The sequence below is a fragment of the Demequina soli genome (assembly GCF_000971195.1).
GTDB classification, from domain to species: domain Bacteria; phylum Actinomycetota; class Actinomycetes; order Actinomycetales; family Demequinaceae; genus Demequina; species Demequina soli.
Map to the genome: position 1 here is coordinate 1 of NZ_BBLZ01000004.1, position 56227 is coordinate 56227.

Sequence of the window (56227 nt, forward strand, 5' to 3'; positions counted from 1 at the left end):
GGGCCGGGGGAGCCGGCGGGGCGACCGGCGCGGGGGCGGGCGCCGCGGGGGCGACCGGGGCCGGGGCCGCGGGTGCGGCGGCGACGGGTGCGGCGGCCACGGGAGCCGGGGCGGAGCCGGGCTCGCCGATGCGGGCGAGGACCGCGCCGACCTCGGCGATCTCGTCCTCGGGCACGAGGATCTCGGTGACGACGCCGGCGAACGGCGACGGCACCTCGGTGTCGACCTTGTCGGTCGAGACCTCGAGCAGCGGCTCGTCGGCCTCGACGGAGTCGCCGACGGCCTTGAGCCAGCGGGTGACGGTGCCCTCGGTGACCGACTCGCCCAGGGCGGGCAGGGTCACGTCGCGGCCACCGGCGGCGGGCGCGACGGGGGCGGGGGCGGCGGCCACGGGCTCCGCGACGGGCGCGGGCGCCTCGACGGGGGCCGGGGAGGGAGCCGCGGGGGCGGCGGCCTCGGGTGCCGCGGCGGCGGCGGGAGCCTCGCCGGCCTCGCCGATGCGCGCGAGCACCGAGCCGACCTCGGCCTCCTCGTCCTCCTGGACGAGGATCTCGAGGAGGGTGCCGGCGAACGGCGACGGGATCTCGGTGTCGACCTTGTCGGTCGAGACCTCGAGCAGGGGCTCGTCGGCGGCGACGGTGTCGCCGACCTGCTTGAGCCAGCGGGTGACGGTGCCCTCGGTGACGGACTCGCCGAGCGCGGGAAGGGTGACGTCGTTGCTCATGGGTTCTTGTTCCTCAGTCGTGTCGGATCAGTCGTGCGCGTGCAGGGGCTTGCCGGCGAGCGCAAGGTGCGCCTCGCCCAGGGCCTCGTTCTGCGTGGGGTGGGCGTGGATGAGCGGTGCGACGTCCTCCGGGTGCGCGTCCCAGCTCACGATGAGCTGCGCCTCGCCGATCTGCTCGCCGACACGGGCGCCGAGCATGTGGACGCCGACGACCGGGCCGTCGACGACGCGCACGAGCTTGACGAAGCCCGTGGTGCCGAGGATCTGGCTCTTGCCGTTGCCGCCGAGGTTGTACTCGAGCGCCTGGATCTTGTCGGCGCCGTACTGCTCGGCCGCCTTCGCCTCGGTGAGGCCCACCGACGCGACCTCGGGGTCGCAGTAGGTCACGCGGGGGATGTTCGACTCGACGATCGCCTGCGGCGCGAGGCCCGCGATCTCCTCGGCGACGAAGATGCCCTGGCCGAAGCCGCGGTGCGCGAGCTGGAGGCCGGGGACGATGTCGCCGACCGCGTAGATGTTGGCGACGCCGGTGTGGAGGCGCTCGTCGGTGAGCACGAAGCCGCGGTCGACGCGGATGCCCTGCTCCTCGTAGCCCAGGTCGGCGGTGCGGGGGCCGCGGCCGACGGCGACGAGCAGGATGTCGGCCTCGAGGGTCTCGCCGCCCTCGAGCGTCACGACGACGCCCGCATCGGACTGCGTGACGCTCTGGAAGCGCGCGCCCAGCTTGAAGTTGATGCCGCGCTTGCGGAACGCGCGCTCGAGACCCTTGGACAGCGCCTCGTCCTCGTTCGGGGCGAGGTGCGGCAGCGCCTCGACGATGGTGACGTCGGCGCCGAAGGACTTCCACACGGACGCGAACTCGACGCCGATGACGCCGCCGCCGAGCACGATCGCGCGCTGGGGGACCCACTCCATGCCGAGCGCCTGGTCGGACGTGATGACGCGCCCGCCGATCTCGAGGCCGGGGAGCGAGCGGGCGTACGAGCCGGTCGCGAGGACGATGTTCGTGCCGGTGTAGCGCTCGCCGTTCACCTCGACGGTGTCGGGGCCGACGAGGCGGCCGTGGCCCTCGATGACGGTGACCTTGCGCGACTTCACGAGGCCCTGGAGGCCGCGGTAGAGGCGGTCGATGACGCCCTGCTTGTAGGAGTTCACCTTGAGCATGTCGATGCCCTCGAGGGTGCTGTTCACGCCGTACTTCTCGCCCTCACGGGCGTTGTCGGCGAGCTCGGCGGCGTGCAGCAGCGCCTTCGTCGGGATGCAGCCGTTGTGGAGGCACGTACCCCCCACCTTGGCCTCCTCGACCAGACCGACCTGGAGGCCGAGCTGGGAGGCGCGCAGGGCGGCGGCATAGCCGCCCGACCCGCCGCCGAGGATGAGGACATCAAACGAGCGTGGGGTGGACTCGGACACTATGGGATCTCCTTGTAAGGGATGTCTGTACGGCCCATCTTGCCACGGTGCACGGCGCGCACGAACCGCATGGCGCTAGCGCCCAAGGTCCCATCCGGTGACTACGCTGGGCACATGGGTCTGTTCTCCTGGAGGTCGAAGTCCAAGGCTGCCTCGGCGCCCTCATCGGGCGGCAGGGACGCGAAGGCGGAGACCATCGCGCACCTCAAGGGCTTCGTCGCGTCGCACTCCGGATGCGAGGCGTTCATCGAGCCCCCGACGCGCGTCACGCAGACCACCATGGTGATCGTCGCGGACACGGGGGAGTGGACCCGGCGCCGCGTGCCGGACGAGGCCACGGCGCGCAAGCTCGCGCAGCAGCTCTCCCTCCCGGCCTTCGACGTCAACCTGTCGGGCTACCCCTCCCGCATGCGCGAGTGGAACGAGAAGCACCGCAAGTCCCTGGGCTGACGATTCCCAATGACATAAGTGACGGGTGGGGCGCGTGGGACCGCCGTTGGCGGGCCCCGCGCGCGCCCGGCCTTTCACTTCTGTCACATTTGTCATTGGGAATCGAGAAGGCCCGGCCCCTTTCGCGGGGACCGGGCCTTCCTTCCGTTCAGCGACGCGTCACGCCTGGGCGCGCTCCTCGAGGAAGTGGAACAGGGTGCGCAGCGAGTGGCCGGTCGAGCCGGCGACGTTCTCCGCCCACGCCTTGCCCTCGTTGTAGGCCGGACGCGCGATGTCGAGGTGCGCCCACGGGGTCCCGCCCACGAACTCGCGCAGGAACAGGCCCGCCGACAGCATGCCGCCGCCCTGCGGGTCGCCGATGTTCTGCAGGTCCGCGATCTTCGACACGATCGACTCGCGCAGGTGCTCGGGGAGCGGCATCGCCCACATCGCCTCGTCGACCTCGCCCGCGCGGGACACGATCTCGTCGCGGATCTCGGGGGTGCCCATGACGCCCGAGGTGCGGGTGCCGAGCGCCATGCCCTGCGCGCCCGTGAGGGTCGCGACGTCGAGCAGCACGTCCGGGTCCTCCTCGCGCGCCTTCACCAGGCCGTCCGCCATGACGAGGCGGCCCTCGGCGTCGGTGTTGAGGACCTCGACCGTCTGGCCGCCGTAGATTCGGATCACGTCGGAGGGGCGCTGCGCGGTGCCCGACGGCATGTTCTCCGCGAGGCACAGCCACGCGGTGACGGCGATGGGGAGCTCGGCGCGGGCGGCCGCGATGACGGTGTGCAGCACGGTGGCGGCGCCCGTCATGTCGGACTTCATGGTCTCCATCGACTTCGACGGCTTGAGCGAGATGCCGCCGGTGTCGAACGTGATGCCCTTGCCCACGAGCGCGACGAGCTGCTTCGCGCCCTCGGGCTTGTACGACACGCGCACGAGGCGCGGGAGGCGGGACGAGCCCATGCCGACGCCCAGGATGCCGCCGAAGCCCTCGTTCGCGAGGCGGTTCGCGTCCCACACCTCGACGTCGACGCCGGTCTGGGCGCCGAGCTGCTCGGCGATCTCGGCGAACGAGCCCGGGTACAGGTCGAGCGGCGGGGTGTTGACGAGGTCGCGGATGCCCGCGGTCGCCTGCACCAGGATCGAGGCGCGCTCGATCGCGGCGTCGGACGCGCCGGCGACGATCCACGCGGTGTCGACCTGGTCCTCGACGTCCGACTTGTAGTCGGTGAACGTGTACGCGCCGAGCACGGCGCCCTGGGCGATCGCGACCGCGTCCGCGTCGGACGCGACGGGCAGCGCCACGACGACGGTCGCGGCCTTGCTCCCGACCTGGCGCGCGGCCTCGCCCGCGGCGGCGCGGAGGTCCGCGTCCGAGCCGGAGCCGATGCCGACGACCACGACGCGGCGGGCCGCGGTGCCGGTGCCCGGCACGACGGTGACCTTGCCGGTATTCGACGACGCGTCGAGGAGCGAGGCGTTCGCCGCGATGGCCGCGCGGGCCTCGTCGGCGAGCAGGGGGTGGGCTGCGACGGTGCCGTCCGCGGTCCAGCCGACGATGATGGCGTCGGCCTCGACGGACGCGACCTGATCCTGGGTGGTGGTGAGTGAGGTCATGCCGTCGAGCCTAGCCCCGGTACCTTGGGACTCGTGTACGTCCCCTTCTATCGCCACGTCCTGTCCCACGTCGACGCCGAGGTCGCCCACCGCTTCGGCGTGACCTCGATCGGGCGGGGCGCCTGGGCGTTCCGGACGATGCGCGCGCTGGGTCTCGTGGCGCGTCCCCACGCCGCGGGAGCGGTGCACGCGCTCGGGCTGACGTTCCCCGGCCCGGTGGGCCTCGCGGCCGGCATGGACAAGGACGCGGAGGCCGTCACGGGCCTCGCGGCGGCCGGCTTCGGCTTCGTCGAGGTGGGCACCGTCACGCCGAAGGGGCAGCCGGGCAACCCGAAGCCGCGCTCGTGGCGCGAGAAGGACGTCCAGGGCCTGCGCAACCAGATGGGCTTCAACAACGCCGGCGCCGACGCGATGGCCGAGCGCCTCGAGGCCCTGCGCGCCTCCAAGGCCGGACGCCGCATCGTCCTCGGCGTCAACCTCGGCAAGAACAAGACGACGCCCGCGGAGGGGGCCGCCGCGGACTACGCGTACTCGGCCAGCCGCCTCGCGCGCTACGCCGACTACCTCGTCGTGAACGTGTCCTCGCCCAACACGCCGGGCCTGCGCGACCTCCAGTCCGTGGAGACGTTGCGCCCGATCCTCGCCGCCACGCGCGCGGCCGCCGACGAGGCCGTCACGGACCGCCGCGTGCCCTTGCTCGTGAAGATCGCGCCGGACCTCGCGGACGAGGACGTCGACGCGGTCGCCGACCTCGCGCTCGAGCTGGGCCTCGACGGCATCGTCGCCTCGAACACCACCATCTCCCACGACCGCGGCCCCGGCGGCCTGTCCGGACCCGTGCTGCTGCCGCGCGCGCTCGAGATCGTGGCGCGCCTGCGTGGGCGCGTGGGCCCCGACATGTGCCTCGTCGGCGTGGGCGGCATCTCCTCGGAGGACGACGCCCGCGCGGTGCTCGCCGCCGGTGCGACGCTGCTGCAGGTCTACACGGCGTTCGTCTACCGGGGCCCGTGGTGGGTCGCGCGGCTCAACGAGGCGCTCACCCGCGCCTGACCCCGCCCCGCCTCGCCCGGTCGGGACGCCCAGTCCTCAGGATCGGGCCGCGACGGGCGTGCTCGGGAGGCTCAGTCCTCCCACGCGCCGCGACCTCAGGTCGCGCACCGTCCCGGCGGACGCGACGCCCCACCCCGCGAGCAGGAGCGCGAAGAGCGCGACGGCGAGCACGGAGGCCGCCGCGGCCCCGGTGTGCCCCGCGAGGGACGATGCGCCGGTCACCATCGTGCCGACGGGGAACGTGAACGCCCACCACGCGAGCGAGAACGGCAGCCCCTCGCGCGCGGTCATCGCCGTCACCGCGGCCGCGATCGCGAGCCACAGCAGCGCGAAGCCCATCACGGGCACGCCGTAGAGCAGGGCGAACAGCGTGAACGTGGAGGGAGCGATCCCGAGCGCCGGCCCGGCGTGATCGGCGAGCAGCCCCACCGCCGTCACGGACTGACCGAGGGGACCGAGCACGATCCACATCGTCGGCACCGTGCGCAGGTCGCCGCGCTGGTGATGCGCGAGGCGCGACCACACCTGAGGGATGATCGCGAACGCCGCCAGCCCCGAGGCGCCGAACATCGCGTAGCACGCCAGCGCCATCGTCTGCGCGGCGGCGCCGTCGAGGTGGGGCAGCAGCAGCGCCCCCGTGGCGGCCGAGACCATGGGCGGCACGACGGGCATCAGCCAGGCGCCCGTCGCCGCATCGGCCCCCACCCGGTGCCGCGTGAACGCGAGCACCGGCACGCCGACCGCGGTCGCGAGGCCCAGCGCGGTACCCACGATCCAGAGCGCGCCGTCGATCGCGACGGCGGCCGAGCCGAGCAGCGGCGGGGCGACCAGCAGCGTCGCGGCGCCGAAGGCGAGCAGTCCCATCGCCGGGGCGCCGTAGAAGTGCGCGACGCCGGGATCGAGCAGGTAGCCGCGCACCGCGCCGGGCTCGCGCCGGACGTGAGCGACGGTGCCCGCGAGCGCCGCCACGAGCACCGCTCCGGCCAGCGCCCACGCGGCCCATGCGAGCGCGTCGAGGCCGGGAAGCCGCACCGGCAGCGAGTGCGCGCCCGTCGCGACGATCGACGTGCCCATCACGACCGCGAACCAGTTGGGCGGGACGGGGACGGTGCGCGAGCGGGCCATGACCACAGCCTTCCAAGTCCCACTGGTCGCCGGTAGTGCGAGAATCATGGCGAACCACAAGCGCAGGTTGTGACGGAGGCGGCATGGCGGGGACGTCGATCGAGGAGCTGCGGATGCTCGCGGCCGTCGAGGAGCGAGGGAGCCTCACGGGCGCCGCGCACGCGCTCGGCGTCTCCCAGCAGGCGGTGTCGCAGCGCATGCGTGCGATGGAGCGGCGCTGGGGGCTGTCGCTGTTCTCGCGGAGCGCACGCGGCACCGCGCTCACGGACCAGGGCGTGATGGTGGCCGGGTGGGCTGCCGCCGTCCTCCAGCACATGGACGGCTTCGAGTCCGCCGTGGCGTCGCTGCGGGCCGACAGCGCCGCCCACCTCCGCCTGGGCGCGAGCCTCACGGTCGCGGAGCACCTGCTGCCGGGCTGGCTCGTGGCGTACGCGGCGGAGCCGGAGGCCGCGCAGGTCGAGCTCACGGCGGTCAACAGCGTCACCGTCGCCGAGCGCATCCGCTCCGGCGCGGACGACCTGGGCTTCGTCGAGACGCCGGACCCGCCCGAGGGCCTCGCGACGCTCGTGGTCGCGCACGACGAGGTCGTCCTCGTGGTCGCCCCGGGGCACCCGTGGTCGAGGCGCACCGCGGTGTCGCCCGCGGAGGTCGCACGCACGCCGCTGGTCAGCCGCGAGCCCGGCTCGGGTACGCGCCGGACCCTCGAGCGCGCCCTCGAGTCGGTGCTGGGTCCGGGAACCGTGGTCGCCCCGGCGGCCGAGCTCTCGACGACGGCCGCCATACGCGCGACCATCCTCGCGGGCGGGGGAGTGGCGGCGCTGAGCGAGCGCGCCGTCCACGACGACGTCGCCGCCGGACGGCTCATCCGCGTCCCGGTCGACGGGCCGTCGCTGTCGCGCCCGCTCGCGGCGGTGTGGGACCCGCGGCGGCGGCTGTCGCCCGCGGCCGCGCGCATCCTCGACATCGCGTCGCGACCGCGCCGCTGATCCCGGACGCCTCAGCTCCCGGCCGCCTCGCGCAGCAGCGCGATCACCCGGTCCTCCGGGGTCTGGGTGAAGTCGAGGTACCAGCGACCCACCGCGAGCATCTCATCGGGGATGAGCGCGGCGAGGGCGAGGTCCGCGGCGCCGTCCTTCATCAGCGCGTGCAGGGAGTCCGGTGCCGCGACGCCGGCCGCCACGATCACGCGGGACGCGCCGCCGGCCCGCGCGACGAGCGCCGCGGCGCGTGCGCTGCCGCCGGTGGCGATCCCGTCGTCCACCACGATCGCGGTGCGCCCGGCGAGCGGCACGCGCGGCCGGACCTCGCGGTACGCCGCGACGCGTCGCTCGAGCTCGGCGCGCTCGCGCGCCTCGATCGCCGCGACGTCCCCGTCGGTGACGCCGAGCATCCCCATGGCCGCCTCGTCGAGCACCCGGATGCCGCCCTCGCCGACCGCGCCGAAGCCGTACTCCGGGTTGCCCGGGGCGCCGAGCTTGCGCACCACCACGACGTCGAGCGGCAGGCCCAGCCCCCGCGCGATCGCGGCGCCGACCGGCACGCCGCCGCGGGGCAGCCCCAGCACGACGGCGCTCGTCGGATCGCCCTGCGCCACGAGCGGCGACAGCAGCCACGTGAGGCGCGCGCCGGCATCGTCGCGATCCCGCAGCACGTCCATGGCTCCAGTGTGCGCCCGCCCCGCCGGCCCCGGTCGGGCACGTCGGCATCGGCCCGCACCGGGGTCCGGCGAACGCGGGAACTCGGCCGCGCGCCCAGGCGTTCACCCCACGTGCGCACCTGCCAGGCGTACAAGCATTGTTTTCTCCTTTGATGCAGCGAAGGCCCCGGGGATCCCCCCGGGGCCTTCGTGTGCGTCCTGTCGGCTCAGCGCGAGCGCGGGCCGGCCTCGGTGGTCTTCGAGGCGTCCCGCTCGACGATGTCGCCGAGCACCTCGTCGATGCGCGTCATCAGCTCCGCGGGGATCTCCACACCCGACGCCTTGGCGTTGTCGACGATCTGCTCGGGACGCGACGCCCCGATGATCGCGGCGGCGACGTTCGAGTTCTGCAGCACCCACGCGATGGCGAGCTGCGCCATGGTCAGCCCCAGCTCGTCGGCGATGACCTGCAGGCCCTGGACGCGCGTGAGGATGTCGTCCCTCATGAACCGCTGGATGAAGTTCGCGCCCGACTTCTCGTCGGTCGCGCGCGAGCCGGCGGGGGCGGGCTGGCCCGGCCTGTACTTGCCGGTGAGGATGCCCTGCGCGACGGGCGACCACACGATCTGCGACACGCCCACCTCCTGCGACGCGGGCACGACCTCGTCCTCGATGACGCGCCACAGCATCGAGTACTGCGGCTGCGAGGACACGAACGGGATGCGCAGCTCCTTCGCGAGCGCGGCGCCCGCGCGGATCTGGTCCGCGGTCCACTCGCTCACGCCGATGTAGTGCGCCTTGCCCGCGTGCACGATGTCCGCGAACGCGCTCATCGTCTCCTCGAGCGGCGTGTCGTAGTCGAAGCGATGTGCCTGGTAGAGATCCACGTAGTCGGTCTGGAGGCGCGTGAGCGAGCCGTTGATGGACTCCATGATGTGCTTGCGCGACAGGCCCATGTCGTTGGCGCCGCCGGGGCCGGTGGGCCAGAACACCTTGGTGAAGATCTCGAGGCTCTCGCGACGCTCGCCCTTGAGGGCGTCGCCCAGCACGACCTCGGCGGCGGTGTTCGCGTAGACGTCCGCCGTGTCGAAGGACGTGATGCCGACGTCGAGCGCCGCGCGCACGCACGCCTTCGCCTGATCGTTCTCCACCTGCGAGGCGTGGGTGATCCAGTTGCCGTAGGTGAGCTCCGTGATCTTGAGGCCGGAGTTGCCCAGGTATCGATAGTTGACCATGCCTCGACCCTAGGGGAGGGACGATGCGCGGGTCGCCCGGGCGGCCCGGTTCAGCGGCGCGCGAACGCGAGGGCGACGATGCGCTCCGCGGCGACGTCCGCACCCGGCGGCATGCCGCGCATGCGGGTCCCGACGGCCTCGGCGCGGGACCTCAGACCGCCGTCGGCGAGCATCGCCTCGACCGTGTCGCGGACGACCTCGGGCCGGGCGGACCTGCGCAGCACCCTCCCGAGGCCCGCGCGCGCGAGCGCGTCGCCGAGCATGCGCTGGTCGGCGGTCGGGTTGATCGGCAGCACGAGCACGGGGACCCCGTGCGCGAGCGCCTTCATCGTGGTCGAGTGGCCGCCGTGCCCGATGAGGAGGTCGGTGCGGGCCAGCAGCTCCGCGTGGTCGGCGAAGGCGCGCACATCGACGTTCGCCGCGGCGGGCACCTCGCCGCCCAGGTCCACCCGGCCGGTCGTCACGACGGCCGTCACGGGCAGCGCCGCCAGCGCCGCGACGATGCGCCGGTAGACGTCGAGCATCCCCGGCCAGCCGGTCGAGCTGAGCGACACGAGGATCCGAGGCGGGCCGTCGTGGGGCGCCCGCTCCGCGCCGGTCTCGGTGGTGCCCGTCCACACGGCGTCGGCGAGGCGGCGACCGTCGCGGCCCGGGTCGAGCCCGGGATCCGTCGCCACGAGCCGCAGTCCCGCCTCGCGCCACAGCGTCGCGGGCCGCAGGCGGCGCGCGGCGAGGGCGACGCCCGCCGGGCCCCGGTCGAACCGGTCGGTCCAGTACGAGGCGAACGTGTGGAACAGCACCGCCGTGGGCGCACCGGCGTCGAGCACCCCTCGCAGCGGCGCGGGCAGCATGCAGTCCGCGACCACGACGTCGGGCCGCTCGGACTCCACCAGGGCGCGGGTGGCGGCCGTGGTCGCGCGCCCGCCCATGAGGCGCAGCAGCGCGGACAGGTCGCCGGACGCGGTCCCCTCGCCCCGCACGGCCGCCGCGACGGCGGTGGCGGCGGCCAGCTCGCGCCGCGGCAGCGCCGTGCCCCCGGGCGGCAGTCCCGCGACGGCCACCCCGTGACCGCGCGCGACCAGCGCGTCGGCGACGGCCAGGGTCGGCGGCACGTTGCCGCCCATGTCCGCCGTGATCATCAGCACCCTCATGCCACGCCCCCCGTCGCATCGTGCCCCTGGCACACGATAGGCACGAGCGGCGCCCCGGCGGATGGGTGCTGGCACGGATGCCCGGGGACGACGAGAGCCCCGGGCGGCGGCCCGGGGCTCTCGTGGACGACGCGCTGGTGCGGTCAGACGGGGTACTCGCCCCGCTTGACGGCCGGCTTGGGCGCGCGGAAGCGACGCATGTTGAGGTGGCGGGCGATGACGTAGAACGTCCAGCCGCGGGGGACGCGGCGCTCGCCGAACTTCGCGATGAACGCCTTCTTCATGCGGCGCGTCATGAGCCACGTGTCGACGGCGACGCCGAGGACGATCGCGTAGAAGAGGGCGATCAGCGCCAGGCCCATCCAGTTCGTCGAGGGGATCACCAGCGACAGGATGACGAACACGATCGACATCGGCAGCAGGAACTCGCCGGGCGCGGTGCGCGCGTCGACGTAGTCGCGCAGGAACCGGCGCTCGGGACCGCGGTGCTCGAGCGGCATGTGCCGCTCGTCGCCCTCGCGCATCGCCTGGAACTCCTTCTCGCGCTGCACGCGCTGCTTCTCGCGCTGCGCCTTGCGGTCGGCCTTGGAGTCGGCGATGACCGGGCGGCGGCGCGCGGCCTCCTGCTCCTTGCGCTTGGGCGTCGGGCGGCCCTTCTTGCCGGTGTCGACGCCGGGGATCTCGGTCTCGGGGGAGTTGTTGTCGCTCATGTGTGGTGAGGGCCGAGGCCCGTATCCGTCCTTCTGGTCAGTCCTTGGCGGGGGCGAGCGCGGGAAGCGCGAGCATGCGGTCGAGCGCGACCTTCGCGAGGCGCTGGGTCTCGTCATCGACGACGATGACGTTCGGGACGTCGCCCGCGACCAGCGACTCGAGCGCCCACACCAGGTGGGGCAGGTCGATGCGGTTCATGGTGGAGCAGAAGCACACCGTGTCCTCGAGGAAGTGGACCTCCTTGTCGGGATGCGCGTTGGCGACCCGACGGACCAGGTTGAGCTCGGTGCCGATGACCCACTTCGAGCCGGGCTCGGCGGCGTCCAGCGTGTTGATGATGTACTCGGTCGAGCCGACGTGGTCGGCCGCGGTCACGACGTCGTGCGCGCACTCGGGGTGCACGAGCACGTTGATGCCGGGCACCTGCTCGCGGAACTTCTCGACGTGCGCGCGGCGGAAGCGGCCGTGCACCGAGCAGTGGCCCTTCCACAGGATCACGCGGGCCGCCTCGACCGCCTCGGCGGTGTTGCCGCCCAGGGGCTTGCGGGGGTCCCAGACGATGCAGTCGTCGAGACCGAGGCCCAGCTTCAGCACCGCGGTGTTGCGGCCGAGGTGCTGGTCCGGCAGGAACAGCACCTTGCCGTCGCCGTCCACGCCGCCGACCTGGTCGAACGCCCAGCGCACCGCGACCTCGGCGTTCGAGGACGTGCACACCACGCCGCCGTGCTCGCCGCAGAACGCCTTGATGGCGGCCGTCGAGTTCATGTAGGTGACGGGCACGGTGCGCGAGGCGACGCCGGCCTCCTCGAGCTGCGCCCATGCGTCGTCGACCTGGTTGATGTTCGCCATGTCGGCCATCGAGCAGCCCGCGGCCATGTCCGGCAGCACGACCTGCTGCGCGTCGGACGTGAGGATGTCGGCGCTCTCGGCCATGAAGTGCACGCCGCAGAAGACGATGAACTCCGCCTCCGGGCGCGCGGCTGCGTCGCGCGCGAGCTTGAACGAGTCGCCGGTGACGTCCGCGAACTGGATGACCTCGTCGCGCTGGTAGTGGTGCCCGAGGATGAACGCGCGGTCGCCCAGCGCCTCCTTCGCGGCGCGGGCCCGCTCGACCAGGTCCGGGTCGGACGGCGACGGGAGCGTGCCGGGACAGTCCACCCCGCGCTCCGACAGGGGGTCGCGACGCTCGCCCAGGAGCATCAGCGCAGACGGCGAGGGCTCAGTGAAGGTCTGGGTCATCCGAACATTGTCGCACGCGCGGCAGGGCACACTTGAGGCCATGCGCGCCGTCATCGCCGCCCAGAGCTGGCCCCGCCAGGACTCCGGGACCCTCGCCCCCGATCAGACCGCCCGGATCGTCCGAGATGCCTGGTCCGCGGCCGCTCCGCACGTCGCGCTCGACGTCGTCGCGACCCCCGCGGGAGGCCCGCGGACGGCCGATGCGTTGGCGGGGGAGACGTGGTCCGTCGGGGGCGCACGGGCACGCCGCGTGGGCACGGTCGCGGTGCTCGCGCCGGCCTCGGGCGGGCGCTGGGAGCCGGGCGCGCTGAGCGCCGCGCTGCTGGGCCTCGCGGCGGCGGGGGAGACGGGCCGCATCGTCGTGCCGCTCGGCGACGAGACGCCCGCGGGGGACGCCGTCGACGTGTGGGGCGGCGGCCTCGAGGCCGCCCGCGCCGGGGTCGCGCGCCTCGACGTCGTGGCGCTCGTGGGCTCGGACCGCCCCCTGCTGGGGTTCACGGGCATGAGCGCGGCCGTCCGGGACGGCCGTGAGCACGATGCGGCGCTCGCCCAGGCCGCCCAGGTCCAGGAGGAGAGGTGGGCCGCCATCGCGCGGGAGGCCGACCCGGTTGCGGCGCGCCGCACGCTGATCGGACCCGCGCGGCTGTCCGACGAGCCGGGTACCGGCGCCGCCGGAGGGCTCGCCTACGCGCTCGCCGCGATGGGCGCGCGGCTCGTGCCCGCCGCGCCGGCCGCCGCGGAGCTCGCGGGCCTCGACTCCGCCGCGCACGACGCCGACGTGGTGGTGGCCGTCACCGAGCGGCTCACCGCGTCGGACCTCGATCACGGGGTCGTCTCCGCCGCATCGTCCCTGGCCGCCCGCCGGGGCGTGCCGTGCGTCGCCGTCACCTCCCATCTCGCGGTGGGGCGCCGCGACCTGATGGCCGCGGGCGTCGCCTCCGCGCATGAGGCGGAGCCGGGGGAGGGCGCGCTCGGCGACCAGATCCGTCGCGTCGCGCACACCTGGACCCCGCGCCGGTGACGGCCGCGACCCCGGCGCGCGGCGGTCACCCGTTCGCGCCCGGCGACACCGTCGACCTGCTCGCGTTCGTGGGGCCGCGGCGTCGGTGGCGGGAGGCGCTGGCCGGCGCGGCCGGCTGCCTCGTGGCGCAGCTCCCGGTCGTGGTGTTGGTGGTGCTGGTCGCCCGCGACGTGGTGCCGGCCGAGCTCGGATCGCCGGACGCGCCCGACAACCGCGGCGGCTGGCTGCACTGGTACCTGGCGTTCGCCTGGACCACGGGATGGGGCATCGGCCTCATCCTGATGCTGCGCCGGGTTGCGTTCCTCAAGGGCGGTGGCGCGAGGGCGCGCCTCACCCGTGTCGACGGAGGGTGGCACGTGGCGGAGTGCTCGAGGCGCCCAGGGGAGGGCTTCGCGCTCCGTGACGGCGGGGTGCTGCGCATCGGGTCGGGCCGTCTCCTGGGCCTGCGTCCGTCGCCACGGTCGGCGGAGCTGGTGCTCCACACCCGGATGGAGGGCAGCGCCGACCCGAGCGCGGCGATGGTCGGGCTGTGGTCTATCGCGCGTCGAGACGAGCTCAGCGTGCGCGCGGCGAGCGCGGCCCTCGCGGCCACCGGGAGCCGCCTGGAGATCTCCGAGGTCGACTCTCTGCTGCGCACCGATATCTGACGTGCCTCGCCCCTGGTCGGTGACACGTCCACCGATCTTGCGGCGGGGGTTCGGAATATCCCGGCCGCGGCGTACGCTTGACACGGAAACCCGAGAGAGAGGAGGCGCACATGGCTGATCTTGCGACCGAGACCAAGGCCCATGGCGTCGTCATCACCGATGCCGCGGCTGCCAAGGTCAGGAGCCTGCTCGAGCAGGAGGGCCGCGACGACCTGCGGCTGCGCCTCGCGGTGCAGCCCGGCGGCTGCTCCGGCCTCATCTACCAGCTCTACTTCGATGAGCGCGCGCTGGACGGGGACGCGGTTCGCGACTTCGACGGCGTGGAGGTCGTGGTCGACAAGATGTCGGTCCCGTACCTCGATGGCGCGACGATCGACTTCTCGGACACCATCGAGAAGCAGGGGTTCACCATCGACAACCCCAACGCGTCGAGCTCCTGCGCGTGCGGAGACTCCTTCAGCTGAGTCGCATTCTCAGCGGAGACGGACGGTGAGGGCCACGGCCCCGCCGTCCGTCTTCTTTTCCCCCACGAACGCGTGGCCCGTCATCCGGGCCCACGCGGGCACGTCGACACGGGCGGCGAGATCCGTGCAGACCACCGTGAGCACGGTCCCCGGCTCGCGGCCGCGGGCGGCCTTCGCGAGCTCGATGATGGGCAGCGGGCACAGCAGCCCCGTCGCGTCGACCGTGACGGCCTCGCCGGCCACGTCAGGCGACCTCGGGCGCGCCGGCCTCCGCGCGCAGCTCCGCGATCACGCGCGGCATCAGCGCGACGAGCCGGTCGATGTCCGCGTCGGTCACTCCTGGGTGCAGGCCCATCCGCACGTTGCCGTGGCTGAGCGCGCCGACCGCGGCGAGGACCCGGCTGGGCTCAAGCGTGCTCGTGGTGCAGGCGGAGCCCGACCCCACGGCGATGCCCTCGCGGTCGAGGCGCGTCAGCAGCGCCTCGCCGTCGACGTAGAGGCACGAGAACGTCACGACGTGGGGGAGGCGCTCGTCGGGGTCGCCGACCACGTCGACGCCCGGCCAGGCGGACGCGGCCTCGCGCACGCGGGCGACCAGGCCGTGCAGGCGCAGCGACGTGGCGTCGAGCAGCTCGCGACGCTCCTGCAGCGCGACCGCGGCGGCCAGCACCGCGGGCACGAGCACGCCGCCCGGCGCCCAGTCGTCGCCCTCGGGCCAGGCGGGCAGCCACCGCGTCTGCGGGCGCAGCGCGACGACGCCCAGGCCGGCCGGCCCGCCCCAGTCCGCGGGGTTGGCGACCAGCGCGTCCCAGTGCGCGGGGGAGGGTCCGTGGCCGATGCTCGCGGTCGCGTCGACGAGCAGCGGCACCCTGGCCGCCGCCGTGATCTCAGCGACGCGCGCGAGGCGCTGCACGGTGCCGATCTCGTGGTTGGCGTGCTGGACCGCGGCCAGCGCGACGTCGGGCACCTCGACCTCCGCCGCGAGGGCGTCGAGGTCCACGTGGCCCCGCGCGTCGACCGCCACGGTGGTGACGCGCCCGCCGCTGACGTGGTGCGCGGCGTGCAGGGTCGCGTCGCGCTCGACGGCGGAGGCGACGATGCGGTCGCGCCCGCGGCGCGCCGTGAACACGCCCGCGATGACGCGCTCGAGCGCGGCGTGAGGGGACTGGGTGAGGTGGGTGTGCTCGGGGCGGGCGCCCAGCGCCTCGGCGATCGCCTCGCGCGACGCGTCGAGCAGCTGGCGGGCGCGGCGCGACTCGGTGTGGAGCCGCGACGGGTCGGCCCAGCCGTCGGCGAGGCCGGCATGGAACGCCTCGAGCGTCCTGTTCGTCATAGGTGAGGATCCACTGGCATCCAGGAACATACGTGCGGCCTGCATGGCATCACGGTACTCCGCGCTAGACTGCCGCTGTGTCCCACCTTTCACGTCCCCGCGTGCCCGGAAAAGCCCTGGCAGGCATCGCTGTCCTGGGACTGACGTCCCTCCTGGCAGGATGCGCCAACGGCATCGAGAATGGCGCCCTCCCCAGTTCCCCCGACATCACGAACCAGACGGGTCGCATCATCACCCTCTGGAACGGCTCCTGGATCGCCGCCCTCACGGTCGGCGTCATCACCTGGGGCCTGATCCTGTGGGCGGTCGCGGCCTACCGCAAGCGCAAGGGGGACAACAAGCTCCCCGTGCAGACGCGCGCGAACATCCCGCTCGAGCTGATGTACACGATCGTGCCGCTGCTCATGGTCGGCGTGCTGTTCAAGTACACGGCCGAGGACGTCGCCGCGATCAAGGACACGTCCGCCACCCCCGACCTCCACATCAACGTGGTGGGCAAGCAGTGGAGCTGGGACTTCAACTACGTCGACGACGACGTGTACGACCCGGGTGTCCAGGCGACCCTCACCGGCAAGGAGGGCGTCGAGCAGACCCTGCCGACCCTCTACCTGCCCGTCGACGAGCGCGTCGAGTTCACGCTGAACTCCCGCGACGTCATCCACTCGTTCTGGGTGCCCGCGTTCCTCTACAAGGAGGACGTGGTCCCCGGCAAGACCAACACCTTCCAGCTGATCCCCACGCAGGAGGGCGAGTACCAGGGCAAGTGCGCCGAGCTGTGCGGCGAGTACCACGCGTCCATGCTCTTCAACGTCAAGGTCGTCTCCCGTGAGGAGTACGACGCCCACATGGCCGACCTCGCCGCCGAGGGCTACACCGGCCAGATCGGCGTCGACGACTACAGCCGCGACCAGGTCGTGCAGCTGACCCAGGAGCACGAGGAGGCTCAGTCCTGATGGCCACCGTCCCCTTCGAGGCCGCCGGCGACGACCGTCGCCCCGCCGCCATCACCGTCCCGACCACGCGTCGCGGCAACCTGGTCATCAAGTGGATCACCTCCACCGACCACAAGACCATCGGGTACATGTACCTGATCACGTCGTTCTTCTTCTTCATCGTGGGCGGCCTGCTCGCGCTGCTGATCCGCGCGGAGCTGTTCGAGCCCGGCATGCAGATCGTGCAGTCGGCCGAGCAGTACAACCAGCTCTTCACGATGCACGGCACGATCATGCTGCTGCTGTTCGCGACCCCGCTGTTCGCTGGCTTCGCGAACTTCATCATGCCGCTGCAGATCGGCGCGCCCGACGTCGCGTTCCCGCGCCTCAACATGCTGGCGTACTGGCTGTACCTCTTCGGCGGCGTCATCGCCATGGCGGGCTTCTTCACGCCGCAGGGCGCGGCGTCGTTCGGCTGGTTCGCGTACGCGCCGCTGTCGAACTCGATCTACTCGCCCGGCGTCGGCGGCGACCTGTGGGTCTTCGGCCTCGCGCTCGGCGGCTTCGGCACCATCCTCGGCTCGGTGAACTTCATCACCACCATCGTCACGATGCGCGCGCCGGGCATGACCATGTTCCGCATGCCGATCTTCACCTGGAACATCCTGGTGACGTCGATGCTCGTGCTGCTCGCGTTCCCGCCGCTCGCCTCGGCGCTGTTCGCGCTCGGCTCGGACCGCGTCCTGCACTCGCAGGTGTTCAACCCGGACAACGGCGGCGCCATCCTGTGGCAGCACCTGTTCTGGTTCTTCGGCCATCCCGAGGTGTACATCATCGCGCTGCCGTTCTTCGGCATCGTCTCCGAGATCTTCCCGGTGTTCGCGCGCAAGCCGCTGTTCGGCTACCACGGCCTCGTCTACGCGACCATCGCCATCGCGGCGCTGTCCGTGACCGTGTGGGCGCACCACATGTACGTCACCGGCGCGGTCCTGCTGCCGTTCTTCTCGTTCATGACGATGCTCATCGCGGTCCCGACCGGCGTGAAGTTCTTCAACTGGATCGGCACCATCTGGCGAGGGAAGATCACGTTCGAGACGCCCATGCTGTGGTCGCTCGGCTTCCTCGTGACCTTCCTCTTCGGCGGCCTCACCGGCATCATCCTGAGCTCGCCGGTGCTCGACTTCCAGCTGTCCGACTCGTACTTCGTGGTCGCGCACTTCCACTACGTGGTGTTCGGCACCGTGGTGTTCGCGATGTTCGCGGGCTTCTACTTCTGGTGGCCCAAGTTCACCGGCCGCATGCTCAACGAGACGCTCGGCAAGGTCCACTTCTGGATGCTGTTCATCGGCTTCCACACCACGTTCCTCGTCCAGCACTGGCTCGGCGCGCACGGCATGGCCCGTCGCTACGTCGACTACATGCCCGAGGACGGCTTCACCTGGATGAACCAGCTGTCGACGATCGGCGCCGTGCTGCTCGCGCTGTCGACGCTGCCCTTCTTCTGGAACGTCTACCTCACCTCGCGCAAGGCGCCCAAGGTGACGGTCGACGACCCGTGGGGCTTCGGCAACTCGCTCGAGTGGGCCACCTCGTGCCCGCCGCCGCGCCACAACTTCACGTCCATCCCGCGCATCCGCTCGGAGCGTCCCGCGTTCGACCTGCACCACCCCGGTGCGGCCGCGCGTGACCACCACCAGGCCGAGCGCGACGCCAGCGACCACGCGCCCGTCGCGTAAGGAGGAGCACCGATGCGTACCGAAGCCAACGTCTTCATCATCCCCGGCGCGTTCTTCTTCGTCGCCGGCACGGCCTACGGGATCTTCACCCACTGGGCCGAGTTCGTGGGCGTGACCGCGATCTACCTCACGGGCGCCATGTTCGCCATGGTGTCCGTGTACTTCAAGATGCTCGAGAAGCGGCACGGCAAGCGCGCCGAGGACCGCCTCGACGCCGAGATCTCGGAGGACGCCGGCCTCCAGGGCGTGTTCGCGCCGTGGAGCTGGTGGCCGCTGGTGTGCGGCGCCGGCGCCGCCCTCGCGTTCCTCGCCCTGGCCGTCGGCTGGTGGATCATGGCGCCGGCCGCCGTGCTCGGAATCATCGGCCTGGTCGGCTGGGTCATGGAGTTCTCGCGCGGCCAGCACGCGCACTGATCCCAGGATCGCCTCGAAGCGGCCCGTCCCCTCAGGGGGCGGGCCGCTTCCGCGTTCCCCGGCCGCCGCTGTCGGCGGGGCGCGGCACAATGGGGACCGTCGCATCGTCCCCACCGACGGGAGCCCCCCATGACCGAGCCCGTGCACGCCGCGGACGCCCACGACCTCATCCGGGTGGAGGGGGCGCGCGAGAACAACCTCAAGGACGTCTCGCTGACCATCCCCAAGCGGCGGATCACCGCCTTCACCGGGGTGTCCGGCTCGGGCAAGTCGTCGCTGGTGTTCGACACGATCGCGGCGGAGTCGCGGCGGATGATCAACGAGACGTACAGCTCGTTCATCCAGGGCTTCATGCCCTCGCAGTCGCGGCCCGACGTCGACGTGCTCGAGGGGCTCACCACGGCGATCATCGTCGACCAGGATCCCATGGGCGCCAACGTGCGCTCCACGGTCGGCACCGCCACGGACGTGCACGCCATGCTGCGCATCCTCTACTCGCGCCTCGGCGAGCCGCACGTGGGCCCGCCGCAGGCGTTCAGCTTCAACGTCGCGTCGTCATCCGGCTCGGGCTCGGCGACCGTGACGCGCAAGGACGGCAGCACCGTACGTGAGCACCGCGAGTACTCGGTCACGGGCGGCATGTGCGTGCGCTGCGAGGGCACCGGCCGCGTCAGCGAGCTCGACCTCAGCCAGCTGTTCGACGAGTCGCGGTCCCTGGCCGCGGGCGCCATCACCATCCCGGGCTACACGGCCGACGGGTGGGCGGTGCGCATGTACACGGAGTCGGGCTTCCTCGACCCCGACAAGGCGATCCGCGACTACTCGGCGCGCGAGCGCGACGCGCTCCTGCACAAGGAGCCCACGAAGGTCCGGATCAACGGCATCAACCTGACGTACGAGGGACTCATCCCCAAGATCCAGAAGTCGATGCTGTCGAAGGACCCCGACGCGATGCAGCCGCACATCCGGGCGTTCGTGGATCGGGCGGTGACGTTCGCGACGTGCCCCGACTGCGACGGCACGCGCCTGAGCGCGCTGGCGCGCTCGTCGAAGGTCGCGGGGCGCTCGATCGACGAGCTGGCCACGATGCAGATCTCCGACCTCGCGGAGTGGATGCGTACGCTCGACGAGCCGTCCGTGGCGCCGCTGCTCGCGTCGCTGCGGGAGACGCTCGACTCGTTCGTCGAGATCGGGCTGGGCTACCTCTCGCTCGACCGCGCCGCCGGCACGCTGTCGGGCGGCGAGGCGCAGCGCACCAAGATGATCCGCCACCTCGGATCGGCGCTCACCGACATCACCTACGTCTTCGACGAGCCGACGGTGGGCCTGCACCCGCACGACATCGCCCGCATGAACCGCCTGCTCGAGCGGCTGCGCGACAAGGGCAACACCGTGCTCGTGGTCGAGCACAAGCCCGAGACGATCGCGATCGCGGACCACGTGGTGGACCTCGGGCCGGGCGCGGGCACCGGGGGAGGGACCATCTGCTTCGAGGGCTCGGTGGAGGCGCTGCGGGCTTCGGAGACGCTCACCGGGCGCCACCTCGGGTACCGCGCAGAGCTCAAGGACGGCGTCCGCGCCGCGACGGGCGCGATCGCGATCCGCGATGCGCACGCCAACAATCTGCGCGACGTCGACGTGGACGTGCCGCTCGGCGTGCTCACGGTCGTCACCGGTGTCGCGGGCTCGGGGAAGAGCTCGCTGATCCACGGCGGCATCCCCGCGGAGGCGGGCGTCGTGACCGTCGACCAGCGGCCCATCAAGGGATCGCGCCGCTCGAACCCCGCGACGTACACGGGTGTGCTCGACCCGATCCGCAAGGCGTTCGCCAAGGCCAACGGCGTCAAGCCCGCGCTCTTCAGCGCCAACTCCGAGGGCGCCTGCCCGGCGTGCAAGGGTGCGGGCATGATCTACACCGAGCTGGGCGTCATGGAGACGGTCGCGACGGTGTGCGACGCGTGCGAGGGCCGGCGCTTCAGCGACGAGGTGCTCGAGTACCACCTGGGCGGGCTGTCGATCGCCGACGTGCTCGAGATGCCCGTCGAGCGGGCGCACGCGTTCTTCTCCGAGGGCGAGGCGCGCAACCCGGCGGCCGCGAAGGTGATCGGGCACCTCGTCGAGGTCGGGCTCGGCTACCTCGCGCTCGGCCAGCCGCTCACCACGCTCTCGGGCGGCGAGCGCCAGCGCCTCAAGCTCGCGACCCACATGGGCGACAAGGGCGGCGTCTACGTCCTCGACGAGCCCACCACGGGCCTGCACCTGGCCGACGTCGCGCAGCTGCTCGCGCTGCTGGACCGGTTGGTGGACTCCGGCAAGACGGTGATCGTCATCGAGCATCACCAGGCGGTCATGGCGCACGCGGACTGGATCATCGACCTCGGCCCGGGCGCGGGTCACGACGGCGGGCGCGTCGTGTTCGAGGGCACGCCCGCGGACCTGGTCGCGGCCCGGTCGACGCTCACCGGCGAGCATCTCGCGGCGTACGTGGGGGAGGGAGAGGTCAGCCGCCCGTAGCGTCGCCTCCGCGGGTGTCGCGCGCGGCGAACCCGGCCACGCCGACGAGCCGCGCGATCACCACCGCGACGAACAGCGTGCCGAGCACCGCCTCGAACGACCACAGCGAGCGCGCCCACGCCGACACGGGCACGATGTCGCCGAAACCGAGCGTGGCGAGCGTGACGTAGGAGCCGTAGAGCAGCCCCTGCCAGGTGAGCGCCCCGGCGGCGGCGTTCGGGTCGAGGAAGCTGCCGGGGTTGGCGAGCTCGATGAGGGCGGAGGCCACGCCGAAGACGCCGCCGATGAGGAGGTAGGCGCTCACCGCGACGAGCAGGAGGTCGATGGTGCGAGCCCGCGGCGGCGGATCCACGAGCGAGCCGACGAGCGTGACCACCAGCGCGAGCTGCAGCAGCCCGACGCCGATCAGCATGGCCGACGTGGCGGTCTCGTCGTGCTGCCGGAACGCGAACCACGTGGCGCCGAGCACGAGCAGCAGCGACGCGAGCAGCAGCGGCCAGTAGCGGCGGCGGTCAGCGTTGGCGCGGTGGACGCTGAAGACCACGACGCCGACGTAGGCGAGCAGGTACACGACGGTCCAGCCGGTCCCGGCGAGCGTGATCGGGTACCCGAACTGGAGCACCACGAGCGTCGCGAGCAGCAGCCACAGCATGGGGCGCCGGCGGGCGGCGTCGGAGGCGGAGGACGTCATGCCCCCCACCGTAGCGTCGCGCCTGGTGGCGGCGGGGGAGGACCGCCCTGCAACGCCGCGAGGGCGGCCCCCCGACGTCGGGAGACCGCCCTCGCGGACGTGGTGCGTGTCAGGCGACGATGAGGCCCTGAGCAGCCGACGCGGTGGCGAAGCGCGCCTGGACGTTGGCCCAGTCCACGACGTTCCACCAGGCGTTGACGTAGTCCGCCTTGACGTTCTTGTACTGCAGGTAGAACGCGTGCTCCCACATGTCGAGCATGAGCAGCGGGATGAGGCCCACCGGCACGTTGCCCTGCTGGTCGTACAGCTGGACGATGATGAGCTTCTTGCCGAGGGTGTCCCACGCGAGGATCGACCAGCCGGAGCCCATGATCGTCATCGCGTTGTTGGTGAAGTGCGCACGGAAGCCGTCGAACGAGCCGAAGTGCTCGTCGATCGCAGCCGCCAGCTCGCCCTCGGGCTTGTCGCCGCCGTCCGGCGACATGTTGGTCCAGAACACCGAGTGGTTGGTGTGGCCGCCCAGGTTGAACGCGAGCGCCTTCTCGAGGCCCGCGATGGCGCCGAAGTCGCCGCTCTCGCGGGCGCCCGCCATCTTCTCGAGGGCGGTGTTCGCGCCGGCGACGTAGGCGGCGTGGTGCTTGCTGTGGTGCAGCTCCATGATCTCGCCCGCGATGTAGGGGTCGAGGGCGCCGTAGTCGTACGAGAGGTCCGGCAGCGTGTAGTCGGCCATTCTTCCTCCAAGGTCGGGCCGCGGCGCAGGGCGCGACGCGGCCGGGTTTCCGGGAACGCTCCGAGCCTAGCGGGCGGAGCGGTGTGGGACACCCCTGACAACCGGGCCCGCTGCCAGGGAATTCCGGGTGGACGTTGCGCGGGGCGGGGGAGCGCCCGAGCCGCACCGCGCATCGTCCCCGGGAACGCCGAAGGGGCGCCGGTCCGAAGACCGACGCCCCTCCTGGACGGTGGTGCTAGTGGTGCGCGTGCTGCGCCTCCGCGAGCTCCTCCGGGGTGACGGGGGAGATGCGCTTCTCGAAGTAGATGCGCGACAGGCGCTGCTTGAAGCGGTCCCATCGGTATCCCTTGCGACGCACGCCGCGGTCGTTGTACTCGGGCTCGATCTCGAGGGGGGCGATGTCCTCGTACGACACGAGCATCCAGCGCTCCTGGTCCGTGAGGGGCTCGTGGACCTCGACGTACTCGCCGTGCTCGTGACGGACGATGCGGCCCGTCTCCTTGCCGTGCAGGACCAGCTCGCGGTCCTTGCGCTGGAGGCCGAAGCAGATGCGACGGGTGATCCAGAAGGCGAGGGCCGGGATGACGAAGATGCCGATGCGGAAGAACTTCGTCAGGTCGTTGAGCGACAGGTGGAACAGGTTCGCGATGATGTCGTTCGAGCCCTCCATCACCAGGATCACGTAGAACGTGATGAGGGCGACGCCGATGCCGGTGCGGACCGGGGCGTTGCGCGGGCGGTCGAGCACGTGCTTCTCACCGCGGTCGCCGGTGGCCCAGGACTCGATCCACGGGTACAGCGCCACGAAGCCGAAGAACAGGCCCGGCATGATCAGCGCCGGGATGAGGAGGTTGAGGGACAGCGTGTAGCCCCACAGCTCCCACTCCATCGGGATGACGTCGAACAGCCAGCCCGGCATGAGGCGCAGCGCGCCGTCGACGAACAGGATGTACCAGTCGGGCTGCGTGCCGGCGGACACGGGCGACGGGTCGTACGGGCCGTAGTTCCACACCGGGTTGATGGTGAACAGGGCCGCGACCAGCGCGACGATGCCGAACACGACGAAGAAGAAGCCGCCGGCCTTCGCGGTGTACACGGGGAACAGGGGCAGGCCCACGACGTTCTTGTGGGTGCGGCCGCCGCCCGGGTACTGCGTGTGCTTGTGCAGGAACACCAGGAACAGGTGCAGCGCGACGAGCACGAGGATGAGGCCGGGCACCAGCAGGATGTGCATGGTGAAGAGCCTCGGGATGAGGATCTCGCCCGGGAACTGGCCGCCGAAGATCCAGTACGAGATGTACTCGCCGACGATCGGGATCGAGCGGGTGACGCCCTCGATGATGCGCAGGCCGTTGCCGGAGAGCACGTCGTCGGGGAGCGAGTAGCCGGAGAAGCCCGCCGCGAGCGACAGGATCATCAGCGTGAAGCCGACGAGCCAGTTGAGCTCGCGCGGCTTGCGGAACGCGCCGGTGAAGAACACGCGCGCCATGTGGGTGACGATCGCGGCCGTGAACAGCAGCGCCGACCAGTGGTGGATCTGGCGCATGAGGAGGCCGCCGGGGACCTCGAAGGACATGTGCAGCGTCGAGGCGAAGGCCTCGGACATCTCCACGCCCTGCATGGTCGCGAGCGGGCCGTCGTACGTGACCTCGGTCATCGACGGCACGAAGAACGCCGTCAGGAACACGCCCGAGAGCAGCAGCACGATGAACGAGTACAGCGCGATCTCGCCCAGCATGAACGACCAGTGGTCGGGGAACAGCTTGCGCGCGAAGAACTTGAAGAAGCCGCCGATCGACGTGCGCTCGTCGACGTAGTTCGCGGTGCCCGCGGCGGCGGAGTCGAGACGTGCGCCCATCAGTGGCTGCTCCCGTCGGTCTCGTCGGACGACAGCCCGTCAGACGTGTGCTTGAGGCGCGACCAGTAGGACGGGCCGATGGGCTCGTGGAAGTCGGACTGCGCCACGATGTAGCCCTCGTCGTCGACCGCGATCGGCAGCTGGGGAAGCGGGCGCTTCGCCGGGCCGAACACGACCTTGGCGCCGTTGGCGACGTCGAACGTCGACTGGTGGCACGGGCACAGCAGGTGGTGCGTCTGCTGCTCGTACAGCGCCACGGGGCAGCCGACGTGGGTGCAGATCTTCGAGAACGCGATGATGCCGTCGAACGACCAGTCCTCGCGGCCCGGCTGGAGGTTGAGGTCGCGCGGGTCGAGGCGGAGCAGCAGGACGACGGCCTTGGCCTTCTCCTCCAGCTTGCCGTGCTCGAGGTCGTTGAGGCCCTCGGGGATCACGTGGAACGCGGAGCCGATGGTGACGTCCGACGCCTTGATCGGGGTGCCCTCGGGGTCACGCGTGAGACGCATGCCCTTGCGCCACATGGTGTGCGCGAACTCGCCGGTGTTCCAGTTGGCGCCCATGTTGCCGATCTGCGGCCACAGGAGGGCGAGCGGCGCGGCGAGCATCGCGGTGACGAGCGAGCCGACGAGCAGCGGGCGGCGCTTGACGCCGCCGATGCCCGAGTCCTCCGCGCCGTCCTTGAGGTTCTGGATCGCGCCCTCGCGCGCCTCGTCCGACGAGCGGAGCTCGTGGCGCTCCTCGACCATCTCGTGGTCGCGCATGAGGGTCTTCGCCCAGTGGATCGCGCCGAGGCCGATGCCGATCATGGCGAGGAAGATGCCGAAGCCGATCGCCATGTTGGTGAAACGGATCGACTCGATCTGGCCGTCCATCTTGAGCGTCATGTAGGAGACGATCGCGATGATCGTGCCGAGGATCGACAGGCCGAAGAGGGCCGCGACCTGGCGCTCCGCCTTCTTGTCGGCCTTGGGGTCGACGTCCGCGCGGCGGGGGCGGTGGTACGGGAGGCCGGGGTCCTGGAAGGACTCCGGCGCGTTGTCTGCCGACTCGTGCGAGGTCGGGTTCTCAGTGGTGCTCATGAAGAACGGGCTCCGATCCACACGGTGCTGGCGATGATGAGTCCGAGGGCGACGAGCCACCCCCACATGCCCTCGGCGACGGGGCCGATGGAGCCGAGGCGGAGACCGCCCGGCGAGCCCTGGTCCTGCGCCTTGAGGTAGGCGATGATGTCGCGCTTGCCCTCGGGGTCGATGTTCGCGTTGTTGAACACGGGCATCGACTGCGGGCCCGTGAGCATCGCCTCGAAGATGTGGGTCGGGGTGGTCTCCCAGAGGTTGGGAGCGTACTTGCCCTGCGTGAGCGCGCCGCCACCGCCGATGGAGCCGTGGCACATGGCGCAGTTGGTACGGAAGAGCTCCATGCCCTTGGCGGGGTCGCCCAGCGCGGGGTCGACCTGCTCGGCCGTCGGGATGGCGGGACCGGCACCGAGCGACGCGACGTACGCCGCGAGCTGGTTGATCTGGTCCTGGGTGAACTGCGGGCGCTTGGCGATGGCCTGCGGGCCCGAGGCCTGCATCGGCATGCGGCCGGTGCCGACCTGGAAGTCCACGGCGGCGGCGCCGACGCCCACGAGGGACGGGGCGACGCCCGTGGTGCCCTGGGCGTCGAGGCCGTGGCACGAGGCGCAGTTGGCGGCGAAGAGCTTCTGTCCCTGGGTCACGTCGTCGGCGGTCGCCGTGGTGGCGGCGTCGGCGGACGATGCGGTGGAGACGGCGGCGGCGACGCCCGCGATGATCGCGAGCAGCAGCAGGACGAGGACCACCGGCGCGGCGCGGTGGTAGCGGTGACGTGCGAGTGCGTTCACGGTCAGCCCCTTACTGGATCACGTAGATCACGGTGAACAGCGCGATCCACACCACGTCGACGAAGTGCCAGTAGTACGACACCACGATGGTGGTGGTCGCCTCGTGCGTGCCGAACTTCTTCGCCGAGAAGGAGCGGGCGAGCACGAACAGCATGGCGATGAGGCCGCCGAGCACGTGCAGGCCGTGGAAGCCGGTGGTGAGGTAGAAGACCGAGCCGTACGGGCTGGACGAGATGGTGAGGCCCTCGGAGATCAGCTCCGAGTACTCGAACACCTGGCCGCCGATGAAGATCGAGCCCATGATGTAGGTGAGCACGAACCACTCGTGCATGCCCCAGCCCTTGAACTGGTAGAGCTTGCCGGTGCGGCGGCGCTGGTAGCGCTCGGCCGCCCACACGCCCGCCTGGGCGGTGAAGGACGACAGCACCAGGATGCTGGTGTTGATGAGGGCGAAGGGGACGTTCAGCAGCTCGGTCTTGTCGGCCCACACCTCGGGCACCTGAGCACGGAGCGTGAAGTACATCGCGAACAGACCCGCGAAGAACATCAGCTCGGAGCTCAGCCACACGATGGTGCCGACGGCTACCTGATTGGGCCGGGTCGCGTGGATGGGCGACGGCGCAGTCGTGGCTTGGGACATAGGTCCCATTAAAGCGTAAGGAGGCTCCCGTTCTCACCAACGAAACGGGTGAACCGCACGACGAGTTCCCGCGTGTGTCCGAAGTGTCCCGCCGCGGGCCGTCCCGGGGGCGGAGCGGCCCTGGTGTCGTGCCAGAATGGGCGCCATGAGCGACGTGGTCAAGCACGAGTCCGGGGACGTGGTCGTCCGCAAGGCTCGCATCCTCCTGTACAGCGACGATCGCAACGTGCGCGAGAAGGTGCGCTTCGCGGTCGGCCCGACCACCCACGGGCGTCCCATCGAGTGGGTCGAGACCGCGACGCATGCCGCCGTGACCGACCAGCTCGACTCGTCGACGTTCGACCTCGTCATCCTCGACGGCGAGGCCGCGAAGGTCGGCGGCATGGGCATCGCCCGCCAGATGCGCCACGAGCTGTTCTCCTGCCCGCCGATCCTGCTGCTCGTGGGCCGGCCCGGCGACGCGTGGCTCGCGACGTGGTCCGAGGCCGACGCCGCGGTGTCGCACCCGCTCGACCCGTTCGTCGTGCGCGACGCGGTCGACTCGTTCTTCGCGCCCGCGACGGCCTGAGGCTCGCGACGATGGCGACGCTCCAGGACCTGCTCGCGCGCCTCGTCGAGCATGAGGACCTCACCACCGAGGAGACGGCGGCCGTCATGGACTCGGTCCTGACCGACTCCGCGTCGCCCGTCGCGATGGGCGCGTTCCTCGCGGCGCTGCGCGTCAAGCGCGAGACCCCCGCCGAGGTCGCGGGGCTCGCGCAGGCGATGCTCGCCCACGCGCTGCGCTTCGAGGTGCCGGGGCGCACCGTCGACATCGTCGGCACGGGCGGCGACGGCGCGCAGACCGTCAACATCTCCACGATGGCGTCCCTCGTCATGGCCGGCGCGGGCGTCACGGTCGTCAAGCACGGCAACCGGGCGGCGACGTCCCGGTCGGGCTCGGCGGACGTGCTGGGCGCGCTCGGCGTGCGCCTCGACCTCCCGGTCGAGCGCGTCAAGGAGCTGGCGACCGAGGTGGGCATCACGTTCTGCTTCGCGCAGGTGTTCCACCCGTCGATGCGCTTCACGATGCCGATCCGCAAGGAGCTCGGCGTGCCCACCACCTTCAACATCCTGGGGCCGCTCACCAACCCCGCGCAGCCGCAGGCGACCGCGATCGGCTCGTCGTCGCTGCGCGTGTCGCCGGTGATCGCCGGCGTGATCGCGGCCCAGGGCCGCGAGGCGCTCGTGTTCCACGGCGACGACGGTCTCGACGAGCTCGCGCCGACGGGCCCCGCCACCGTATGGGAGGTCCGCGGCGAGGGCGCCACCGAGCTGCGCCTCGACCCCGTCAACGACCTGGGCCTCGCGCGGATCACCATCGCGGACCTGCGCGGCGGCGACGCCGAGGAGAACGCGGCCGTGGCGCGCCGCGTCCTCGCGGGCGAGGGCGGCCCGGTGCGCGACACCGTGGTCCTCAACGCGGCCGCGGGCCTCGTCGCGGATGCGACGCTGCCGGGCACCGGCAGCGGCACCCTGGTCGAGCGCTTCCTCGCGGGCATGGACCACGCGGCGCGGTCGATCGACACCGGCGCCGCGTCCGACGTGCTCGACCGCTGGGTCGCGGCGACCCGCGGCTGATCCTCAGCCCTCCGTCTGGCGGGTGAGCGGACGCGCCTCGCGGTCCGCGACCCTGGCCTGGACCCAGCGCGCGTGGCGCCCGGCGCCGGCCACCGGCATCGACCACTCGCCGTCGACGTGGAGCAGCCGCGTGCCCGGCGTCTCGATCCACCGCGACACGAGCTCGCGCTCCTCGACGAGCACCTCCTCGTCCAGCTCGAGGTCGGCGGTGAGGGCGCGCAGCCGCTCGGCCGCCGCCCACACGCCCTCGCTCACCCGCTCCGACCCCGCGAGCGCGCCGCGGCGGATCGCCACGACGTCCCAGCCGTCGCCGACGCGGCGCACCGCGACCAGGGAGCAGCGCGCGAGCGCGGCGAGCCGCTGGGCCCGCATGGCGCCGTCCACGACGGCGCTCACGCCGTCGCGCAGCTCGGCGGCCCGCTCGTAGTCCAACGCCTCCGCGCGCTCGGCGATCTGTGTCGCGAGCGCGGCCACCACGGGTGTCGGATCGGTGCGCAGCGCCTCGCGGGCAGCGCCGGCGGTCGCGGCGTAGCCGGACTCCTCTCCGCGCACGCAGGGCGCCGCGCACGCCCCGAGGTCCTTGAGCAGGCACGCGCGCGCGTTCGCGCGGGGCACGATGGGCAGGCGGGTCGTGCAGGTGCGCACCCCGAGCGCGCCCTGGATGACCTCGATCGCCAGGCGCGCGTCGGTCGCCGAGCGCATCGGCCCCAGCGCCCCCTCGGGACCCGTCACCGCGCGCGACACCGCGAGCCGCGGGTACCGCTCCTCGGTCATCCTCACCCACGCGGTGCGCTCGGGCCGTGCCGACCTGCGGTTGTACCGGGGGCGATGCTCGGCGATGAGGCGCACCTCGCGGACGTTGGCCTCGAGCTCGGTCGCGCAGACGAGGGTGTCGACGCCGACCGCGAGCTCGAGCATGTCGCGCACGGAGCGTCGCTGCTCGCCGGTCGTGAAGTACGACTTCACGCGTGAGCGCAGGTTCTTCGACGTGCCGACGTAGAGGCGCTCGCCCCGGGGGCCGCGGAACGTGTAGACGCCGGGCTTGGCCGGGACGGCATCGGCCATCGCCGCCTTCTTGCGGATCTTCTCCGGCATGGGGTTGCGCAGCGCGTCGAGGTCCTCGCGGTGCGTGATCCCGAACGCGGCCACGCGCTCGAGCATGCGGTGGAGGATCTCCGAGGTGGCGCGCGCGTCCTCGAGGGCGCGGTGGTTGGGCTCGACGACCGTGCCGAACACGCGGGCGAGCGTCGCCAGCTTCTTGTTCGGCGCCTCCTCCTTGGTGGTGGCGCGGCGCGCGAGCGTGACGGTGTCGACCACCTGGTTGCCCGGCCACCGGTAGCCGTGCTCCCGGCACGCCGCGCGCAGGAACCCTGTGTCGAACGGCGCGTTGTGCGCGACCAGGACCGCGTCGCCCAGGAACTCGAGGAACGACGGCAGCACGGCCTCGATGCGCGGCGCCGCGACCAGCATCGCGTCGGTGATTCCCGTGAGCGCGACGATGAACGGGGGGATGGGCATCCCCGGGTCGACGAGCGTCTGGAACTCGCCGATCACCTCGCCGCCGCGGGTCTTCACCGCGCCGATCTCGGTGATGCGTGCGGTGCCCGGCGACGTGCCGGTGGTCTCGAGGTCGACCACGACGAACGTGGTGCGATGCAGGGGCTCGCCGACGTCGTCGAAGGAGCGCTGCTGGTGCAGCAGCTGCTCGATGGTCGAGGAGGGTCCGGTCATGCCCACGACGGTACGTCAGCCCTCCGACAGCGCCGTCCCGCGGTCGCGGAAGCGGGTGCGGACCAGGCATGACGATGCGATGTCGGACCCCCCTCCTAGCGTCGGAGGCGTGGTGATCGACCGCGACCGGCGCGGGCGGCGCCCGATGGGAGGGACCGACGATGCTGATCGACTGCGATTCGTGCGAGATGCGGGGCAGGAGCTGCGGCGACTGCGTCGTGTCGTTCCTGACGATCGAGGTGCGCCCGACCGACCGCGCGCGGGTGGAGCTGGACGACGACCAGGCGAGCGCGGTGTCGGCGCTGGCCGACGCGGGGCTGGTGCCGCCGCTGCGGCTCGTGCGCCCGCCGCGGGCGTCGTGACCCGACGGTGCGTGCCGGCGGAGGGGGACCGCCGGCACGCGCCGTCAGCGCCCGGCGCCGTGGCGCCGGAGGACCGTGCCGTCCGGGTCGTAGGTGAGGCGGACGGTGTCGAGACGGTCCACCGCGGCGCCGACCAGCGTGCGCTGCTCGACGGGGCGTTCGACGAAGTTGGCGTACTGGAGCGCGCCGGTCCAGGGCTCGAGCGCCTCCAGCGCGGCCTCGACCATCGCCGAGGCCTGGGCGAGCGTGGCCGCAGGGGTGGCGGGGGCCACCGCGACCGCCGCGGCGACGCCGTCGATGCCGGTGAGCGCCGCATCGTCCAGGGTGCCCGCGGACAGGGCGCCGCCGAGCTGGCGCAGGTCGGCGGCCACGACCCCCGCGCATGCCTCGGAGTCGAGCGCGGCCAGCCACGCGTCGATCGCGGCGTCGTCGAGCGAGGACAGCACCACGCCCTCCGCCGACCCGGCCGAGGGCTCGGCCGGGTCCATCGCGAGTCGGCCGAGCGCGTCGGGGGTCACGGGGGAGACGTCGTCGATCACGGGTGCGAGCTCGCGCAGCGGCGCGAGGAGGCGGTCGGCGAGCTCGTCGGACCCGACGATGGCCGCCTGGACGAGCGTGAACGACCCTCCGCGGATGGCGGCGGGCAGCTCCGGGGCGTCGGGCAGGCGCAGGACGCGGGCGGTCGTCGTGATCTCGCGGGGCAGGTGGGGCAGCAGCCGCGCCCACGCCTTGAGCACCTCGCCGGCCCGCTCGCGGGGCCACCAGAGGCTTCCGGCGGTGAGGCGTGCGACGTCGACGAGGCGGATGGTGACCTCGGTGACGACGCCCGCGCCGCCACCCCCACGGAGCGCCCACCAGAGATCCGCGTGCTCGGACGCGGATGCGACGACGACGGCGCCGCCGGGCAGCGCGACCCGCGCGGAGACGATCGAGCCCGCGCCGAGGCCGTGCAGGCGGCCGAGCCAGCCCACGCCTCCGCCGAGCAGGTAGCCCACGACGCCGACGGTCGCAGACGATCCGGACAGGCCCGCGAGGCCGTGCCGGGCGGCCGCCTCGATGACGGACCCCCAGGTGGCACCGGCGCCGACCGTGGCCGTGCGGCCGATCGGGTCGACCGCGACGTACGACAACGCGGAGGTGCGCAGCAGGATGGCGGCGGAGAGGTCGCCGAGCGCGGCGGCGCCGTGACCGGTGCCCTGCGGGGCGACGCGGACGTCCATGCGGGCCGCGAGGCGCAGCGTGCGGGCGACGTCGTTCTCGGTGCGCGCGATGACGACCGCGACGGGCCGCTGGTCGACGCCGAGCTGCCAGGCGGCGCGGGCGGCGTCCCAGTCGGGATCCGACGGCAGCACGACCTCGCCGTCGAGCAGGGCGGCGAGGTCGTCGAGCGCGGCGTCGAGGGTGGCGCCGGAGAGGCGGGTGCGGGAGGGGTTGGAGACGGTGGTGAGCGGGGATCGTGAGGCCGCGAGGGCATCGGTGGACATGGTCATGGTCGGAACCTCCGGGTTGGATTCCCGACCATGCTGGTCATGTCCGATTTGTCCGACCAGCCCCGAGTTGTGGTGCCACCGTCATGGGTGCCCCCCGCGCGGGGGCATCCGGCACCCGATGACGTCAGCGGGCGCCGGGCGCGTACAGCTGCGCGACGTCGTCCGCGAAGTCGCGGAGCACCTGGGCTCGCCTCACCTTGAGGGAGGGGGTGAGCCGCCCGTTCTCGACCGTGAGCTCGTCGTCCAGGATCTCCCACCGGCGGATCGACTCGGCGCGCGAGACGGCGCCGTTCGCCCTGGTCACGGCCCTGTCGAGGTGCTCGCGCACCGTGGCGTCCCGCGCCGCCTCGGCGGGCGTCATCTCGGGAAGCCCGTGGCCGCGGAGCCAGCCCGGCAGCGCCTCGGCGTCGAGCGTGATCAGCGCGCCGATGAACGGCCTGGCGTCGCCCACGACGATGCACTCGCCGACGAGGGCGTACCCGCGCAGGCGATCCTCGAGCACGGCGGGCGCGACGTTCTTGCCGCCCGCGGTGACGATGATCTCCTTCTTGCGGCCCGTGATGGAGAGGTAGCCGTCGGCGTCCTCGTGCCCCACGTCGCCCGTGTGGAACCAGCCGTCGCGCATGGCCTCGGCCGTCGCCTCGGGGTTCCGGTGGTAGCCGGAGAACAGCATGTCGCCGCGCAGCAGGATCTCGCCGTCCTCGGCGATGCGCACCTCGAAGCCAGGCAGCGGCGGCCCGACGGTGCCGATCCTCGTGAGCGCGGGCCGGTTGACGTGCGACGCGGCCGTGACCTCGGTCAGGCCGTACCCCTCGAGCACCCGCAGGCCGAGCCCGTTGTAGAAGTGGCCGAGGCGCTCGCCGAGGGGCGCGGAGCCGGACACGGCGTAGCGCGCGGACCCGCCGAGCACCGCGCGGATGCGGGAGAGCACGAGCCGGTCCGCGACCCGGTGGCGCAGCCGCAGCGCGAGCGACGGGCCGCGCGGGGTCTCGAGCGCGCGCGAGTAGTCGATCGACTGCCTCGCGGCCCACCGGAAGATCCCGACCCTGCCACCGTCGGCCGCGCTCTGCTCGGCGGCGTTGTAGACCTTCTCGAAGACGCGCGGCACGGCGAGGATGAGCGTCGGGTGGAACGTCGCGAAGTACGGCACGAGCTTGCGCGAGTCCGGGCAGTAGCCGATGACGGTGCCGGAGGCCAGCAGGACCACCTCGACCAGGCGCGCGAGCGAGTGCGCGAGCGTGAGGAACAGCACGGTGCTCGCGCCCTCGCGCAGCAGCACGTCCTCGAGCTCCTCCTGGATCCCGTACGTGTGGCGCACGAAGTTGAGGTGCGTGAGCGCCACGCCCTTGGGGCGGCCGGTCGTCCCCGACGTGTAGACGATCGTGGCGGGGGAGTCGAGCGTCGCGAGCGCGGCCCGCTCCGCCACCAGCGCGTCGGGGATGCCGACGCCGGCGGCGATCAGGTCCTCGAGGCAGCCGTCGTCGATGACGAGCACCTCGCGCAGGGGGCTCTCCGGGTCCGCGGCGACCGCCCGCGCGAGCTCGGCGTGGGCCTCCGTCTCGACCACCAGCAGCGCGATCTCCGCATCGGACGTGATCCAGTCGACCTGCGACGCGGACGACGTGTCGTAGATGGGCACCGGCAGCGCCCCCACCGTCCACACCGCGACGTCGATGATCGACCACTCGATGCGGGTGCGCGCCATGATGCCCACGCTCTGACCCGGCTGGACGCCGCGCGCGATGAGCCCCTTGGCGACGGCGGTCACCCACGCCTGCGCCTCGGCGCCGGTCACGTCGAGCCACCGGTCCTCGGCGTCGGCGTGCCGCATCACCACGCGGTCCGCGCGGATCCGCCACGCGTCGGAGATCAGCGCGACGATGTTGGGTGCGTAGTCGGCTCGTGCGGGTTGGGTCATGTCTTTGGGACTCCGTTGGCAGTAGGCGTGACGTCTCAGACGATAGCCTTGACGGAGTCCCAGCGAGGTAGCGGAAGGCCAACAGAGAATGCATGCAATCGGCGTAGACATCGGCGGCACGAAGATCGCGGTCGGTGTGGTCGACGAGGACGGCGCGATCATCGCCAAGACGAAGCGGAAGACCCAGCCGCAGGATCCGGCGAGCATCGACGCCGCGATCGCCGATGCGGTCGCCGAGCTCGCGGTGGACCACGAGTTCCACGCGGTGGGCCTCGCCGCGGCGGGCTTCGTCTCGTCCGACCAGGAGAACGTGCTGTTCGCGCCGAACATCGCCTGGCGCGACTACCCCCTCGCGCAGAACGTCGGCGCGCTCATCGGCCGCGACGATGTCGCCGTGGTCGTGGAGAACGATGCGAACGCGGCCGGGTGGGCGGAGTACGCCTTCGGCGCCGCGCGCGACTCACGCAACATGGTGCTCCTCACCATCGGTACCGGCCTCGGCGCCGCCATGGTGGTCGACGGCAAGCTCGTGCGCGGCGCGTACGGCTTCGCCGCCGAGCTCGGCCACCTCCGCGTGGTTCCGGGCGGCCACTCGTGCGGCTGCGGGCTCCGCGGCTGCTGGGAGCAGTACGCCTCGGGCTCGGCCCTCACCCGCGAGGCCCGCCGCGCCGCCGTGGAGCGTCCCGTCCGCGCGGCGCGCCTGCTCGAGCTCGCCGGTGGCGACGCCGCGAGCATCAAGGGCCCGCACGTCACCGAGGCCGCGGTCGAGGGTGACGAGCTGGGCGTCGAGCTGCTCGCCGAGCTGGGCCGTTGGATCGGCGAGGGCTGCGCGTCGCTCGCCGCGGCGCTCGACCCCGAGCTGTTCGTCATCGGCGGCGGCGTCGTCGGCGCCGGCGACCTGCTCCTGCACCCGGCCCGCAAGGCGTTCGAGGAGAACCTCCCCGCCCGCGGCCACCGGCCCATCGTCCCCATCGTCGCGGCCGAGATGGGCAACGACGCGGGCATCGTCGGCGCGGCCGACCTCGCGCGCATCGCGTCCGCCGACCGCTAGGAAGCCATGAGCGACACGTACTACCGCCTCTTCAAGCACGTCCTCGTCGGCCCCGCCCTCAAGGGCGTCTACAAGCCGGCGGTCGAGGGCGAGGAGCACATCCCCGCGACGGGCGGCGCGATCCTCGCGTCGAACCATCTGTCGTTCTCCGACTCGGTGTTCCTGCCGGTCGTGATCAAGCGCAAGGTGGTGTTCCTCGGCAAGGAGGAGTACTTCACCGGCAAGGGCGTCAAGGGGTACGCGACGAAGGCCTTCATGGAGGGCGTCGGCACCATCCCCGTCCACCGCGGCGGCGGGCGCGCGTCCGAGGCGGCGCTGCGCACGGGCCTCCAGGTGGTGCAGGGCGGCGAGCTGCTCGGCATCTACCCCGAGGGCACGCGCAGCCCCGACGGCCGCCTGTATCGCGGCAAGACCGGCGTCGCGCGCCTCGCGATCGAGTCGGGCGCGCCCGTCATCCCGGTCGCGATGATCGACACCCACATCGCGCAGCCCATCGGGCAGAAGGTGCCCAAGCGCACCCCGATCGGCGTCAGGATCGGCCCGGCGGTCGACCTGTCCGAGTTCACGGGCCGCGCCGAGGATCGGTCCGCGCTGCGCGAGGCCACCGACCGGATCATGGCCGCGATCGCGGCACTGTCCGGCCAGGAGTACGTCGAGCGCGACGCCGCGATCGTCAAGCGTGAGCTCGCCAAGGAAGCCCGCAAGGAGGCGGGGGAGTAGGTCCCCCGTCCCGGTGCCGCGCCCGTCGGCGCGCGCCTAGAATGACCACGAAATCCGCAAGTTGAAAGACGAAAGGTCCGTCATGACGGTTCGCCGCGTTGCACTCCTGACCGCCGGTGGGTTCGCTCCCTGCCTGTCCTCCGCGGTGGGAGGCCTGATCGAGCGCTACACCGAGATCGCCCCCGAGGTGGAGATCATCGCCTATGAGCACGGCTACTGGGGCCTGCTGCTCGGCAAGAAGATCGTGATCGACGACGACGTGCGCAAGCACGCCGGCCTGCTCCACGAGTTCGGCGGCTCGCCTATCGGCAACTCGCGCGTCAAGCTCACCAACGTCGCCGACTGCGTCAAGCGCGGCCTCGTCCAGGAGGGCCAGGACCCGCTGGCCGTCGCCGCGGAGCAGCTCAAGGCTGACGGCGTGGACGTCCTCCACACCATCGGCGGCGACGACACCAACACCACCGCCGCCGACCTCGCCGCCTACCTGGCCGAGAACGACTACGGCCTCACCGTCGTGGGCCTGCCCAAGACGATCGACAACGACGTGGTGCCGATCCGTCAGTCGCTGGGCGCCTGGACCGCCGCCGAGGAGGCCGCGAAGTTCGGCCGCAACATCATCGGCGAGCACCGCTCGGGCCCGCGCATGCTCATCATCCACGAGGTCATGGGCCGTGCCTGCGGCTGGCTCACCGCCGCCGCCGCGATGAAGTACCGCGAGGACCTCGAGACCCGCACCTTCCTGCCCGGCATCGGCCTGACCAAGGAGCGGTGGGACATCCACGCCGTCTACGTGCCCGAGCAGAAGCTCGACATCGACGCCGAGGCCGCGCGCCTGCGCGCCGTCATGGACGAGGTCGGCAACGTCAACATCTTCCTGTCGGAGGGCGCAGGCGTGCCCGAGATCATCGCGGAGATGGAGGCCTCGGGCCAGGAGGTCAAGCGCGACCCGTTCGGCCACGTGCGCCTCGACGAGATCAACCCCGGCCAGTGGTTCGCGAAGCAGTTCGCGGAGAAGCTGGGCGCCGAGAAGGTCATGGTCCAGAAGTCGGGCTACTTCTCGCGTGCCGCCGCGGCGAACGCGGAGGACCTGCGCCTCATCAAGTCGATGACCGACTACGCGGTCGAGTGCGCCCTGCGCGGCGAGCCCGGCGTGATCGGCCACGACGAGGAGGACGGCGACCGCCTCAAGGCGATCCCGTTCCCGCGCATCGCGGGCCACAAGCCGTTCGACACCACGACCCCGTGGTACGTCGAGACCCTCGAGGCGATCGGGCAGGCGTAACCACATGACCGAGGCTGCCCTGGCGGCGGCGGGCGTCGACTCGTACCTCTCCAAGGAGGCGAGGCAGCAGCCGCAGTGGCCCGATGCCGCTGCGCTGCGACGCGCGACCGACCGGCTGACGCAGGTCCCCCCTCTGGTGTTCGCGGGCGAGGCGGACCGGCTGCGCGAGCAGCTGGCCGCCGCGTCGCGCGGCGACGCCTTCGTGCTCCAGGGCGGCGACTGCGCCGAGATCTTCGCGGAGGCCACGGCCGACCGCATCCGCAACAAGATCAAGACCATCCTCCAGATGGCCGTGATCCTCACCTACGGCGCCTCCACGCCGGTCGTGAAGATCGGCCGCATGGCGGGCCAGTACGCGAAGCCGCGCTCGTCCGACACGGAGACCCGTGACGGCGTGACGCTGCCCGTGTACCGCGGCGACATCGTCAACTCGTCCGGCTTCACGGCCGACGAGCGCATCCCGGACCCGAACCGCCTCGTCGACGCGTACCACGTGTCCGCGTCGACGCTGAACCTCATCCGGGCCTTCACCCAGGGCGGCTTCGCGGACCTGCGCCGCGTCCACCAGTGGAACAAGGGCTTCGCGGCGAACCCGGCGTACTCCAAGTACGAGACGTTCGCGAAGGAGATCGACCGTGCGGTGCGCTTCATGGGCGCCGCGGGCGGCGACTTCGACGCGCTCAAGACGGTCGAGCTGTTCTCCAGCCACGAGGCGCTGCTGCTCGACTACGAGCGGGCCCTCACGCGGATCGACTCGCGCTCGAACCTGCCGTACGACTGCTCGGCCCACCTCCTGTGGATCGGCGAGCGCACGCGTCAGCTCGACGGCGCGCACGTCGAGTTCCTCTCGAAGGTGCACAACCCGCTCGCCGTGAAGCTGGGCCCGACCGCATCGTCCGCCGACGCGCTCGCCCTCGCGGAGCGTCTCAACCCCGACAACATCCCCGGCCGTCTCACGTTCGTCGCCCGCATGGGCGCCGACAAGGTGCGCGACGCGCTGCCCGGGATCGTCGAGGGCGTGCGCGACTCGGGCATCGCGGTGACGTGGCTCACCGACCCGATGCACGGCAACACGTTCACGTCGGAGTCGGGCTACAAGACCCGCAAGTTCGACACCATCCTCGACGAGGTCACGGGCTTCTTCGAGGTGCACGAGGCGCTGGGCACCGTCCCCGGCGGTCTGCACGTCGAGCTCACCGGCGACGACGTGACCGAGGTCATGGGCGGCACCGAGCGGATCGACGACGAGGGCCTGGCCCGGCGTTACGAGACCAAGGTCGACCCGCGCCTCAACCACCAGCAGTCGCTGGAGATGGCGTTCCTGGTCGCGGACCTGCTCGCCCGCCATAAGGCGCGCCTGCCGCAGCAGGAGGAGCTGGCGTAGCCCGCTCCCTCACGCAGAAGCCCCGTCCGGAAGGACGGGGCTTCTCGCGTCTCAGGGGACGATGCGCGGCGTCAGTTGTACATGAGGACGATCGACGTGCCCTGCTCGACCTGGGCGCCCGGCACGAGCGACTGGTCGACGATCGAGCCCTTCGAGCTCCACGGCCACTTCGCGTACAGGGTGACGTCGAGCCCGTCCTTCTGGGCCTGCTTGAGCGCCTTGTCGACGTCGAGGCCGACGTAGTCGTCGACCGTGACGAGCGGCGGGCCGTCGGACACGGTGATGGTGATCGCGTCGGTGCGGTGCGCCGACGCGTTCGCGGCGGGGGACTGCGCGAAGACCTCTCCCTTGGGGGCGTCGGTGGTGCGCGCGTGCTCGACCGAGACCACCATGCCGGCGTCGTCGAGGGTGGCCACCGCATCGTCCGCCGTCATCCCCGAGACGTCGGGAACGGTGAGCGGCGCGGGGCCGCCGGAGACCTCGAGCGCGATCGGGGTGTCGTGGCGCACGCTCTCGCCGGCGGCCGGGGTGATGGACATCACCTGGCCCTCGGGGATGGTGTCCGAGTAGGTCGACGTGACGTCTCCCACGGGCAGCTCGAGGTCCTTGAGCGTCGCCTTCGCGTCCTTCTCCGACTCGCCGACCAGCGTGGGCACGGTGGTCATGCGCGGGCCCTTGGAGACGGTGACCGCGACGGTGCCGTGCTCGAGGATCCGGGCCTGCGCGCCGGGGTCCGTGGAGATGACGATGCCCTCGGCGATCCCGTCGTCGAAGACGCGCGTCACCTGGGGGACCAGGCCGGCGCCCTCGAGGATGGTCTTCGCGTGGTCCTCGGTCTCGGACGCGACGGACGGCACCGTGGTGTAGGCCCCGGGGCCGATGGAGTTGTACCACCACAGCCCGCCGCCGCCGAGCGCCAGCACGGCGACGAGGATCGCCGCGATCCACCAGCCGGCGCGCCTGTCGGTGCGGGCGGGCTCCTTGGCCTCCGGGTCGTCGTCGGGCAGCGCCGCGAGCTCGGCGCCCACGGACGGGAACGGGTGGCCCAGGCCGATCGGCAGCGCGACGGTCGAGCCCGCGGGGGTGGCCGCGAGGACGGCGGTCACGTCGGGGTCCGCGCTGATGGGGGTCGCGCCGGACGGCGGCTCGGCGCGGCGGTCGAGCGTGGGGTCGTCGAGCAGTCCCTCCACGCGGCGGACCTGCTGGAGCGCGGCGGCGGCGTCCTGGGGGCGCGCGTCGGGCTCGCGCGCCGTGAGGTGCGCCACGAGCTCGTCGATCTCGGCAGGCAGCCACGGCACCACGGTCGACGGCGCGGGCACGTCCTCGTGGACGTGCTTGGTGGCCACCTGGATCGCGGTGGTGCCGGTGTGCGGCTGGCGGCCCGTGATCATCTCGTACAGGAGCACCCCGGCGGCGTAGACGTCGGTGCGGGTGTCGGACACCCCGTTGGCGATCAGCTCGGGGCCGAGGTACGCGACCGTGCCGAGGATGGTGCCGGAGGTGCTCGAGGTGACCTCGGTGACGGCGCGCGCGAGGCCGAAGTCCGCGACGCGGGGGCGGCCGTCGGCGTCGATGAGCACGTTCTCGGGCTTGACGTCCTGGTGCACGAGGCCCTGGCGGTGCGCCGAGGCGAGCGCGTCGAGCACGTGGTCGAGCGTCTCGAGCGACTCCCGCAGCGACAGCGTGCCCATGCGCTGGAGCCGCTCGCGCAGGTTCCCGCCCTCGACGAACTCCATGGTGAGGTACGACACGTCGTCGTCGATGCCCTGGTCGTAGACCCGCACGACGCCGGGGTGGGTCAGCCGCGCGGCGGCCTTCGCCTCGCGGCGGAACCGCGCGACGAACTCGCGCGAGTTGGGGTCCACCTCGAGGTGCCGGTGCATGACCTTGAGCGCGACCTCACGCTCGAGGCGGCGGTCGAACGCGAGGTACACGGTGGCCATGCCGCCCGCGGCGACGCGGTCGCGCACCTCGTAGCGGCCGTCGATGACGCGGCCGAGGAGCGGATCGGTCAGGGTGTCGGACACGGGACACATTCTAGGCGGCGCGCCTGAGAGGACTGGCGGTCCCCGAGCGGCGCGCCGCATCGAGGGGGGTCGATGCGGCGCGCCGCCGCGGGGGCCGGGTCAGCCGAAGCTCCTCATCAGCGCCTTGACGCTGGCGACGTAGCCGACGGTGTCGGAGTGGTACCCGTGGTCCTTCACGGCGGCCGCGCCCTGGTAGTAGCCGGCGATCGCATCGTCCACCTTGTCGAAGGTGCGCGTGAGCGAGCGCAGGATCAGGACGCCCGCCGTGACGTTGTCCGACGGGTCGAGCAGGTCGAGGCGGCGGCCCGCCATGTCCGAGGCCCACTGACCCGAGGTCGGGATGACCTGCATCACGCCGACCGCGTTGGCGGGGGAGACGGCGCGCATGTCGAAGCCGGACTCCTGGTAGGCGACGGCGAGGGCGAGCGTCGCGTCGACGCCGTGACGGCGCGCGGTGGCCGAGATGAGGTCGCGCATCTCGGCGCGCGTGGGCACCGCGCGCGCGAGCAGGGTGGCCTTGTTGCGGTTGGCGGCGTCGACGATCGACGAGGCGTACGTGCGCCCCGCGAACGTGTCGCCGACGAGGGCCTTCGGCGTGGCGGGGATGAGCAGGCGCTGGCCGACGTAGATGGTCGACGCGTTCGCGAGGCGGTTCTCCCGCGCGATCGTCGCGACGGTGGTGCCGTGGCGCTGCGCGATCTCCGACAGCGTGTCGCCCGCCTTGACCGTGTAGTGGCCGCGGCTCGCGGTGGACGATGCGGTGGTCGAGCCGCTCGCGCCGCCGGCGGGGGACGCGGCGGGCTTCGCGCCCGGGATCGTGAGGCGCTGCCCGACCCGGATGAGCGACGCGTTCGCGAGATGGTTGGCGCGCGCGAGGGTCGCGACGGTGGTGCCGTGGTGCTGCGCGATCTCCGACAGCGTGTCGCCCGCCTTGACCGTGTAGGTGGCAGAGGCGCGGGCCTGCGTGGACGTGCCGCTCGCGTGCGAGGCGGAGGACGAGGTGCCGCCCGTTCCCGCGCCCGCGCCGTTCCCGCCGAGGGTGAGGCGCTGCCCGGGGAAGATCAGGGACGCGTTCGCGAGGTGGTTGTCGCGCGCGATCCGCGCCACCGTCGTGCCGTGACGATGCGCGATCTCGGACAGCGTGTCGCCCGCCTTGACCGTGTAGGTGGCGGACAGGTGGGTCACCTTGGCCGGGGCCGAGGCGCCCCGGTGGTCCGGGATCGTGACGGTGGTGCCGACGTAGATGGTCGCGCGCGCGTCGAGGTCGTTGGCCGCGACTATCGCGGGGATGGTGGTCCCGTAGCGGTGCGCGAGGGCGGAGACGGTGTCGCCCGGCTCGACGCGGTGCTGCTCGTCGGCGGCTGCCGCGTCTGCGGTCGCGATGCCGAGCACGGTGACGAGCGCCGCGGTGGTGGCGGTGCGCGCCGCGGACGCGGGGGTGGACGTCGCTGCCATGCGTACCTCCGGCTGTGAGGGATGGGGGCAATGTGACGGATGTGACAAAAGTGACGGTAACCCGGGGGCCGCCCGGTCGCAAGGGCGCGCGCCCGGATCAGTACCCTGGACCCATGACCGACGACCTCGCCTGGCTCACCGTTCCCGACTTCGCCGACCGCCTGGGCACCACCGCCAGCAGGGTGCGCGAGATGCTGCGGGAGGGCGAGCTGCTCGCCGTCCGCCGCGGCGAGCGTCAGACGCTGCAGATCCCCGCCGGCGTGATCGTCGACGGCGAGGCCGGCCCCGAGGTGCTCGCGACGCTGCGCGGCACGCTCACCCTCCTGCGCGACGCCGGCATGGACGACGCCGAGATGGCGGCGTGGCTGATGGCGGACGAGCCCGAGCTCGGCATGAGCCCCCTCGACGCCCTCCGCGAGGGCCGGCGCGCGCACGTGCGTCGCATCGCCCAGACCCTGCTGTAGGCGGCGGGCGCCGTCGGTCAGGCGGCGCGGTCGACCGCCGCCGCCACCAGCGCGAGCAGCGCCTCGGGCGCGTCGAGCGCGGCGGTGAGGGCGGCACGGGCGAGCGTCGCCTGCCCGTCGATCTCGCGTTCGACCGCCTCGATCGCGCCGGAGGACCCGATCGCCGCGATCGCGTCCGCGATCCGGTCGGGCGTCGCGTCGGATCGCCCCAGCACCGCGAGCACGGCCTCGCGCTGCGCCTCGTCGCCGTGCGTGAGCGCGTGCCACACGAGCAGCGTCCGCTTGCCCTCGCGCAGGTCGTCGCCCACGGGCTTGCCGGTGACCTCGGGGCTGCCGACGAGCCCGAGCACGTCGTCGCGGAGCTGGAACGCGACGCCGAGCGGGAGGCCCGCCGCGCGCAGCGCCGCGACGGTCTCCTCGGGCGCCCCCGCTGCGGCGGCGCCCATCGCGAGCGGGAACTCCGCCGTGTACGACGCCGTCTTGGACCGCATCACGGCGCGGATGCGCTCCTCGAGCCCTGCCAGGTCCGCGAGCGGCGAGACGGCGACGCGCATGTCGAGGTGCTGGCCCGCCGTGACGAGCGCCGCCATCTCGTCGAACAGGTCGCCGACGCGGTCGCCCGCGCGGCGCGCCGCGAGCGAGGCGCCCCGGAGGGCGGCGACGAGCGTGACGTCGCCCGCGAGGATCGCGCCGGCGCGCCCGTAGCCCTCCGCGTCCCCGAGCCAGCCCGCGTCGCGGTGCTGCGCCTCGAACATCCGGTGCGCGGCCGGGCGGCCGCGACGCGTGTCGGAGCCGTCGAGCACGTCGTCGTGCAGCAGCGCGGCCGTCTGGAACAGCTCGAGCGCGGCCGCGAGCATGAGCGCAGCCTCGCGATCGGTCCCCCCGCACGCGTCGAACGTCGCGAGCAGCAGGCGGCCGCGGAACGCCTTGCCGCCCTCGGCCGAGGCGGCCACCTGCGTCGCGATGTCCGCGGCGGCGGGGCCGGCGGGGGCCATGGCGTCCGCGGCCCACGCCAGCAGGCGCGCGGTGTGGTCGGCGATCGCGGGGCGGGGGTCCTCGGCGGCAGGCATGCGACCAGCGTAGGGGCGCGCGCGGGACCGGTGTCCCCAGCCCAAGGCGGCGCGCGCATCGTCCACAGATTCGCCGCGGCCCGATGCGGGACCTCCGGCGTCGGCCCAGGCTGACCGCATGACAGTGATCACCGGCCCCGGCGAGCTCGTCTCGCTCATCCCGTCCCTGCTCGGCTTCGCGCCCGTCGACAGCGTGGTCGCCGTGCTCGTGCGGGAGCGCGGCGAGCTCGGGGCGATCGTGCGCCTCGATGCCGACGACCTGCTCGGCGAGGATGGCGGGGACGCGGCGCATGAGCTCGCCCTGCGTGCGGCCCACGAGGGCGCGCGCCGCGCCGTGGTGCTCGCCTACGCGGAGGACGACCTCGCAGGACGCCTCGCGCTCACGACGGCCGCGGCCGCGCTCGAGCAGACGGTGGCCGCCGTGGAGTCCTGGGTGGTGGCGGGGGAGCGGTACTACTGCCCGGACTGCGAGGACCCGCGCTGCTGCCCGCCGGGAGGGCGGGCGGTGCCGGCCGCCCGACGCGAGGCCGTCGCGGCCTCGCGGCTCGGCGCGGATCCGGGGGCGTCCCGCGCTCCGGCGACCGAGCGTCGCCTCGCCGCGCGGGCGGCGCGCCGCTGGGAGGCGCGCCGGGACGCGGATCCGGGCGGTTGGCGCGAGACGTCGGCGCGACGGTGGGCGGCGGCGGTCGCGGGTGACGGGCCCGAGGGCCCCGCGGTGTGGGGCGGGCTCGCGGCCGGGCTTGCGGACGTGCGGGTCCGGGACGCCGTCCTGCTCATGCTCGTGCCGCGCGCGCGTCGGGCCGTCGCCGACGCGCTCGCCGGACGCGACTCGCCCGCCGTCGCCGCCGCGCTCGGTCAGGGCATGCGCCCGGCCCGCCCGCCCGATCGCGCCGCCGTGGCCCGCACGCGTGCGGCGCTGACCCAGGTCCTCGAGCACGCGCCCGGCCGCCTGTGCGCCGCGCCGGCGGCCACCCTGGCGGTCATCGCCTGGTGGTGCGGCGAGCCCGGGACCGCCCGCGCGTGGTGCGCGATCGCGCTCGATCACGATCCCGGATATCGTCTGGCGCTGCTCGTCGTCGCCCTCATCGACAGCTCGGGCGCATGAGGGCCGCCTCAAGCGTTGTCCCGGAGAACGGGGGATCGCGCCGCGTGGCGGAACGAATCCCTTGACAAGCGCGTTACACTTTAATGGATTTGCGCGAGGCGATCAGCGGGGCCTCACCATCCACTCCGTGACAGGTCGAGAGGGTAGCCGTGTCGCCAGTGCAACCGGGTCGCGCCGACGGATGTTCCGTCGGTGCGGGGACACGTGCCCCGCGACGCCCGGACCGCGCAACCCCCGCATCGCCCGACGCTTCGCTGTCCCACGACGACAGCACAACCGAGAAGGAGTAAGGCCACGACTACCGCAGCCGCATCCAAGTCCACCGGTGCCGCCAAGGCCGCGCCCAAGCGCGCCGCGAAGGCCGCCCCGGAGGCTGTCGAGGAGGCCGTCGACGCGACCGCCGCCCCCGCGCGCAAGGCCGCTCCCAAGCGTGCCGCGAAGGCGCCCGCCAAGACCGGCCGCGCCGCCGCCACGAAGGCCAAGGCCGCCGACGACGAGGCCGTCGAGGAGGTCGAGGTCGACGAGGCCGAGATCGAGGTCGACGACGCCGAGGTCGTGGCGACCGAGGCGGTCGAGGGCGAGGAGTCCGAGGACGACGAGGCCAAGCCCGCCGCCAAGGAGGAGGAGTCCGACAGCCGCGGCTTCGTGCTCGGCACGGGCGACGACGACGCCCCGGTCCAGCAGGTCATGACGGCCGGCGCGACCGCCGACCCCGTGAAGGACTACCTCAAGCAGATCGGCAAGGTCGCGCTCCTCAACGCCGAGCAGGAGGTCGACCTCGCCAAGCGCATCGAGGCGGGCCTGTTCGCCGAGGAGAAGCTGGGCTCGGGCGAGAAGCTCGCGCCGAAGCTGCGCCGCGAGCTCGAGTGGATCGCCAACGACGGTCGCCACGCCAAGAACCACCTGCTCGAGGCCAACCTGCGCCTCGTCGTCTCGCTCGCCAAGCGCTACACCGGCCGCGGCATGCTGTTCCTGGACCTGATCCAGGAGGGCAACCTCGGCCTCATCCGCGCGGTCGAGAAGTTCGACTACACCAAGGGCTACAAGTTCTCGACCTACGCGACGTGGTGGATCCGCCAGGCCATCACCCGCGCGATGGCGGACCAGGCGCGCACCATCCGCATCCCGGTCCACATGGTCGAGGTCATCAACAAGCTCGCCCGCGTGCAGCGCCAGATGCTCCAGGACCTGGGCCGCGAGCCCACGCCGGAGGAGCTGGCCAAGGAGCTCGACATGACGCCCGAGAAGGTCGTCGAGGTCCAGAAGTACGGCCGCGAGCCCATCTCGCTCCACACCCCGCTGGGTGAGGACGGCGACTCGGAGTTCGGCGACCTCATCGAGGACTCGGAGGCCGTGGTCCCCGCGGACGCCGTGGGCTTCACGCTGCTGCAGGAGGAGCTGAGCAAGGTCATGGACACGCTCAGCGAGCGCGAGGCCGGCGTGGTCGGCATGCGCTTCGGCCTCACCGACGGCCAGCCCAAGACGCTCGACGAGATCGGCCGCGTCTTCGGCGTCACGCGTGAGCGCATCCGCCAGATCGAGTCCAAGACCATGTCGAAGCTGCGCCACCCGTCGCGCTCGCAGGTCCTGCGCGACTACCTGGACTGAGTCCGCACGCACGAAGGCGCCCTTCCCCGGTCGGGGGAGGGCGCCTTCGTCGTTCCCGGAGCGCGGGCCCGCCGCTCGTGTCGCGCGCCGCGTCGTCCGGCGAACTTTGAGATCCCGCTACGCAGACGGCGGCGGTCTCCGGGGTGGATCCTCACAGTTGTCGGCGGAGCGCGGCGGGGCGGGGCGGGGCGGGGCGCGACGCGGCCGCTACGGCGCCGGCGGGAGGCCGGTCACCGACCGCTCGTCCTCCCACGCCTCGATGCCCCGCACGCCGGGCAGCGCGTCGCGCGTGAACACCGGGTCGCGACCCGCGCGCACCTGGTCGCCGAAGTGGCGCAGCAGGCGGAACACGTGCCGCGACAGCGGCGCGATCGCGAGCAGGTTCAGCAGGGCGAGGACCCCCAGCAGCAGGTCCGCGAGCGACCACACGAGGCTCGCCGACACGAGCCCGCCGACCAACACCGCCGCGACGACGCCCGCCCGGTAGGCGAGCAGCACGGCGCGGCGCTCGGTGATGTACTCGATGTTCGACTCGCCGTAGAAGTTGAGCCCGAGGATGGTGCTGAACGCGAGCAGGAACACGATCACCGACAGCAGCGCCCCGGCCCACGAGCCGAGCGAGCCCACCACCGCATCGTGCGTCATCGCGACGCCCGGCTCCGCCGTCGAGAGGTCGGGACGCGTCACCAGGATGATGAACGCGGTGATCGAGCACACGAACAGCGTGTCGAAGTAGACGCCGAGCGTCTGCACCAACCCCTGCTTGACGGGGTGCGTGGTCGCGGCGCTCGCGGCCGCGTTGGGGGCGGTGCCGAAGCCCGCCTCGTTCGAGAACATGCCGCGCTGGACGCCGGTGAGGATCACCGTGCCGATCGCCCCGCCCGCGACCGCCCTGCCAGTGACCGCGTCCTCGAGGATGGCCGACACCACCGGGCCGATCGCGTCCACGTGCAGCGCGACGATCACGATGCCGAGCCCCAGGTACAGCAGCGCCATCGCCGGCACCACGGTCTCGGTGACGCGGGCGATGCGGTGGGCGCCGCCGAGGATCACCGCGGCGGTGAGCACCGCGACGACGATCGCGACCGCCGGCGCCACCCATCCGGGCGCGCCGCCCGTGAAGCTGTCCGTGACGGTCTCCGCGATGGTGAACGACTGCAGCATCGTCACGGCGAACGGCGCGGCGAGGATGAGGACCACCGCGAGCACGACGCCGAGCGCGCGCGAACCCAGCCCGCGCTGCACGTAGTAGGCGGGCCCGCCGCGGAAGCCCCCGGCGTCGCGATGCTTGTACAGCTGGGCGAGCGTGGACTCGACGAACGCCGTGGCCGCGCCGAAGATCGCCATGAGCCACATCCACGCGACGGCGCCCGGCCCGCCGACGGCGATCGCGGTGCCCACGCCCGCGATGTTGCCGATCCCGACGCGCGAGGCGGCCGAGACGGTGAACGCCTGGAAGGCGGACAGGGACTGCGGCCTGCCGTCCGCGTCCGTCGGGGTCCGGTCGGTCAGCCCGCGCAGCATCCGCGGCAGCAGGCGCACCTGCACGAACCCGGAACGGATCGTGAAGTACAGCGCGAGCGCGACGACGAGCGGCAGGACCAGCCAGGTCCACAGGGTGTCGGTGGCGTGCACCACCCACCGCTCGAGCGCGTCCATAGAAGTCCCACCGTAGGCGCTGACGGCGCGTCCCGCTCGGATGCGCAGGGACGATGCGCGGGCGGGGGAGCAGTAGCATCGTCCCGTGACCTTCCTGCGATACTCCCTGCTCGTCCTGCACTTCGTCGGCGTCGCCGCCATCCTGGGCCCGGTGCTCGACCAGCTGAAGGCGGACACCAAGCGGATCACCACCGCGATGGTGTGGGGCGCCCGCGCGCAGATCCTCACGGGGCTCGCGCTCACCGGCGTCGCCTACGCGAACGCGGACTCCGGCCACGAGCCCGACCACGTCAAGATCGCCTTCAAGCTCCTCATCGCGCTGGCCGTGGTCGGCCTCGCCGAGTCGAGCCGCAAGCGGGAGAACCCCGTGATGCAGTACTGGCTCGTCGGCGGCCTGACCCTGGTCAACGTCGTCATCGCCGTCTTCTGGCACTGATGTGACCGGAGTGCGCCCGGCGCTCGCGGACGACGCGGCCGAGATCGTGCACCTCGGCGCGCTCATGTACAAGGCGGTGGGCGCGAAGCCCACCCCCACCTGGGCGGTCGAGTCGACCCGGATGGTGCGCGAGCGGCTCGGCAAGGACCTGTTCGGCGTCGTCATCGACGCGCCGGAGGGCGGCCTGGCCGCGTGCGGCCTCGTCAACGTCGCGCCCCGCCTGGCGCGACCGGGGGCGCACGCCCACCTCATGGGCTACATCCAGTGGGTGTCGACCGCGCCGCAGCACCAGCGCAAGGGCTACGCCCGCACCGTGATGGAGGCGCTGCTCGAGGAGACGGACCGGCGCGGCATCGAGGTGGTCGAGCTCCACGCGAGCCCCGCCGGCCTGCACCTTTACCAGGACCTCGGCTTCTTCATCAAGCACGACAACGTCGCGATGACCTCGCAGCGCCTGCGTCCCCGCCGCTAGGCGGACTCACGCCGGCGGGCGGTGACGGCGCGCCTCGCGCACGGACCGGATGGTCGCCGCGACGGTGGTGATGAGCACGGTCAGGAGAACGATGCACGCCCCGGCCCGCGCGACCCAGCCCACCAGCGCATCGTCCGGGGTGCCGTGGAGGCGGCCCTCGCCGATCCACCACAGCCCCCACGCGACCGCGCCCGCCATCGCCCAGGCGAGGACCGGGCGGGGAGCGAGGTCGCGCGACATGGCGATGCCGAGGAAGGTCGCGGCGATCAGCACGCCCACCGCGGCGGGCATGCCGGCGTCCGGCGCGGAGCCGAGCCACCACGCGCCGAGCGCCGTGACGTTCGCGACCGCGGCCACGCTCGCCCAGCCCAGGTACAGGCCTACGGGGAGGTCGAGCGCGGCGGCCTCGAGCAGCGACGCGGTGCGGCGGCGTACAAGCCCCACCGCCGCGTACCCGAGGCACGCGACGAGCCCCGCCATCACCGCGACCGAGGCGAGCAGCCAGCCGTGCTGGATCACAGAGATCCATGCGAAGTTCAGCACCATCGCGCCGAGCATCGGCCATGCCGCGGCGCGGATGCGAGGGCCGGAGCCGTGGCCGGGCAGCGCCTGCACGACCGCGAACAGCGCGATCCCGCCGTAGATCACCCCCCAGATCGCGAACGCCTGCGGGGCCGGCGCCACGAGCGTCGCGTCCGAGGCGAGCGCCCCGCCCGCGGCCTCGCCGACGGGCGTGCCGCCGAACCACCCGGCGCCCCACAGGCCGCCGACGAGCGCGAGCAGCGCGCCCGCCGCCACGAGGCACCGCGCCGCGACGGCGGCGGCGGACAGTCGTGCCTCGGCATCCACGGTCATGTGTTCCCTTCCTGCCAGGCACAACGCTGTCACGTCCGGCGCGGATCCGCACCCCGAGCGGTGAGGCGGCGCGGCGGCGTCGGAGCGCCCAACTAGGATGTCGGCCGTGGCGAACGACTACTCCGCTAGGCATCTGTCCGTCCTCGAGGGCCTCGAGGCGGTGCGTAAGCGACCCGGCATGTACATCGGCACCACCGACTCGCGGGGCCTCATGCACTGCCTGTGGGAGATCATCGACAACTCGGTGGACGAGGCGCTCGGCGGCAACGGCGACCGGATCGAGGTCATCCTGCACCCGGACGACTCGGTCGAGGTGCGCGACCAGGGGCGCGGCATCCCGGTCGACATCGAGCCCAAGACGGGGCTCACGGGCGTCGAGGTCGTCATGACCAAGCTCCACGCGGGCGGCAAGTTCGGCGGCGGCTCGTACGCCGCGTCGGGCGGCCTCCACGGCGTCGGCGCGTCCGTCGTGAACGCGCTGTCCGAGCGCCTCGACGTGTGGGTCGACCGCGGCGGTCAGACGCACCACATGGGCTTCCGCCGCGGCGAGCCCGGCTACTTCAGGGACCCTGCCTCGGGCGCGAGCCCGGATGCCGAGTTCGTGCCGTTCGTCACGGGCTCCGAGCTCGCGATCGTGGGCAAGGTCGCGAAGGCGCGCACCGGCACGCGGATCCGCTACTGGGCGGACCGCCAGATCTTCAACAAGGGCGCCACGTTCAGCTACGAGGACCTCATCACGCGCGCCCGTCAGACGGCGTTCCTGGTGCCGGGCCTCGCCCTGGTGGTGCGCGACGAGCGCAACCCCGCCGAGCCGCACGAGGAGACGTTCCGCTACGAGGGCGGTGCCAAGGACTTCGTCGACTTCATCGCGTCCGACACCGCGGTCACCGACACGTGGGAGCTGTCCGGCTCGGGCACGTACAAGGAGACCGTCCCCGTCCTCAAGCCCAACGGCCACCTCGTGTCGGAGGAGGTCGAGCGCGAGTGCCAGGTCGACGTCGCGCTGCGGTGGGGCACGGGCTACGAGACCGAGGCGCGCTCGTTCGTCAACATCATCTCGACGCCCAAGGGCGGCACCCATCTCGCCGGCTTCGAGCAGGGCATCGTCAAGGTGCTGCGCGCGCAGATCTCCGCGAACGCGCGGCGCCTCAAGCTCACGGGCAAGGACGGCGCGGAGCGCATCGAGAAGGACGACATCATGGCGGGCCTGACCGCCGTCGTCACGGTGCGGATCCCCGAGCCGCAGTTCGAGGGCCAGACCAAGGAGGTCCTCGGCACGGGCCCCGTGCGCGGCATCGTCGCGAAGGTGGTCGACCAGGAGCTCACCGCGATCCTCACGTCGACCAAGCGCGACACCAAGGCGCAGGCCAACACGGTCCTCGAGAAGGTCGTCGCCGAGATGCGCGCGCGCGTGGCGGCGCGCAAGCAGAAGGAGATCTCGCGCCGCAAGAACGCGCTCGAGACCTCGTCGCTGCCCGCCAAGCTCGCCGACTGCCGCTCGAACGACGTCGAGCTGTCCGAGCTGTTCATCGTCGAGGGCGACTCGGCGCTGGGCACCGCGAAGCTCGCGCGCCGCTCCGACTTCCAGGCGCTGCTGCCCATCCGCGGCAAGATCCTCAACGTGCAGAAGGCGTCCGTCACGGACATGCTGCACAACGCCGAGTGCGCGTCGATCATCCAGGTCGTGGGCGCCGGCTCGGGTCGCACGTTCGACCTCGAGCAGGCCCGCTACGGCAAGATCATCCTCATGACGGACGCCGACGTCGACGGCGCCCACATCCGCACGCTGCTGCTCACCCTGTTCTTCCGGTACATGCGTCCCATGGTGGACGCGGGCCGCGTGTTCGCCGCCGTGCCGCCGCTCCACCGCATCGAGGTGTCGGGCTCGGCGCGCCGCGAGAAGGAGTACATCTACACGTACTCCGAGAAGGAGCTCCAGGAGACCCTGCGCGACCTCAAGCGCGCGGGCCGCAAGTACAAGGACGACATCCAGCGCTACAAGGGCCTGGGAGAGATGGACGCCGACCAGCTCGCGGAGACCACCATGGACCCGGGCAAGCGCACCCTGCGCCGCGTCACCAGCGCGGACGCCGCCGCCGCCGAGCGCGTGTTCGAGCTGCTCATGGGCAACGACGTCGCGCCCCGCCGCGACTTCATCATCGCGGGGGCCGCCTCGCTCGACCACTCGCGGATCGACGCGTGAGCGGGCTGCCGTCCCGCGCCCGCGAGGTGCACGAGGGCGCGCCGCCGTGCTCCGTGCACCCGTACGGCTACCACCGGTCGCCCCAGGTGGGCGAGCCGGGGTCGGCGAGCGTGTTCCGCGAGCGGACCCTGCTGGGCCTGCCGGCCCGCTGCGCGCTCCTCGAGGAGGAGCTGATGGAGTCCGAGCGCGAGCTCGACCTCCTCGACGAGCTGTGGGTGCGCGAGCGCGCGACCGGCACGTGGGCGCTCACGGCGCTCGCCGCATCGTTCACCGGCGCGGCGACCGCCATCGCGGCGCTGTCCGACGTGAGCGGCGGGGGAGTCGCGGCGGTCGTCGTCGGCGGGGCGCTCGTCACGGTGCTCGCCGCGCGCGGGGAGTCCGCGCTGCGCCACGCCCGCCTCGCGCGGGTCCGTGACTGGCACCGTCGCGTCGGCGTGCCCCGCTGAGCGCCGCCCCGGCACCCGCGCGGCGTCCTGGACGGCGCGGCGCCCTTTGCCACAATGGAGTCCCCGGAGCACCAGCGGCCTCGCCGCGCCACCGACACGAGGGATGAGATGGCAGACGACCGCCCGACCGCGCACCGGGACCACGAGTACTCGCTCGAACCGGTGGAGCTGATCCGCCAGTCCGGGGCCGTGCTGCGCGTCGGCCGCCTCATGCTCGCCTCGGGCACCGCGAGCTACCGCGTCAAGGAGGCCATGCAGGCGGTGGCGAAGGCGCTCGGCATCGACCGTCACACGGCCGCCGTGACCCTCACGGAGATCACCGCGACCACCCACCGCGGTCCGATCTTCCGCACCGAGGTCACCGAGGTGCGCACCTTCGGCGTCAACGCGGAGCGCATCAAGCTGCTCGACGACTTCCGCTCGACCCTGCCGGAGACCATCACGGTCGACGAGGTCCACGAGGCTCTCGACCGCATCGAGGCCAAGCCCGCGCTCTACCACCCCGCCGTCAACGCGATCTCCGCGGGCGCGGCCTGCGCGGCGTTCGCGGTGCTCAACAACGCGCGGCCGCTCGAGGTGCTCGCGGTGCTCGTCGCCGCGACCTTCGGCCAGCTGCTGCGCCGGTCCCTCGCTCATCGGTCCTTCAACCCGTTCGGCACCACCATGGCCGCCGCGGCCCTCGCGTGCGGCCTCTACCTGGCGTCGGTCGCGCTCTACGGGATGTTCGGCGCGTCGGTCGACGTGCACGCCTCGGGCTACATCGCGTGCACGCTGTTCCTGCTGCCGGGGTTCCCGCTCATCACCGCGGCGCTCGACCTCGCCAAGCTCGACTTCTCCGCGGGGATATCGCGCCTGGTGTTCGCCACGATGATGATCGTCGGGGCCGCGCTGTCGGTGTGGGCGATGACGCTCATCGGCGCGCTCGACTCGAGCGCGCGCGAGCCCATCGCGCTCGACGCCCCCGTCCACTACGGGGTGATGGCGCTCGCGAGCCTCGTCGGCGTGCTCGGCTTCGCGCTCATGTTCAACTCGCCGTGGCGCATGGCGCTGGCGGCGTCCGTGGTCGGCATGGTCTCCAACACCGCGCGGCTGCTGCTCATCGACCATGGCGTCATGGTCCAGATGGCGACCGTGATCGGCTGCGTCCTCGTGGGCGTCCTCGTCGCGATCGCCGCGCGGCCCGTCGCGTCGCCGATCATCACGCTGCAGGTGCCCGCGGTGCTGGTCATGATCCCCGGCGTGCTGGCCTTCCAGTCGGTGGTCCGGCTCAACGAGGGCGACTACACGGCGACCATCGGCGCGATCCTGCAGGTCGTGCTCGTGGTGCTGTCGATCCTGGTGGGCCTGGTGGTCGCGAAATTGGTCACCGACCCCAAGTGGGCGTTCGACCGCGCCTGAGGCCTCGCACGGGAAGGGGAGCGGCATGGGACCGTCGGGATACCGGGAGCTCGATCCGGGGCTGCCGTGGATGGGCGGAGGCATCGTGCCGCGCCGCCTGGCCGCGGACGATGCGCGGGCCGTCCTCGCGTGCGAGTCGCCCCTCGCGCTGGGCATGATGCTCGCGTACGCGCGCTCCTACGCGGGCCCCCTCGGGGGCGTGGTGCAGGGCACGGTCGCCGGGGCGGTGCTCGCGCTGACGGGCCGTCGGGCCGCGGCGGGCTGGGCGTGGGCGGGCGCGGGCGCCGCGGGTCTCGGGTTCGTCGAGACGCGGCGACGCGCGCGCCAGTGGGAGGCGGTCGTCGAGTCCCGCCTCGGCGTGCTCGCGGCGGCCGCGGCGTGACCGGGGTCCTCGAGGCGACGCGCCGCATCGCCGTGCTCGACGGCCACCGGCTGAGCGACCGCGCGGTGGACCGCATCGCGCGCGCCGCAACGACGCTCGTCCTGCTCAGCACCGACGCGCTCTTCGACGCGACAGAGCGGTTCCGCGCCGTGGTGCCGGGCCTCGCGATCGAGGACGGCGGGCTGGTGCGCGGCGACGTGCGCGAGGCGATCGTGAGCGCCGCCGAGCGCGGCTGCGTGCTGCTCGCCGTGCCCGAGCCGCTGCGTCGGCGCCGCTTCCTCCACCTCGCGGTCAACGGCGCGATCGACGCCGCCGACCGCGGGCACCCGACGGTGGCCGTGATCGTCATGCGCCCCCACGAGGTGCCGGGCGACGTCGCCGTCCTGTCCAACACCGGCGAGGCCTCGGGCTGGGGGCTCGCCTTCGCCCTCGAGATCGCCATGCGCCGCGGCGTGTCCGTCGCGCGCGTGCTGCCCAAGAAGGGGCTGTACGTGCGGCGCGCCGCCGAGGTGGGCCACCGTGCCGACGTCGAGGCGGGCGGCTACGGCGTCAAGGTGAGGCGGCGCAAGGTCGCGCGGCCGCTCGAGACCGTGCTGCGCGGCCAGTACGGCGTCGCGGTGCACTCCGTGCTCGACGTGATCGGCCGGCGCTCGACGCGCGCCGGCGACGGCGCCCCGGCGCGGATCCAGCACGACGCGAACGTCGACGCCGTCCTGTGGCTGCTGCGCTTCTTCCGCGGTGACGTGGTGCTCGTGGGGGACACGGTGCGCCTGCGCGAGAGACGCGGCGCCGCGGCACCGCCGGCCACCCCCTGACCGGCCGTCACCGACCGGCGCATGATCCGACCCGTGGCCGGTCGGATCAGGGACGATGCGGCGTCAGGGTCCGCTTGTACGGCGGTTGAGCGCGGGGCGGGCGGCCGGGCGGTCGGCCGGGGCGGGCGGCCGGGGCGGGCGGCCGGGCTCAGCCCAGGCCCGCGACCGGGGTCGGCAGTGTCACGCCCGAGCCGTCGCGCTTGCCCGGCTCCGCGGGCAGGTCGATCGGCTGACCCGCGGCCGTCGCGGCGCGCGGGGGAGTGGGGCCGGCCCACGCGAGGAGCAGCGTGTCCTCGCCCTTGAGGAAGCGGTGCGCGCGCACGCCGCCCGTGGCGCGTCCCTTGGGCGGGAACTCCGCCAGGGGCGTCCACTTGGCGGAGCCCGCGGCCGTGCCGGGCAGGCCGTCGGACGGGCCCGCGATGGTCGCGACCGCGCCCTCGGTGCCCGCGCGGACGATGCCGAAGAAGATCGTCTTGGCTCCCGCCGCCAGCTTGATGCCCGCCATGCCGCCGCCGGCGCGGCCCTGAGGCCGCACGTTCTTGGCGTCGAAGTGGAGCACGTTCGCGTCGTCGGAGATGAGGATGAGGTCGTCGCCGTCGGCCGCGGCGCCCGCGCCCACCACGACGTCGCCGTCGGCCAGCGAGATGGCCTCCCACGCGTCCTTGTTCGGGATGTCGTCGGCCTTCACGCGCTTGACCACGCCCTGGCGCGTGCCCATGGCGAGCGGGGTGGTGCCGTCGAGCGGCACGAGGCCCACGGCCTCCTCGCCTCGCTCCAGGCCCACGAGCTCCGCGACGGGCGTGCCGCCCCCGAGCGACGGGGGCTCCTGGCTCGGCGGGAGCGCGGGCACGTCGAGCAGCGACAGGCGGACGATGCGCCCGAGGCTCGTCACGAGGCCCACGTCGGCGCGGGCGGACGCGTGCACCACGCTGCGCAGGGCATCGTGCGGCGAGCGGCGGCCCTCGCGCGCGGGCGACTCGTCCTCCGCGGTGCGCGCCACCAGGCCGGTGGTCGACAGCATCGCGTAGCAGGGCGTGTCCTCGATCTCGAGGGACAGCGCGGGGGCCTTCGCGCCCGCTCGCGCGCCACCGGCG

The 56227-nt window shown here is 72.7% G+C and carries 53 protein-coding genes (1 of these 53 cut by a window edge); 27 read left to right on the forward strand and 26 right to left on the reverse strand.

What is annotated here, in order from left to right; translation table 11 throughout:
• Both AOM04_RS09060 and lpdA read right to left on the reverse strand, forming a co-directional pair.
• The coding region (locus tag AOM04_RS09060) for a biotin/lipoyl-containing protein (protein WP_304512014.1) at positions 1–724 on the reverse strand (724 nt) is incomplete at its 3' end.
• A gap of 27 nt (positions 725–751) precedes the next feature.
• Positions 752–2140: a dihydrolipoyl dehydrogenase gene (lpdA, locus tag AOM04_RS09065; RefSeq protein WP_228373694.1), complete on the reverse strand. Its 1389-nt coding sequence runs from the start codon at positions 2138–2140 to the stop codon at positions 752–754.
• A gap of 111 nt (positions 2141–2251) precedes the next feature.
• Between lpdA and AOM04_RS09070 the strand changes: the two genes are divergently transcribed.
• Entirely contained in the window at positions 2252–2587 is a 336-nt protein-coding gene (locus tag AOM04_RS09070; RefSeq protein ID WP_062464474.1) for a hypothetical protein, read from the forward strand.
• A gap of 159 nt (positions 2588–2746) precedes the next feature.
• Here AOM04_RS09070 and AOM04_RS09075 read toward each other — a convergent pair whose 3' ends face one another.
• Positions 2747–4189 carry a leucyl aminopeptidase gene (locus AOM04_RS09075; protein ID WP_062464475.1) on the reverse strand — a complete coding sequence of 481 codons (1443 nt, stop codon included), beginning with the start codon at positions 4187–4189 and terminating at the stop codon, positions 2747–2749.
• Positions 4190–4222: 33 nt separating this feature from the next.
• On the opposite strand from AOM04_RS09075, the gene AOM04_RS09080 reads away from it, so the two are divergent.
• A complete protein-coding gene (locus AOM04_RS09080) occupies positions 4223–5239 on the forward strand; it encodes a quinone-dependent dihydroorotate dehydrogenase (RefSeq protein ID WP_082104550.1) in 1017 nt (338 codons plus the stop codon).
• Positions 5240–5275: 36 nt separating this feature from the next.
• Here AOM04_RS09080 and AOM04_RS09085 read toward each other — a convergent pair whose 3' ends face one another.
• Entirely contained in the window at positions 5276–6364 is a 1089-nt protein-coding gene (locus AOM04_RS09085) for a TDT family transporter (protein ID WP_062464477.1), read from the reverse strand.
• Positions 6365–6447: 83 nt separating this feature from the next.
• Between AOM04_RS09085 and AOM04_RS09090 the strand changes: the two genes are divergently transcribed.
• Positions 6448–7350 carry a LysR family transcriptional regulator gene (locus AOM04_RS09090; protein WP_062464478.1) on the forward strand — a complete coding sequence of 301 codons (903 nt, stop codon included), beginning with the start codon at positions 6448–6450 and terminating at the stop codon, positions 7348–7350.
• 11 nt (positions 7351–7361) lie between these two features.
• Here the strand turns inward: AOM04_RS09090 and AOM04_RS09095 are convergent, their stop codons facing one another.
• From AOM04_RS09095 to nadA, 5 genes are all read right to left on the reverse strand, one after another.
• A complete protein-coding gene (locus AOM04_RS09095; protein ID WP_062464479.1) occupies positions 7362–8021 on the reverse strand; it encodes a phosphoribosyltransferase in 660 nt (219 codons plus the stop codon).
• A 206-nt stretch (positions 8022–8227) separates the two neighbouring features.
• On the reverse strand, positions 8228–9235 hold the full coding sequence (locus AOM04_RS09100; protein WP_062464480.1) for an aldo/keto reductase family protein: 1008 nt from the start codon (positions 9233–9235) through the stop codon (positions 8228–8230).
• 50 nt (positions 9236–9285) lie between these two features.
• A complete protein-coding gene (locus AOM04_RS09105) occupies positions 9286–10386 on the reverse strand; it encodes a glycosyltransferase (RefSeq protein ID WP_156160680.1) in 1101 nt (366 codons plus the stop codon).
• 143 nt (positions 10387–10529) lie between these two features.
• On the reverse strand, positions 10530–11096 hold the full coding sequence (locus AOM04_RS09110; protein ID WP_062464482.1) for a DUF3043 domain-containing protein: 567 nt from the start codon (positions 11094–11096) through the stop codon (positions 10530–10532).
• Positions 11097–11133: 37 nt separating this feature from the next.
• A complete protein-coding gene (nadA, locus tag AOM04_RS09115) occupies positions 11134–12336 on the reverse strand; it encodes a quinolinate synthase NadA (RefSeq protein WP_062464483.1) in 1203 nt (400 codons plus the stop codon).
• A 40-nt stretch (positions 12337–12376) separates the two neighbouring features.
• Between nadA and AOM04_RS09120 the strand changes: the two genes are divergently transcribed.
• The 3 genes from AOM04_RS09120 (at position 12377) to erpA (ending at position 14468) form a co-directional block, all read left to right on the forward strand.
• On the forward strand, positions 12377–13357 hold the full coding sequence (locus tag AOM04_RS09120; protein ID WP_062464484.1) for a glycerate kinase: 981 nt from the start codon (positions 12377–12379) through the stop codon (positions 13355–13357).
• Complete coding sequence (locus AOM04_RS09125) at positions 13354–14004, forward strand: hypothetical protein (RefSeq protein WP_062464485.1); 651 nt, start codon at positions 13354–13356, stop codon at positions 14002–14004. Before AOM04_RS09120 ends, AOM04_RS09125 begins: the two co-directional genes overlap by 4 nt.
• 110 nt (positions 14005–14114) lie before the next feature.
• A complete protein-coding gene (gene erpA, locus AOM04_RS09130; RefSeq protein ID WP_062464486.1) occupies positions 14115–14468 on the forward strand; it encodes an iron-sulfur cluster insertion protein ErpA in 354 nt (117 codons plus the stop codon).
• A 9-nt stretch (positions 14469–14477) separates the two neighbouring features.
• Here erpA and AOM04_RS09135 read toward each other — a convergent pair whose 3' ends face one another.
• The gene (locus AOM04_RS09135; protein ID WP_062464487.1) at positions 14478–14711 is read right to left on the reverse strand and encodes a sulfurtransferase TusA family protein; all 234 of its coding nucleotides are present in this window, start codon (positions 14709–14711) and stop codon (positions 14478–14480) included.
• Between the two features lies 1 nt (position 14712).
• Positions 14713–15846 carry a cysteine desulfurase family protein gene (locus tag AOM04_RS09140; protein ID WP_062464488.1) on the reverse strand — a complete coding sequence of 378 codons (1134 nt, stop codon included), beginning with the start codon at positions 15844–15846 and terminating at the stop codon, positions 14713–14715.
• 32 nt (positions 15847–15878) lie between these two features.
• Here AOM04_RS09140 and ctaC point away from each other — a divergent pair, with 32 nt between their 5' ends.
• From ctaC to AOM04_RS09160, 4 genes are all read left to right on the forward strand, one after another.
• Positions 15879–16754 (forward strand): aa3-type cytochrome oxidase subunit II, encoded by an 876-nt coding sequence (gene ctaC, locus AOM04_RS09145; protein ID WP_062464489.1) that lies wholly within the window; start codon positions 15879–15881, stop codon positions 16752–16754.
• Complete coding sequence (gene ctaD / locus AOM04_RS09150) at positions 16754–18469, forward strand: aa3-type cytochrome oxidase subunit I (RefSeq protein WP_082104552.1); 1716 nt, start codon at positions 16754–16756, stop codon at positions 18467–18469. Before ctaC ends, ctaD begins: the two co-directional genes overlap by 1 nt.
• A 12-nt stretch (positions 18470–18481) precedes the next feature.
• Positions 18482–18883: a cytochrome c oxidase subunit 4 gene (locus AOM04_RS09155; RefSeq protein ID WP_062464490.1), complete on the forward strand. Its 402-nt coding sequence runs from the start codon at positions 18482–18484 to the stop codon at positions 18881–18883.
• A 129-nt stretch (positions 18884–19012) separates the two neighbouring features.
• Positions 19013–21397 carry an ATP-binding cassette domain-containing protein gene (locus AOM04_RS09160; RefSeq protein ID WP_062464491.1) on the forward strand — a complete coding sequence of 795 codons (2385 nt, stop codon included), beginning with the start codon at positions 19013–19015 and terminating at the stop codon, positions 21395–21397.
• Here the strand turns inward: AOM04_RS09160 and AOM04_RS09165 are convergent.
• The 6 genes from AOM04_RS09165 to ctaE form a co-directional block, all read right to left on the reverse strand.
• The gene (locus tag AOM04_RS09165; protein WP_062464492.1) at positions 21384–22088 is read right to left on the reverse strand and encodes a potassium channel family protein; all 705 of its coding nucleotides are present in this window, start codon (positions 22086–22088) and stop codon (positions 21384–21386) included. The genes AOM04_RS09160 and AOM04_RS09165 overlap by 14 nt on opposite strands.
• Before the next feature lie 109 nt (positions 22089–22197).
• Positions 22198–22818, reverse strand: a complete 621-nt coding sequence (locus AOM04_RS09170) for a superoxide dismutase (protein WP_062464493.1) — start codon at positions 22816–22818, stop codon at positions 22198–22200.
• A 235-nt stretch (positions 22819–23053) separates the two neighbouring features.
• Positions 23054–24676: a cytochrome bc1 complex cytochrome b subunit gene (qcrB, locus tag AOM04_RS09175; RefSeq protein ID WP_062464494.1), complete on the reverse strand. Its 1623-nt coding sequence runs from the start codon at positions 24674–24676 to the stop codon at positions 23054–23056.
• Positions 24676–25755 (reverse strand): cytochrome bc1 complex Rieske iron-sulfur subunit, encoded by a 1080-nt coding sequence (gene qcrA, locus AOM04_RS09180; RefSeq protein WP_062464495.1) that lies wholly within the window; start codon positions 25753–25755, stop codon positions 24676–24678. Before qcrA ends, qcrB begins: the two co-directional genes overlap by 1 nt.
• Positions 25752–26540, reverse strand: a complete 789-nt coding sequence (gene qcrC, locus AOM04_RS09185) for a cytochrome bc1 complex diheme cytochrome c subunit (protein WP_062464496.1) — start codon at positions 26538–26540, stop codon at positions 25752–25754. The genes qcrA and qcrC overlap by 4 nt, the downstream gene beginning before the upstream one ends.
• 10 nt (positions 26541–26550) lie before the next feature.
• Entirely contained in the window at positions 26551–27180 is a 630-nt protein-coding gene (gene ctaE / locus AOM04_RS09190) for an aa3-type cytochrome oxidase subunit III (protein WP_062464497.1), read from the reverse strand.
• A 145-nt stretch (positions 27181–27325) separates the two neighbouring features.
• On the opposite strand from ctaE, the gene AOM04_RS09195 reads away from it, so the two are divergent.
• Both AOM04_RS09195 and trpD read left to right on the forward strand, forming a co-directional pair.
• A complete protein-coding gene (locus AOM04_RS09195; protein WP_062464498.1) occupies positions 27326–27748 on the forward strand; it encodes a response regulator in 423 nt (140 codons plus the stop codon).
• Between the two features lie 11 nt (positions 27749–27759).
• Positions 27760–28800, forward strand: coding sequence for an anthranilate phosphoribosyltransferase (gene trpD / locus AOM04_RS09200; protein WP_062464499.1), 1041 nt, complete (start codon positions 27760–27762; stop codon positions 28798–28800).
• A 3-nt stretch (positions 28801–28803) separates the two neighbouring features.
• Here trpD and AOM04_RS09205 read toward each other — a convergent pair whose 3' ends face one another.
• On the reverse strand, positions 28804–30531 hold the full coding sequence (locus tag AOM04_RS09205; RefSeq protein WP_062464500.1) for a DEDD exonuclease domain-containing protein: 1728 nt from the start codon (positions 30529–30531) through the stop codon (positions 28804–28806).
• A gap of 161 nt (positions 30532–30692) precedes the next feature.
• On the opposite strand from AOM04_RS09205, the gene AOM04_RS09210 reads away from it, so the two are divergent.
• Entirely contained in the window at positions 30693–30893 is a 201-nt protein-coding gene (locus AOM04_RS09210; protein ID WP_062464501.1) for a hypothetical protein, read from the forward strand.
• 44 nt (positions 30894–30937) lie between these two features.
• Here the strand turns inward: AOM04_RS09210 and AOM04_RS09215 are convergent, their stop codons facing one another.
• Together AOM04_RS09215 and AOM04_RS09220 are read right to left on the reverse strand one after the other, a co-directional pair.
• Complete coding sequence (locus AOM04_RS09215; RefSeq protein WP_062464502.1) at positions 30938–32383, reverse strand: FAD-binding oxidoreductase; 1446 nt, start codon at positions 32381–32383, stop codon at positions 30938–30940.
• Positions 32384–32507: 124 nt separating this feature from the next.
• Entirely contained in the window at positions 32508–34301 is a 1794-nt protein-coding gene (locus AOM04_RS09220; protein WP_062464503.1) for an AMP-dependent synthetase/ligase, read from the reverse strand.
• A gap of 88 nt (positions 34302–34389) precedes the next feature.
• Between AOM04_RS09220 and AOM04_RS09225 the strand changes: the two genes are divergently transcribed.
• From AOM04_RS09225 to AOM04_RS09240, 4 genes are all read left to right on the forward strand, one after another.
• The gene (locus AOM04_RS09225) at positions 34390–35352 is read left to right on the forward strand and encodes an ROK family glucokinase (protein ID WP_062464504.1); all 963 of its coding nucleotides are present in this window, start codon (positions 34390–34392) and stop codon (positions 35350–35352) included.
• Between the two features lie 6 nt (positions 35353–35358).
• Positions 35359–36072 (forward strand): lysophospholipid acyltransferase family protein, encoded by a 714-nt coding sequence (locus AOM04_RS09230; RefSeq protein ID WP_062464505.1) that lies wholly within the window; start codon positions 35359–35361, stop codon positions 36070–36072.
• A gap of 82 nt (positions 36073–36154) precedes the next feature.
• Positions 36155–37354 (forward strand): pyrophosphate--fructose-6-phosphate 1-phosphotransferase, encoded by a 1200-nt coding sequence (locus AOM04_RS09235; protein ID WP_062464506.1) that lies wholly within the window; start codon positions 36155–36157, stop codon positions 37352–37354.
• A gap of 4 nt (positions 37355–37358) precedes the next feature.
• Positions 37359–38738: a class II 3-deoxy-7-phosphoheptulonate synthase gene (locus AOM04_RS09240; protein ID WP_062464507.1), complete on the forward strand. Its 1380-nt coding sequence runs from the start codon at positions 37359–37361 to the stop codon at positions 38736–38738.
• A 71-nt stretch (positions 38739–38809) separates the two neighbouring features.
• Here AOM04_RS09240 and pknB read toward each other — a convergent pair whose 3' ends face one another.
• Both pknB and AOM04_RS09250 read right to left on the reverse strand, forming a co-directional pair.
• Positions 38810–40765 carry a Stk1 family PASTA domain-containing Ser/Thr kinase gene (gene pknB / locus AOM04_RS09245; protein WP_062464508.1) on the reverse strand — a complete coding sequence of 652 codons (1956 nt, stop codon included), beginning with the start codon at positions 40763–40765 and terminating at the stop codon, positions 38810–38812.
• 99 nt (positions 40766–40864) lie between these two features.
• Complete coding sequence (locus AOM04_RS09250; protein ID WP_062464509.1) at positions 40865–42220, reverse strand: lytic transglycosylase domain-containing protein; 1356 nt, start codon at positions 42218–42220, stop codon at positions 40865–40867.
• Positions 42221–42333: 113 nt separating this feature from the next.
• Between AOM04_RS09250 and AOM04_RS09255 the strand changes: the two genes are divergently transcribed.
• The gene (locus tag AOM04_RS09255; RefSeq protein WP_062464510.1) at positions 42334–42684 is read left to right on the forward strand and encodes an Rv2175c family DNA-binding protein; all 351 of its coding nucleotides are present in this window, start codon (positions 42334–42336) and stop codon (positions 42682–42684) included.
• 17 nt (positions 42685–42701) lie between these two features.
• Here the strand turns inward: AOM04_RS09255 and AOM04_RS09260 are convergent, their stop codons facing one another.
• Positions 42702–43754, reverse strand: coding sequence for a polyprenyl synthetase family protein (locus AOM04_RS09260; protein ID WP_062464511.1), 1053 nt, complete (start codon positions 43752–43754; stop codon positions 42702–42704).
• A 118-nt stretch (positions 43755–43872) separates the two neighbouring features.
• On the opposite strand from AOM04_RS09260, the gene AOM04_RS09265 reads away from it, so the two are divergent.
• Together AOM04_RS09265 and AOM04_RS09270 are read left to right on the forward strand one after the other, a co-directional pair.
• The gene (locus AOM04_RS09265; protein WP_062464512.1) at positions 43873–44859 is read left to right on the forward strand and encodes a DUF4192 domain-containing protein; all 987 of its coding nucleotides are present in this window, start codon (positions 43873–43875) and stop codon (positions 44857–44859) included.
• A 204-nt stretch (positions 44860–45063) separates the two neighbouring features.
• A complete protein-coding gene (locus AOM04_RS09270; protein ID WP_174447669.1) occupies positions 45064–46467 on the forward strand; it encodes an RNA polymerase sigma factor in 1404 nt (467 codons plus the stop codon).
• 207 nt (positions 46468–46674) lie between these two features.
• Here AOM04_RS09270 and AOM04_RS09275 read toward each other — a convergent pair whose 3' ends face one another.
• Positions 46675–48126, reverse strand: coding sequence for an alanine/glycine:cation symporter family protein (locus tag AOM04_RS09275; RefSeq protein ID WP_062464513.1), 1452 nt, complete (start codon positions 48124–48126; stop codon positions 46675–46677).
• 85 nt (positions 48127–48211) lie between these two features.
• Here AOM04_RS09275 and AOM04_RS09280 point away from each other — a divergent pair, with 85 nt between their 5' ends.
• Complete coding sequence (locus AOM04_RS09280; protein WP_062464514.1) at positions 48212–48562, forward strand: hypothetical protein; 351 nt, start codon at positions 48212–48214, stop codon at positions 48560–48562.
• Position 48563: 1 nt separating this feature from the next.
• Positions 48564–49034 carry a GNAT family N-acetyltransferase gene (locus AOM04_RS09285; protein WP_156160681.1) on the forward strand — a complete coding sequence of 157 codons (471 nt, stop codon included), beginning with the start codon at positions 48564–48566 and terminating at the stop codon, positions 49032–49034.
• 6 nt (positions 49035–49040) lie between these two features.
• On the opposite strand, the gene AOM04_RS09290 is transcribed toward AOM04_RS09285, so the two are convergent.
• A complete protein-coding gene (locus AOM04_RS09290; protein WP_062464516.1) occupies positions 49041–49889 on the reverse strand; it encodes a TspO-related membrane protein in 849 nt (282 codons plus the stop codon).
• 97 nt (positions 49890–49986) lie between these two features.
• On the opposite strand from AOM04_RS09290, the gene AOM04_RS09295 reads away from it, so the two are divergent.
• From AOM04_RS09295 to AOM04_RS09315, 5 genes are all read left to right on the forward strand, one after another.
• Positions 49987–52092 (forward strand): DNA gyrase/topoisomerase IV subunit B, encoded by a 2106-nt coding sequence (locus AOM04_RS09295; protein WP_062464517.1) that lies wholly within the window; start codon positions 49987–49989, stop codon positions 52090–52092.
• Positions 52089–52538, forward strand: a complete 450-nt coding sequence (locus AOM04_RS09300) for a hypothetical protein (protein ID WP_062464518.1) — start codon at positions 52089–52091, stop codon at positions 52536–52538. The genes AOM04_RS09295 and AOM04_RS09300 overlap by 4 nt, the downstream gene beginning before the upstream one ends.
• Before the next feature lie 108 nt (positions 52539–52646).
• On the forward strand, positions 52647–53936 hold the full coding sequence (locus AOM04_RS09305) for a threonine/serine exporter family protein (protein WP_062464519.1): 1290 nt from the start codon (positions 52647–52649) through the stop codon (positions 53934–53936).
• A 25-nt stretch (positions 53937–53961) separates the two neighbouring features.
• The gene (locus AOM04_RS09310) at positions 53962–54318 is read left to right on the forward strand and encodes a hypothetical protein (protein ID WP_062464520.1); all 357 of its coding nucleotides are present in this window, start codon (positions 53962–53964) and stop codon (positions 54316–54318) included.
• Positions 54315–55133, forward strand: coding sequence for a hypothetical protein (locus AOM04_RS09315; protein WP_062464521.1), 819 nt, complete (start codon positions 54315–54317; stop codon positions 55131–55133). Before AOM04_RS09310 ends, AOM04_RS09315 begins: the two co-directional genes overlap by 4 nt.
• A 148-nt stretch (positions 55134–55281) precedes the next feature.
• Here AOM04_RS09315 and AOM04_RS09320 read toward each other — a convergent pair whose 3' ends face one another.
• Positions 55282–56227, reverse strand: partial view of a DNA gyrase/topoisomerase IV subunit A gene (locus tag AOM04_RS09320; RefSeq protein WP_062464522.1) — the 3' portion only. 1502 nt of this gene lie beyond the right edge of the window; 946 of the gene's 2448 nt are visible here — the last part of the coding sequence; its start codon lies beyond the right edge, outside the window; its stop codon occupies positions 55282–55284.

What these genes read in the sequence shown, in the direction of transcription:
- AOM04_RS09070 (WP_062464474.1), top strand. Translation starts at nt 2,252, where the DNA reads ATGGGTCTGTTCTCCTGGAGGTCGAAGTCCAAGGCTGCCTCGGCGCCC.
- AOM04_RS09075 (WP_062464475.1), bottom strand. Translation starts at nt 4,189, where the DNA reads ATGACCTCACTCACCACCACCCAGGATCAGGTCGCGTCCGTCGAGGCC.
- AOM04_RS09085 (WP_062464477.1), bottom strand. Translation starts at nt 6,364, where the DNA reads ATGGCCCGCTCGCGCACCGTCCCCGTCCCGCCCAACTGGTTCGCGGTC.
- AOM04_RS09090 (WP_062464478.1), top strand. Translation starts at nt 6,448, where the DNA reads ATGGCGGGGACGTCGATCGAGGAGCTGCGGATGCTCGCGGCCGTCGAG.
- AOM04_RS09095 (WP_062464479.1), bottom strand. Translation starts at nt 8,021, where the DNA reads ATGGACGTGCTGCGGGATCGCGACGATGCCGGCGCGCGCCTCACGTGG.
- AOM04_RS09100 (WP_062464480.1), bottom strand. Translation starts at nt 9,235, where the DNA reads ATGGTCAACTATCGATACCTGGGCAACTCCGGCCTCAAGATCACGGAG.
- AOM04_RS09105 (WP_156160680.1), bottom strand. Translation starts at nt 10,386, where the DNA reads ATGAGGGTGCTGATGATCACGGCGGACATGGGCGGCAACGTGCCGCCG.
- AOM04_RS09110 (WP_062464482.1), bottom strand. Translation starts at nt 11,096, where the DNA reads ATGAGCGACAACAACTCCCCCGAGACCGAGATCCCCGGCGTCGACACC.
- nadA (WP_062464483.1), bottom strand. Translation starts at nt 12,336, where the DNA reads ATGACCCAGACCTTCACTGAGCCCTCGCCGTCTGCGCTGATGCTCCTG.
- AOM04_RS09120 (WP_062464484.1), top strand. Translation starts at nt 12,377, where the DNA reads ATGCGCGCCGTCATCGCCGCCCAGAGCTGGCCCCGCCAGGACTCCGGG.
- erpA (WP_062464486.1), top strand. Translation starts at nt 14,115, where the DNA reads ATGGCTGATCTTGCGACCGAGACCAAGGCCCATGGCGTCGTCATCACC.
- AOM04_RS09140 (WP_062464488.1), bottom strand. Translation starts at nt 15,846, where the DNA reads ATGCAGGCCGCACGTATGTTCCTGGATGCCAGTGGATCCTCACCTATG.
- ctaD (WP_082104552.1), top strand. Translation starts at nt 16,754, where the DNA reads ATGGCCACCGTCCCCTTCGAGGCCGCCGGCGACGACCGTCGCCCCGCC.
- AOM04_RS09155 (WP_062464490.1), top strand. Translation starts at nt 18,482, where the DNA reads ATGCGTACCGAAGCCAACGTCTTCATCATCCCCGGCGCGTTCTTCTTC.
- AOM04_RS09160 (WP_062464491.1), top strand. Translation starts at nt 19,013, where the DNA reads ATGACCGAGCCCGTGCACGCCGCGGACGCCCACGACCTCATCCGGGTG.
- AOM04_RS09165 (WP_062464492.1), bottom strand. Translation starts at nt 22,088, where the DNA reads ATGACGTCCTCCGCCTCCGACGCCGCCCGCCGGCGCCCCATGCTGTGG.
- AOM04_RS09170 (WP_062464493.1), bottom strand. Translation starts at nt 22,818, where the DNA reads ATGGCCGACTACACGCTGCCGGACCTCTCGTACGACTACGGCGCCCTC.
- qcrB (WP_062464494.1), bottom strand. Translation starts at nt 24,676, where the DNA reads ATGGGCGCACGTCTCGACTCCGCCGCCGCGGGCACCGCGAACTACGTC.
- qcrA (WP_062464495.1), bottom strand. Translation starts at nt 25,755, where the DNA reads ATGAGCACCACTGAGAACCCGACCTCGCACGAGTCGGCAGACAACGCG.
- ctaE (WP_062464497.1), bottom strand. Translation starts at nt 27,180, where the DNA reads ATGTCCCAAGCCACGACTGCGCCGTCGCCCATCCACGCGACCCGGCCC.
- AOM04_RS09195 (WP_062464498.1), top strand. Translation starts at nt 27,326, where the DNA reads ATGAGCGACGTGGTCAAGCACGAGTCCGGGGACGTGGTCGTCCGCAAG.
- trpD (WP_062464499.1), top strand. Translation starts at nt 27,760, where the DNA reads ATGGCGACGCTCCAGGACCTGCTCGCGCGCCTCGTCGAGCATGAGGAC.
- AOM04_RS09205 (WP_062464500.1), bottom strand. Translation starts at nt 30,531, where the DNA reads ATGACCGGACCCTCCTCGACCATCGAGCAGCTGCTGCACCAGCAGCGC.
- AOM04_RS09210 (WP_062464501.1), top strand. Translation starts at nt 30,693, where the DNA reads ATGCTGATCGACTGCGATTCGTGCGAGATGCGGGGCAGGAGCTGCGGC.
- AOM04_RS09215 (WP_062464502.1), bottom strand. Translation starts at nt 32,383, where the DNA reads ATGACCATGTCCACCGATGCCCTCGCGGCCTCACGATCCCCGCTCACC.
- AOM04_RS09220 (WP_062464503.1), bottom strand. Translation starts at nt 34,301, where the DNA reads ATGACCCAACCCGCACGAGCCGACTACGCACCCAACATCGTCGCGCTG.
- AOM04_RS09225 (WP_062464504.1), top strand. Translation starts at nt 34,390, where the DNA reads ATGCATGCAATCGGCGTAGACATCGGCGGCACGAAGATCGCGGTCGGT.
- AOM04_RS09230 (WP_062464505.1), top strand. Translation starts at nt 35,359, where the DNA reads ATGAGCGACACGTACTACCGCCTCTTCAAGCACGTCCTCGTCGGCCCC.
- AOM04_RS09235 (WP_062464506.1), top strand. Translation starts at nt 36,155, where the DNA reads ATGACGGTTCGCCGCGTTGCACTCCTGACCGCCGGTGGGTTCGCTCCC.
- AOM04_RS09240 (WP_062464507.1), top strand. Translation starts at nt 37,359, where the DNA reads ATGACCGAGGCTGCCCTGGCGGCGGCGGGCGTCGACTCGTACCTCTCC.
- AOM04_RS09250 (WP_062464509.1), bottom strand. Translation starts at nt 42,220, where the DNA reads ATGGCAGCGACGTCCACCCCCGCGTCCGCGGCGCGCACCGCCACCACC.
- AOM04_RS09255 (WP_062464510.1), top strand. Translation starts at nt 42,334, where the DNA reads ATGACCGACGACCTCGCCTGGCTCACCGTTCCCGACTTCGCCGACCGC.
- AOM04_RS09260 (WP_062464511.1), bottom strand. Translation starts at nt 43,754, where the DNA reads ATGCCTGCCGCCGAGGACCCCCGCCCCGCGATCGCCGACCACACCGCG.
- AOM04_RS09265 (WP_062464512.1), top strand. Translation starts at nt 43,873, where the DNA reads ATGACAGTGATCACCGGCCCCGGCGAGCTCGTCTCGCTCATCCCGTCC.
- AOM04_RS09275 (WP_062464513.1), bottom strand. Translation starts at nt 48,126, where the DNA reads ATGGACGCGCTCGAGCGGTGGGTGGTGCACGCCACCGACACCCTGTGG.
- AOM04_RS09290 (WP_062464516.1), bottom strand. Translation starts at nt 49,889, where the DNA reads ATGACCGTGGATGCCGAGGCACGACTGTCCGCCGCCGCCGTCGCGGCG.
- AOM04_RS09295 (WP_062464517.1), top strand. Translation starts at nt 49,987, where the DNA reads ATGTCGGCCGTGGCGAACGACTACTCCGCTAGGCATCTGTCCGTCCTC.
- AOM04_RS09305 (WP_062464519.1), top strand. Translation starts at nt 52,647, where the DNA reads ATGGCAGACGACCGCCCGACCGCGCACCGGGACCACGAGTACTCGCTC.
- AOM04_RS09310 (WP_062464520.1), top strand. Translation starts at nt 53,962, where the DNA reads ATGGGACCGTCGGGATACCGGGAGCTCGATCCGGGGCTGCCGTGGATG.